The organism is Flavilitoribacter nigricans DSM 23189 = NBRC 102662, from assembly GCF_002646595.1.
Classification (GTDB): Bacteria; Bacteroidota; Bacteroidia; order Chitinophagales; family Saprospiraceae; genus Flavilitoribacter; species Flavilitoribacter nigricans.
Window position 1 is genome coordinate 1 of sequence record NZ_PDUD01000022.1, and the last position, 57,671, is coordinate 57,671.

Sequence of the window (57,671 nt, forward strand, 5' to 3'; positions counted from 1 at the left end):
TTCCTACAACGATAAACGACAGCGAGGTCGGCTGAGACTTATACTAGGTTTATTCCGCAATCCCCACCCCCGAGACAAGAGGGCATGGCTGCCAGTTTCATCACCTCACAGTGTTGAGTTGTATGCAAGGATCATCCCGATCGGATGACCGTCGTGCTCTTCTCATTTGAAGAACGGTGGCTGTGAGGGAAGGATTCGAACCTCCACGGGGCGGTTAGCTATAGTACATTATCGGTAACTTGTACCGATCGGTGGTCAACCCCAGTCTCGTGTCGGCGTCGCTGTAGTTTCCTACAACGATAAACGACAGCGAGGTCGGCTGAGACTTATACTAGGTTTATTCCGCAATCCCCACCCCCGAGACAAGAGGGCATGGCTGCCAGTTTCATCACCTCACAGTGTTGATTTTGTATGCAAGGATCATCCCGATCGGATGACCGACGCGCTCTTCTCATTCGAAGAGCGATGGCTGTGAGGGGAGGATTCGAACCTCCACGGGGCGGTTAGCTATAGTACATTATCGGTAACTTGTACCGATCGGTGGTCAACCCCAGTCTCGTGTCGGCGTCGCCGTAGTTTCCTACAACGATAAACGACAGCGAGGTCGGCTGAGACTTATACTAGGTTTATTCCGCAATCCCCACCCCCGAGACAAGAGGGCATGGCTGCCAGTTTCATCACCTCACAATTTTCAATTTTACTTACCTCATTTGGTAAGCTTTTGGATCAAATATCCGCGTCTTCGCTAATTGCGTTGACCATGCAAACTTAAAGCCATTGACTATTTTATGCAAATTTTTCAATAAAAAAATGAAAAAAATTAATTCTCACTAACGTTATTACATTTTCATTGAAAATTTCAAAATCAATGCTTTTTCTCCGGGGGTAAAATTAGAAAAAATCTAAAGTGCAAACCAATTTAGCCCAAAGCAATTGGATTTTGGGGCTGTTTTTTATGAAACAGTCAAAATAATAGCCTGATTTCATCAAATTATTAGTCAGATAGCGAAATAATATCCTCTCATTAAGAATTTCTCAAGCCAATTTCGGGGCCGTTTTCACCTAACAAAGTACACGCCCGGTTTACTGTTACCAAGCTGTTAAAATTTTGGGGCCTCATAGGGGTATTCGGGGCGCTAAAGCAATCTTACCCATACAAGTTCACACTTGCTGTAATTAAAATCACTCGAAAACAATTGCATTATGAAAAATTTCAAATGGTCATTCCTGATCCTCGCATTAGGTATCAGCCTTTTAACCCCCGCCTGCTTTATCGATATTGATGATGACGATAATTTCTTCGGATGTGTAAACGGCAACGGCCCTATCGTTTCCGTAGATCTGGACATGCCGCAGATCGACGCCATCCATTTAGCTATGCCCGGTCAGGTATTCGTCACCCAGGGCCCCCAACAGAGTGTCCGGGTGGAAGCCAAGCAGAATATTATTGATGAACTGGAACTGAATGTCAAAAATGGACTGTGGGTGATCGATACGGATCGCTGTGTCCGGGATATCGATGATTTCAAAGTCTTCATCACCATGACGGACATTACGGAACTGGGACTTTTTGGTTCCGGCGATATTATCGGTGAGAATTTCTTCGCCGTCAACGATATCCTATTATTGCTCGTCGGCTCCGGCGATATGGACCTCGGCCTGGAAGCGGACGATGTCGAAACTAACATCAGCGGCTCGGGCAATATGGTGCTGGAAGGGACCGGCGATTCTCTGGATTCCAACATCTCCGGTTCGGGCGATGTCCGCGCCTTTAATCTGGAAGTGAATCGCGCCAAGTTCGATATTACCGGCTCCGGCGACGCGGAGATCACCGTATCCGACGAACTGGACGTCCGCATCAGCGGCTCGGGCGATGTGAAGTACAAAGGCAATCCATCGGTAGATGTGGTGATTACCGGATCGGGCCGGGTGGTAGATGCTAATTAATCTAAGTTGATGCAACTTACTTGGTAGAGGGTATAGAGCAGAAAGTAGAGGGATTACCTATCGTTAAAATGGAGCAAAATCGCTCATTTTAACGGTTGCAGTCTCTCTACCATCTACTCTATAATTCAAGTATAGCGACTTAAATTTTTTAGATTATACGATGATCATCATCTAATAAATCGATAAGTTCCCTTCACCAGAAAGATATTACGGGCATTTTCGCCGAACAGGTTATCGGACAGACTCCGGAAGATACCCTGCTCCGGGTCTTCAAAAGCAGTAGCGCCCTGGGACCACACCAGAAACAGCTCGGATCCCGGCGTGTATTCCCAACGCAACACCAGATTGGAACGGAACTGGATAAAATTGAAATCAGGCTGCCCGAATGTGTAATCGGTCTGCTGGTCTCCGTCCTCGTCGATCTCGTACAGCTCATTAGCCGCATCGTAGCTGATCTCTTCCTTCGTAAACAGGTGGAAACGATCCTCGAAGGTACGCCCCAGCGGCTGATCCGTCAGGCGGTTGAAGCGATCGTAACGGCCGCGGGAGATAAACGGCTGACCGTAGTACTGGATGGTCAGATCCGGGGTGATGTTGTAATTCAGCCGGATGGTGGTACTGAAAGTCTGCTGGTCTACCCTACCGTTGATATAGCGGGTCTGGCCGTCGTGGCCGAGTTGGGTGACGTACTGCTCGGTACGCTGAAAACGTTCAAAGGCCGGTTGCAGGGATACGCTCATTGCATTGACGGGCTGCCAGTTCATGCTGATGCGGTAATTCTGGACCCGCACGATCTTATCGATTCCCCAACCCTGGAAGGTATTGAGGTAAAAATTGACCTTTTTGCGACTATCGGTGGAGATGTAGGCAAAGTGGCCAAAGCCGTTCGGTCGGCGCAAGGCCGGACCGCCCCGCAGTGCATTTTTGGAAATATCGAGATTCTCGTAGGTCAGCCCCGCTCCCACCTGCCAAAAGTTGGTGAAGTTGGCGTGGGCGTTGGTATTAACGGCGCGGTAGAGGTTACGACCGGAAAAATCCCAGCGACTCCAGTGATTATAATTCCACTGAAAGCGACGAAAAATGCCGAAGGGTTCCACCCAGCGCCGGGCGCCCCAGAAGAAGTAATTGATCTCATCCGTATTCACCAGAAAGCCGATATCGTTGAGTTCCAGTTCGGGGGAGCGCCAGGTAGCACCGGTCTGGAAAACCCATTTACCACCGTATTTACCGAGCATCAGCGTGCCGCCGGTTCCGGTCAGGCTATTGGCGGTGCTGTCTACCGACAGGTGTTCAGCATCCGGACGTTGGAAAAGGTGTTCAAATGCCGTTTGGGTCGCGTAGATCGCCTCCCGGCTGCCGCTTACCTGACTCGCCATAATTTTCCCCGATAAGAACCAGGAGCGATTGTTCCAGCGGTGCACAAAATCCAGTCCGCCGGAAGTCGCCGAGCGGTGTAGAAAATCCAGATTCGGATCGTTGATGTCCCTTTTAACGGAAGTCAGCATACCGCCGATAATGGTGTTGCCTTCATTAAAGTCCTGCCGGAAGCGACCGACGAAGAAGTTGGTCAGCGGTTCTACCACGGCCTCGCTGCGTTCTCCCTGGTAATCGATGGTGGCCATTTCCCGCTGGGTGACACTTTCCAGAATGCCGATAGACAGGCCTTTCCGGGTCTTACCGCTGAATTTAGCCGCTCCGAGGATGGTGGTATTCTGCGGCTGATCCACAAAGTAGCCCCGATCCCCGTCCGAACTGATGTAGCGGTGGGGAGAGCCGCCGATCCGGCGCGAGTAAAACATCAGATCACTATCGTAGGGACCACCGGCTTCCGAGCCCGTCAACTGGTAATCAAAAATATTGCGGTTTTCGATGAAGAACGGCCGGCGTTCGTTAAAGAAGATCTGGAAACCATTCAGGTTAAGGGCTCCGGGGTCGGCCTCGACCTGACCGAAATCCGGATTGATCGTAAAATCCAAAGTCAGATCATTGGTCACACCGATCCGACCGTCCACTCCCGCGCTCAGGCGGGTATCCCGGCCGGTAGCGAAGGGATTGGCCGCTTCGGCTTTAAAGGTGGAAAGTTGGGCCAGCACGTAGGGCTGGATCTCCAGTTGTTTTTGCGGTTCGAGGCCTTTAATGCCCCGCAATTCGCCAAAACGACTCACCCAACCGGCGTCGGTCCGCCGCATGGGTTGCCAGGTGGCGCGTTCGTCCATCCGAAAATCCCGGCGGGTAGACTGGATGCCCCACACCTGCTCATCTTGTTTACCGAAGCGCAACTGGCTGAGCGGAATACGCAGTTCGGCCGTCCAACCGAGAGAATCGATATGACTTTTAGCGTACCATATCGGATTCCAGTTGGTATCCCAGTTATTGCCGTCATTGGAGATGAACTCGTCACCCTTGACGCCGGCCGCGGAGATGGTAAAGGAAAAAGCCGTCTGCAGATCGTGGTAGCTGTCGATATTGACTTCCACCCAGTCGCCGGCAAAACCGTCCCGGCGCGACATTCGCTGCTCGATCTTTTCCGGATCATCGTCAAAACACCGAAAACCGACGTACAGGTTTTTGGCGTCATAGAGCACTTTCATCCGGGTCTTCTGGGTAGGAGCTTCGCCGCTGGCCGGTTGCCACTGGGTGTAGTCACCGCTCCACTCCACGGTTTCCCAGCAGGCCTCATCGAGTTTGCCGTCTATATCCGGAGCCTTACTTTCAATACGGGTGGTGAAAATGTTTCGCTTGGGCAGGGGATCCTGCTCGCTGTCCTGTGCCTGGAGGGTATGCATACTAATCCATAAAATAGCAACCGCCAAACAGGTTGATACATGTTTGTTCATATACTAAACAGTCGGGTTTAAAAAATTTATATTTCTAAAGAATTCTATATGGCAGCAATGATAAGGGGCCAGTAGTTTTTTTCGGAAAAGAAAGGCTATGTGTCTAAAAAGACTAGACGAACAGACAAAAGTTGCAACCCAACGAAAATTATTCGTAGAGTAAACCGCCCCACCATCAACCCTCGACCGTCAACCATCGACCCTCGACCGTCAACCGTCAACCATCAATCCTCAACCGTCCGCTAAAAATAATCGGTCACCAGTTGACACATTCCGGCCATCCGGCCGCATTGTGCTAAACCCTGTCCTTTATGTTATAGCCCGGGCTCCCGGATTCCCGCACATTTGTCCCTGTCAGCCACACCGCAGTTTTGTCCTCCCAGATCTCGTTTCCGGCTCGTAGCTGACCAACCAAATCCATTAGCCCGTCCCCCGGCTAATCCAAAATGCGGAATTATAACTCTATTTATCAAATTCATAACTAATGAAATCCATACTCAAAATCTCTGTTCTTACCTGTCTGGTAATCAATCTGTTTCTATTTCCTTCCTGTAAAGAAGAGGATCCCGGCCAGGCGGACCTCAGCGGTACCGTCTACAGTGATCCCCAAAGCCTGGGCAACGGCGAAGTGCGGTCTTACGTGACCAAGGACGAATCCGGAACACCGGTCAGCATCGGTATCGAGTTTAACGAAGCGGCCCTGGAAAACCTACCGACCGGCCATGCCCACGGGTATTCGCTGCTGTTTGAACTGCCGGAAGCTGTTCCTCCCTTCAACCACATTTCCTTCGACTGGAACGAGCACGGCCACGAACCGCCGGGCGTGTACGACGTTCCTCACTTTGACCTGCATTTTTACTTCATGGAACTTGAAGCGAGAATGGCCATTGCAGCCGGGGACACGGTACAGTTTGCCAATCAGCCGGACGCCGCTTATATGCCGGCCGCTTACATTCAGTTGCCGGGCGGTGTACCGGCCATGGGAAGTCACTGGATTGATCCTGCGACCCCTGAGCTGCATGGGACGCCATTTACCTACACGATGATCTACGGTTCTTTCGACGGCAAACTGACCTTCATCGAGCCGATGTTTGCCCTGAGCTACCTCCAGCAAAAAGTTACCGAGCATATCGATATCCCTCAGCCCGCCAGCTACCAGTTGGGTGGCTATTTCCCGATGACCTACGGTTTCCATTACCGGGCCGATAACGGCACCTATACCATTTCACTGGACGAACTGGTAGATCGTGACTAACTTTTAATTCCGTCATAAAAAGAGCCCGGTCCAGGATCCTTCGATCCCGGCCGGGCTTTCACTATTAGAGATTGAGTCTTTAAGGAGCTGTTAGAGTTCGTCGATCGGAATGGGGTTCGGTACCACATTCTTCACCGGCTCTGTGTGTTTCAGATAGGTGAACAGCGCGTGCAGGTCCTCATCGCTGATATTGACGAAATTGAACCAGGGCATCGGTGGCAACAGGGGGCGGGTGTTATCCATTCCTTTGGATTTCCCCTGGGTAAAAGCTTTCCGAAACTGTTCTTCCGACCAGTTGCCGATCCCCGTCTCATCCGAAGTAATGTTAGCCGAGAAAGTAATGCCCCACGGTCCCTGGGTGACGGTATTGGTCGCATTGAACAGGGCCGCTCCTTCGGGCAAACTACTGGGTGCTACGGCCTGATAGGGCATGTCGGCGGGGTGTCCGGAAAGCCCCTTACCGGGAATGATCTCCGGTCCGTTCGGTCCCATTTGTTTCGGAGAATGGCAATCGTGACAACTCATGATCTCCAGCAGGTATTCGCCCCGCTTGATCAGTGCTTCGGTGGAGGATGCCCCGGTGGTTTCCGCTACGGTCACCGCTTCACCGCTGTTGTCGTCCTGCTCGGGTTCGTCGGAGCAATAGACCAACAAAAGGGCAACGGGCAAAAGCAGGAAAAGCAATTTCGTTTTTTTCATCTCTTTGAGTTTTAGATCATTGGAATAGGTGGATCAGTAATTTTGCCGCTCAGCTGATCTAAACACATGACAGGTTTAAATCAGCCTTTCGGTCCGATAACTCAAAGGTGAAAAATAAACAGACGAGTAGTTATGACAGCCTGGACAGGCATTAACAGGAATCGGCCCCTGGCCGAAAAGTGTTAGGCTTTGGCCGTTTTCTTTCAGGCTCTGGTGTAGCAAAGATCAGCAAACCTCACTTGGGCTAAGGCCGTATTCCTCCCGGAAACATTTACTGAAGTAGGAGACATTATTAAACCCGACCTCGAAGCAGATCTCCGACACATTCCCGGTGCCCGCCCGCAGCAGCTCGTGCGCCCGCCGCAGACGATAAAGCCGGATGAACTGATTGGGCGACTGCCCGATCACCGCTTTGAACTTCCGGCGTAGCTGCCGCTCGCTCATGTGTACGGCCCGGGCCAGTTGGGAGATGTCCAGATCCGGATTGGAAACCTCCGTATGCAGCAAATCCAGAATGGTCTGCAGGAATTGATTTTCGGTCTCATTGCGGTAGACCGCCTTTTCAAAACCCGGAGCCAGTGCCGAAAATTTTTCCTGCAGGGCCTGCCGCTTCTCGATCAGCATGCGGGTACGCAACTGCAGTTCTTCGCTCTTAAAGGGCTTGGTCAGATAAGCATCCGCCCCGGCGGTATAGCCGGCATACTGATCTTCCCGGGAAGTTTTCGCCGTCAGCATGATCACCGGTATGTGACTGGTCAGCGCGTGCTGGGTTAATTCATGGCATACCTCATAGCCGTTCATACCCGGCATCATCACATCGGTAATGATCAGATCCGGCATGAGTTCCTGGGCGCGGGCTATTCCGTCGGCGCCATTGCTCACTGCAACGGTCGTGAAGTCCGGTTCCAGAACATGACTGATAAAAGAGCGGACATCGGTATTGTCCTCAATGATGAGCACCACGTGTTTATTTTCGTTCTTTACGCACGGGGCCAGTTCCGGTGGATCGGCCGGTTTTGCTGCGGGCACTCCGTTCTGAAAGTTGATGGCGATCTTTTCCCGTTCCCAGTGGCTCAGCTGCAGGGGTAAGCTCACCCGAAAACACGTACCTTTCCCGGGCTGGCTTTCCACACTGACCCGGCCACCGTGCAGGTCGGCCAGTTCCTTCACCAGCGCCAGTCCTATACCGGAGCCGTTGCGGGATTCCTCCCCGGCTCCTTCCACCCGGTAAAAGCGTTGAAAGATATGATCCAGGTACGGCTCGGCAATTCCCGGACCGGTATCCGTCACGCTGAAGTGGACGCTTACCGGACTTTCCGGATCGGCGGCCGGATCATCAATATCCGCGATAGCTACCGTCACCGCATCTCCCGCCCGGGAGTATTTGATGGCATTGGAAAGCAGGTTGCTGAGGATCTGTTCGATCTTTTGGTGGTCAAATTCACCGTGGGCAGAAGTAAGAGCGGACGTCAGCCCCAGGCTGATCCTGCGGGTCTCGGCCATAGTCCTGTAGGATTCCGTCACCCCGCGCAGCAATTGGATGAGTTCTCCCGTTCGCGGATGCAGGCGTTCTTTCCCCGTTTCCAGTTTGGACAGGTCCATGATCTGATTGATCATCGCTAACAGCTGATCGGCATTCTGCTCCATCAGGGATAAGTTCCGGGTATCGGGGCCCGGTGCCATCTTTCCTTTGAGCTGCTCGATCGGGCCCAGGATCAGGGTCAGGGGGGTGCGGAATTCGTGGGCGATATCGGTGAAGAACTTGCTTTTCAATTGATCCAGTTCCTGTAGCTTTCGCTTTTCCACTTTTTCGATCGCCAACTGGTGTTTCAATTGACTTCGCTTCCGCTGGTAGCTGAGCAGTGCGTAAACCATGGCCAGTAGGATAATACTATAGATGGTTTTAGCCCACCAGGTCAGCCAGAACGGTGGGGTGATCAACAAACGTATAGAAGCCCCGGTCTCACTCCAGACCCCGTCACTGTTGGTACCCTGCACGGAAAAGGTATAGGCTCCATGCGGAAGGTTGGTATAGGTGGCGCTGCTGCGGGTTCCGGCTTCTATCCACTGATTATCCCAACCGCTAAGTTTGTATCTGAACCGGTTCTTTTCGGGAGCCACGAAATCCATCGCGGCAAAATAGAAGGTCACTACGTCATCTTTGTAGTTAAGGGTTATCTGATCCTGAAACATTACCTGCTGCTGTAGAATACCAGTTGAATCGCCGGGATAGACGCGCCGGCTGCCCACCCCCAAACCAGTAATGTGCACGGGAGGAATAAAGCTGTTGTCGGCCAGTTGCCGGGGGTAGAAATAATTCAGTCCCTTGATACCACCGAAAAACATTTCCCCGTCCGGAGCCCGGAAATAAGCCCCGGAATTGAACTCGTTGCTCTGCAAGCCATCCCGGGCATCGTAATTTTTAAAGGTAAAATTGACCGGGTCAAAACAGGAAAGTCCTTTATTGGTACTCATCCACAGGTTACCGGCTTCATCGGGCAAGATGCTGTAGACCACATTATCCGGCAAACCGTCATCCGTGGTAATATGGTCGCACGTTTTGTCGACCATATCAAATTTGTCGACCCCGCCGCCGGCAGTGGCCAGCCAGAGGTAGCGGTCCGGCTCCCGGGGATCCGGGCAGAGATGCCGCAGTACATTGGTACTGATGCTCTGCTCATCTTTCGGATCGTGCTGGTAGGTACGCATCGCCCAGGTCTTGGGATCAAAATGGATCAGTCCGATCTCGCTGTTCATCCAGAATTTCCCGTATTGATCTTCTATGATCCGGACAAATACCGGATCTTTATTGAGGTTGTTCCGGTAGCGCAGGGAGGTGAAAGTGCCGGTTTCCCGGTTCAGTTTGGAAAAAAAGTTTCGGGTCACAGTCCAGATATCACCGGACCTATCCTGGTATACACAGAAGGTACTTCTTTCCGGTAAGCTGGTGGGGTCATCCGGCCGATGACGGAATTCCACCACCGTACTATCGCTCACATGATACCGGGAAAGGCCCAGCGTAGAGGCCAGCCAAAGCCAGCCCTCCTCATCTTCAATTATGGAATAGACCAGCCCACTCCCGATATTTTCGGATGGGGCTACCCGGCTCTCATAGCTGATGATCTCGCCCTTTTTCCGATTCCAACGGTGGAGCGCCTGGGCACCGACCCATACGTTATTGTCCCGGTCCTTAAAAATCGAACGAATGGAGAAGCTTTTCAGTCGGGTCCATTCCGGCAACTCGTATTTCAGCATCTTGATACCGGTATTCCGGCTATCCGTAATGTTGATCCCGTAACCATTGGTACCAAACCACAACTGGCCGGAATGATCCGCGATACCGGCCAGGATACCGGCACCGTGAAAACCGGTAAGGTCTTCAAATCGCGGATTGAAATATTCATAGCGGCCGGTGGACGGATCGAAACGCATTAATTCGTGGTAGGTGCCGATCCAGAGTTTTCCGCTTCCCGGATCGGGAAGTATGAAATTCATCCGGCCCCAGCCAGGTCTTTCATTTAAATAATGATTGGGAAAAAACTGAAATTTACCGGTCTTCTTTTCAAAATAACAAAGTCCGGAACTCTTTCCTAGCCAGAGAAAGCCAGGATGTTGCGTATCAACAATATAGTTTACCGCCTCATCTTTGGTAGACAGCGAAGGGTCACCCTGCCCGACTTTGATCACATGCCGGGAGATCTCATTTCCCGAATCATCGAAACGGTACAGCCGCTTGCTGCTGCCGATCCAAAGATGCTGGCCGTCGTAGTGGATATGGCTGATGTCCTCAAAAGTGTCCGATATGACTACCGGATGTTGGATCGTATCGGCCGTATTCTCCAGCGGGATCTTAACCAGATACTTACGGCTCACCGACATCCAGAGCGCGCCGTTTTTGTCCTGTACAATATCACTTACGGCGACATTGGGATTCAGGTCAGTGGCGAATTCGGCAAAATCGTAGATCTCAAATATTCCCTTCTCTTCGTTGTAGCGATTCAGCCCGTTCCGGGTACCGACCCAGAGGTTCTGATCGCGATCTTCAAAAAGATCCAGGACAAAATTATTACTCAGAGAGGTTTCGTCTCCCGGCAGGTGTTGAAATACGGAAAACTCGTAACCGTCATAGCGGTTGAGCCCGTCTTTAGTACCGAACCAGATGAAGCCCAGGTGGTCCTGCAGGATGGCCTGTACGGCGTTTTGGGACAATCCGTCATCAATGGTCAGATGGCGGAATCGCTCCTGCGGAGGCAGTTGCTGGGCGTACAGGCCGCTCAGCCCCTGCATCAGGAGTAGCAGCAATATAGAGTTGAGTATTTTCAGATCGGAGGCGAAGAAGTAGTTACGGTTCATTTTGTCCTGGCAATCATTCTGAAGCCCTGGAACATCAGAGTTTTAGGTTTTCAATAGATTGGAAATTAATCATTTTTTCAGATTTGCTAAAGTGTAGATCAGGTTTAATCTTTTATTGCTGGCTAATTCTGAAAGAAAAAAAATTCCTGCTCAGGCAAAAGCAGCACAACAAAACATCTAAATCATTAATTATCAACCCAAAACAAGACCTTCAACAAGCTAATACAAATAAATTTCCAAAAGTTGAATTTATAAAAACTGCAATTGCGAATAAAATAATTGCATATATTTACTGCAATTACGAATGAAATATCCATGAAGAAGACCAAACTGGGGGAATTTGAAGAGCTCGTTTTGCTGACCGTCATCGCTCTGCAGGAAGATGCCTACGGTGTCCAGATCAAACAGGAACTGGAAGACCGCCTGCAGGAAACGCTGAGTGTGGGATCTATCCAATCCGCCCTCAAACGCATGGAGGACAAAGGTTTTCTAACCTCTACCTTCGGGGAAACCACTCCCCGGCGCGGTGGAAAAAGGAAACGGATCTATGCCGCTACACCCTACGCCCGGCGCGTACTGGAAGAGATCAAAGCCGTACGAGCCGGACTGTGGGCCACCATTCTTAAACTTGACTTCATATGAAGCAGACCGATCCCCAATCCCCTCCCGAATGGCCGTTGCGTTTTCTCCGTTTCTTTATGAAAGACGAATACCTGGAAGAGATCGAAGGTGATCTGGAAGAGATCTATCTGGACAATCTCGATCGCTACGCTCCGGAGCGGGCGCGTCAAATGTATACACTGGAAGTACTCAAACTATTCCGCCCCGGTCTGGTCAAAAACTGGAAAGTAAGCAATCAACTCAATCACCTCGACATGTATAAAAATTATCTAAAGGTTGCCTGGCGCAACCTACGCAAGTTTAAAATGTACTCGGCCATCAAGATCGGCGGGTTCGCCATCGGTATTGCGGCCGCCATCCTGATCACCCTCTTCGTACTGCACGAATCCAGCTACGACCAACACTACGCCAATACCGATCGGATCTACCGCGTGATCAATAATTTTGCGGATCCGACCAGGGAAGCAGACCGCTGGCCGGCCATGCAGCCCCAGTTGGCATCGGTACTGGAGGAAGAATTTCCCGAGATCGAAAAATCCGGTCGCCTCATCCCTTACGACTGGTACGATGCCGGGAGTAACCAGTTCCGGCCGGAAGAACGCGTGCAGAATAACTACGAAGAAGGCTTTGCCTACATGGACCAGTCCCTGCTCGAGATCCTGGAGATCCCGATGGTATACGGCGAACGCGAAACAGCCCTGGCCAACCCGAAAACGATCGTTATTTCCCAAAAAATGGCGGATAAGTACTACCCGGACGAGAACCCGGTGGGCAAATCGGTCATTCTCAATGAAAAGGAAGACCGGGCCTACACCATCGGCGGGGTGATGGAGGATTTCCCTTCCAACAGTCATCTGCAGTACGATTTTTTACTGACGCTGACGGAAGAAGAGTTCTGGGAAGGTGAGCAAACGAGCTGGTGCTGTAGCAATTACAATACCTACGCTTTGTTGCGCCGGGGTACCCAAACGGAGGAGCTGGAACCCAAGTTGCTTTCCGTCCGGGATAAATACCTGATCAGCCATTTTGAAGAAAACGGCGATGTCTGGGCGGAAAAAGCTAAAAATTACCTGACCTACGATCTGGTACCCGTTGCCGATACCCACCTGAAGTCAAAAGAAGTGTATGATGTCTTTCCGAAAAGCGACATCCGGATCATCCGGCTTTTCGGAGCGATCGCGGTTTTCATTCTGCTGCTGGCCTGCATCAATTTTATCAATCTATCGACGGCCAAATCGGCCAATCGCGCCAAAGAGACCGGGCTGCGTAAAGTGGTGGGTTCTCATCGCAGTCACCTGATCCAGCAATTTCTGACGGAATCGGTGTTGTTTAGTGCCATCTCCGTCGGTCTGGGCACATTGCTGGCCCGGGTACTGCTGCCTTACTTCAACGAGCTTTCCGGCAAAACCCTCTCCTTTCCGTGGACGGACTGGTGGTTTCTGCCCGTACTGGCGGGAGTGACGTTACTGATCGGTTTACTGGCCGGCGTTTACCCCTCTTTTTACCTGTCGGCCTTCAAGCCGATTGACGTGCTGAAGGGCAAACTCAGCCGGGGTACCAAGGCGGCCGGCATCCGGAGCACCATGGTCGTATTTCAGTTCGCGACTTCTATGGTATTGATCGTCAGTGCTTTTATCGTCTACAACCAGATGCAGTTCATTCTACACAAAGACCTCGGCTTTGACAAAGAACAGGTAGTCATGCTGCAGGGCACCAATACCCTGGAAGATAAGCTTCCTGCTTTCAAAGATGAACTGTTGCGCCTGCCGGGAGTAACCAGTGCCGCCGCCAGTAATTACTTTCCGGTGTCCGGTACCAAACGGGATCAGAATTCCTTCTGGATAGAGGGTCGCAAAAATCTGGATCCGGGTGTCGGCGCTCAGATCTGGCGAACGGATGAGGACTACCTCTCCGCGCTGGATATCAATTTGATCGCCGGACGCAACTTCTCTCCCGATATCGCTTCCGACACCGGCGCTATCGTTATCAATCAAACCATGGCCGACAAGCTGGGACTGGAAGATCCGGTCGGCGCCCGCATCGAGAACTGGGGTAAATGGACGGTGATCGGGGTCGTGGAAGATTTCCATTTCGAATCCATGAAAGGCGGTATCGGAGCCCTCGGCATGATCATGAGCGAAAGAGGGTCCATTCTGGCGACAGAGATCAGCGCGGAAAACATAGAGGCTACGCTGGCCGCCATTACCGGCATCTGGGATAACTTCATGCCCAACCAACCGATCCGCTATACCTTCATGGATGAGACCTTCGCCCGGATGTACGCCGATGTGCAACGCACGGGCAATGTATTTGCGGCCTGCGCCATCCTGGCGATCATCATTGCCTGTCTGGGATTATTCGGCCTGGCTACTTTCATGGCCGAACAGAGAAGTAAGGAAGTGAGCATTCGGAAAGTGCTGGGCGCTTCCATGAGTAGTCTCTACCAGTTGCTCACCGCCGATTTCCTCAAACTGATCCTGATATCGCTGTTGATCGGCGCACCGATAGCCTGGTACCTGATGCGCAACTGGCTGGAAGATTATGAGTACCGGATTGATATTGCCTGGTGGTTCTTTGCCGTTCCCGGCCTGATCATCGTGGGTATTGCCCTGTTCACCGTAAGCCGCCAGGCTTTAAAACTGGCCTTTTCCAGCCCGGTAGATCACCTGCGGGGCGAGTGATCAAACGGCAGTCCGGATCTAGAAGCGGTCAAGCAGTTTTCGAACCCGTGGATCCGGACTGCCGTAACTCACGATTCGGATATCCAGTCCGGTACGTTCAAATTTCCGGATTACCCGCAGGATGGCATCGTGGATCCATTCCTCCCGATTCCGAAAAACACCACCGCCGACCAGCGTGAGAAAAATCCGCTCGTTGCCGGTCTGGTCCCGATTGATCAGGCCGGCGTACAGGGTAGCCTCGTAGGTGGCTTCCAGCACCAGCCGGGCGAAGCGCGCCCAGAGGAAATCGTCGTTCTGGGAATACCCAATAGGCAGAGCCGAGCAGTAGGCCTGACTGACGAGTTGCCGGGTAGGTCCCAGTGTCACTTCCGTCTGCCGCTGCCAGCCGATCCGGAGTTTTCCTTTAAGTTCTTCAAATTCCGCTTCGGTCAGTTTGGCCAGTTGTTCGTCGATTGCCCGCAGTCCCTCCCGGGAGGGTAAAGCGTAACCGTTTTTCATTTGCCAGAGCTGATCTTCTTCATTACCCAGAGCTTTCCCGATGTCTTCCAGACAATCCACCTGGTTATCAGCGGTTTGTCCGGTGCGGCCGTTGAGCGGCACAAAATAGTTCCGGTAGATGGTCCCGGCGCCGCAGGCAATGGCACAAGCCGGTCCCTGGGTGCGGTCAAATTCGTAGATGCCCACTCCCCGTTCGGGGGTGACCTCCGGGCTGACCATTTCCAGTAGGTTGAACTGGGAAGCAGCCTGGAATAAGGCGCCTGCATTTTCGGGCAACTGGTGCAATTCCTGCACATTGCCCACTACTTCGGAAAGCGTAATGGACGACGTCCCTTCCGGGCTGCGTTCGCGCTTCGCCCGGAGTTCTGCCAGAGCGGGGATCTCCAAATTACCGCAGCGGTAGGTCTTCCCGTTGACCCGGGAGCGCAGAATGCCATCCTTTACCTCCAGATTTTCCCGCACCTGCTCCGGCGAACTTTCCGGGAAACCGGTGAGTTGTTCAAACCACATGGAAATTGCTTTTTAAGAGATCAGACCGATCATCCGTTTCGCAACATAAAGGAAAAAAATGATGTGGGGCCGGGATGGAGGGAATTCCTTGAAAAAATTGTTTCCGCTCCATCCCGGCACCATGCCCGTTCTGCAGATCACTCCTGCAGGCAACCCACCGGATTCATTTGGGCAGCCCGGAGGGTTTGATACCCGACGCTCAGCCAGGCGATCAGCAGCATGAGTGCCCCGGAACCGGCAAATATCCACCATTCCAGTTCAATGCGGTAGGCAAAGGTATCCAGCCAGGTAGCGGATAGCCAGATCCCCAGAGGCACCGCCAGCACAATGGCAACCAACACAATACGGGTAAAATCCGCCGAAAGCAACCAGACGATTCCCCGGGTGCTGGCGCCCATGATCTTGCGAATACCGATCTCTTTGATCCTTCTCTCGGCGGTAAAGGAGGCCAGCGCCACCAGTCCCAGGCAGGAGATAAGGACCGCCAGTCCGGCAAAATAGCGCGACAAAGTCGACACTCGCTTTTCCGCTACGTATTGCTGCTGGTAATCTTCACTCATAAAGGTGAAGGCAAAGGGAAATCCGGAATCAAAGGTCTGGTACAGTCCTTCGATGTCAGCCAGGGTTTCCCGTTCCCGTCCGGCGTCGATCTTCACGGCTATTTTCAGGGCCCAGCGATCGTTCAGGCGGAAATAGGTCGGTTTTACCAGTTCGTGCAGGGATTCAAAGTGGAAATCTCGGGTCACCCCGATGATCTCGTATTCCGTTTCGGCGATCCGGACTGTCTTGCCCACCGGATCGGGGAACCCCATGACGCCGGCGGCCGTCTCGTTGATCACCAGTTTATTGGTCTCATCACCGCGTGCTTCGGAAAAGAAACGCCCGCTGATCAGGTCCACATCCAGCATTTCCATCATACCGTAGTTGACGTAGCCATGCTCAAACCAGATCGTAGATTCCGGGGCTTTGCCTTCCCATTGCAGGTTGGCGTTGGAGGCCTGCCCGCCCACCAGCGCGTGGGTAATGCTGGAAGCCTCCGTCACTCCGGGGATCTCTCGCAGCCGGGATAAGAGCAATTGCTGATTTTCGGCCTGCAGCCCATTGGTACTGAAGGTCAGGATCTGATCCTGCCGGTAGCCGAGATTTTTGTTTTGCATGAAATCCATCTGGCGGTGTACTACCAATACGGCCGCCACCAGGATCATGGAAATACCAAACTGGAATACCACCAGCCCGCGGCGCAGCCACTGCTCGCCAAAGGTAGCTTCCAACTTGCCCTTGATGATCATGGTGGGTTTGAAGGACGACAGGTAGAAGGCCGGATAGCTGCCCGCTACGATACCGGTAGCCAGTACAATCCCGATAAACACCGGCAGGAACTGCAGATCGGCAAAAAGGGCCAGGGTTTTACCCGTAAGCTGATTGAACTGCGGCAACAGCAAGGCAGCAGTGATCAGAGCCAGTATTCCCGCCAGAGAACTGAGCAAAATGGACTCCATAAAATGCTGGAAGATCAACGACCGCCGACTGGCCCCAATGGTCTTTTTGATGCCGATCTCCTTCATACGGCGGGAAGCCCGGGCCGTTGACAGGTTCATAAAGTTGATGCAGGCGATGGTCAGCACCAGCAGGGCAATAATGGAAAAGAGCCGCACGTAAGCCATCCGGCCGCCAACCGCCTCGCCGTCTTCGTAGGTATTGTGCAGATAGAAAGAAGCGTAGGGGATCACAAAGGGCCGCCAGCTCCCTTCCGGATATTCCCGCTGCATGAAGGCCGAGATCTTGCGGTTCAGCTGCGCCGGGTCTGCTCCCGCCCGTAGGGTCAGATAGGTCCGGGCCAGGTAGTTTCCCCGGTCGATGCGTTCCCGAAAGTAACTTTCGAATACATCAAAGGACAGCACATAATCGAACTGCTCGGAGGAATTGGCGGGCGTACCCGCAAATACGCCGGTAATTTCGACCTCCTCTTCGTGGCTGAACCAGCGCCAGCGCACCGTTTTTCCCACCACATCGGTAGTGTGGAACAACTTGCGGGCGGTAGCTTCGGATAGTACAATGGAGTGCGGCTGTTCGAGCACCTGATCGGGCGCTCCCTGCAGTAAGGGATAGGAAAAGATCCGAAAGAAGTCCGGGGTGGCAAATTCGCCGGTGAGGGCAAATTCTTCCACGCCGTTCGCCAGGCTCGATTCCAGTGCTCCCCAGGAGCTGTTCACTACCGTTTCGATCTCCGGCATCTCTTCCTGCAATCGCTCCACCACGGTGATCGAAGTATTCAGTACCGTTTCGTTGCTGTGTGAATCGGAGATCAGCCGGTAGAGCCGGTCATCCAGGGTATGGAACTGATCCATCTGCCGTTCGTCGTTCACCCACAAAAAGATCAGGATGGCACAGGTAAGCCCGGCCGCCAGGCCGGTTAAATTAATGAGAAAAGAGCCCCGATAGCGCTTGAAGTGTCTAAAGGCCAATAACAATGCGTGTTGTAACATGTCGGATAATTTATAGGCCACGCACCAACCCTCAGGCCGGTGTGCGCCGGATTAAAGAACGCCACAGGCCAACGGCCCGCAACGGAGTCATCGCGACTTATTGTTACTTCACCTTCATTTGTAATTTTTCCCGGCAAAAGCGGATAATCTCCCGCTGTGCCGCCCGGTAGTCTTTAGATTTGATGTCGCTACCGATAAAGTGGGTACCCGGCGTATCGAGCGCAACGGTTTCTTCCATCGCTGCGGGGGTAGCCAGTTGTTTGTGCACCCGGGGAATTTTGTTCACCTCTACCCTTTCGTCCTCTTCGAACATATTTTTGTGGTAGTAGAGCGTCTGAACCGGGCAGGTTACCTGCTCGAAAGTCTCTTTTTTTACCACCGTGCTCACCAGGGCCTGTAGATTGACCAGCGCCCGGGCGGGATAGATCGTATCCCAGTACTGGCTGGCTTCCGGTTCTTCGTGTTGCAGTTCCCGGCTGTCACCCAGGGAAACCAGCATAGCCAGTTCCATTCCCCAGGGCGAATTTAATAAAAATGTTCCAGGAACATCATCTTTCAGGTTCGGAGACATATTGATGAGCGCAAAAACGGAATCCGGGAACTTCGCCGCCAGTTGAAAACCAAGGGTCCCACCGGTGGACGTACTCATTACGATGACCTTCTTTCCGATCCGGCTGCCGATGGCCAGCGCTTCCCGGGCGGATTCCCAGGCCGTTTCGGGAGTAAAGTGCTCCAGGGAGTGGGAAGGCCGCAGACCGTGATCCGCCCAGCGGGCCAGATAAATATTGGCGCCAAAGGTGTCCGCCACATTGACGTTCACCGGATAACCGTCCCGGTAACTACCGGAAAAACCGTGTAGGTAGACAAAGCTGTATTCGGTCATCCGGGGAATGGAATCGTGCCACAGGATCCGGGCCTGATTGTCCTTGCGTACCGGCAGGCTGTCCTCCCGCGCCGCTATGTAGGCTTCTAATTCGGAAAAATCGGCCGGGACTTTCGGCCATTCGGTGGAATAAACGGGCTTCGGCGGCACCGGACCGACAAAGTAAGTGATCACGATGATCAGCAGAACGATGATCACCCAGGTAATGGTGTGGTTAAACATGCTTGGGGAAGGGTTTCCTTCATTAGTCTGTCTGGATAACTGGCCTCCGGCGGCAAAAGTTCGGTGGGGTGAGCATCGCAGTCCAAATCCGGGACAACTACATGGCTCAGGATGAACAGTAGCTTCTAAAGCATTCCAAAATATAAGTCCACCCCGGCTCAGAGTCCATCATGTCGCGGTACTGCGCGCCGTCGGGGCCGTGCTTTTCAAACCCATCGTGCTGAAATTGCAATAGCGTACCGCCGTTTTCGGTTGGGGCAAAGACCACCTGCACTTCGCTGGCTTTATCCGGATCGGGCACCGGTTCCCGTTTGGCGCTGATCTGCCAGGAAAAACGGATACTTTTCCCCGGATCGATCGCTTTCACCCGGCCCCAGTCGCAGCGAAACCCGTGCGGTCCCATCTCGGTACAGAGCCCCTCTTTCCGGGCATCTATGTAGATCCGTTCCAGACTTTCCTGTGACCAGGTGTATTCGGCCGGCCACCAGGCGTTGAGATCGTGTACGAACTTTTGAAAGGCTGTTTCCGGACTGATGTCCAGCTTGAGGGTTTTAGTGATCGCTTCCATGGTTTTGATTTTCCATCCAGTTTTTTGCGGGTACGAGCCAGGCGTCGATGGGCCGGTACAAAAATCCGTGCCCCAGGCCGGTTTCAATGAGTAATTCTTCAAAATGGGCCGTCCCGGCGGATCTTTCGATCCAGTACCGGTAATTTTTTCCGGCCAGCTCATCGGATGCTTCGTAAATGCCCAGGATGCGCCCGTGCAGCGTCCAGTCGAATTCCCTTTCTACATAATCATTGTTCGCTCCCAGCAATACGTAATTTACCGGATGGGTATTGAGATGGGAGATCCGCATCGTCATCACCGCCCCCTTGGAGGCACCGATCACCGTAATGTTATAGGGGTTGATACCGGCCGCGATGAGGCTGTCGATCTGCCCGGAGACCCTGGCGGTAAATTCATTAAAATCCGTTTCCGGGGTCCTCAGCTCGTAGTGGAACACCGCACCCGTTGCCTGTAGAGAATCGATAATATCATGAAACCGATAGGGGCCGAATTGTTCGCTGACAGCGTTTACGCCCTGATCTTCGATGATCCGGCCGTGCAGGTAAAAGATGTGTTTTTCGCCGCGCTGGCAGGCAGCAAGAAGGGTCATAAAGAATAAGGCCGCCAGAATAAGTCGAAGTGATTTTACTTTTTCCATCCTCGTCATTTCAATAAATCCGAATAACTTTCAAACGTTACAACCTTAGCAGTTACAAATATTCCATGGATATGCCCTTGTCGATGTCAGCGGCGTAGCTGCGAAAATATTGGTAGATCAGTAACGGTTTTTACATCGAAGGGCGTAGCCCTGGCCATATATTAATCCGGAGTGTCCGTTTCCCTATTCTATATACTGGACCAATCATAAAATCCTAAAGTCGAGTTCAAACATAGTGCTCTTCCAGCAACTCCGTCAGACGCTGTTCACTCAGGTAACGCTCCAACTGGCCGTCGTAGGCGAAGGACACCCGGCCCGTTTCTTCCGAAACGATGAAGGCCGCCACACTCGCTTTCTCACTCACCCCTACCCCGGCCCGGTGGCGCAGTCCGGCGCTTTTCGGCAAGTTCGGATTTTCCGATACGGGCAGGATACAACTGGCCATCATGATCTTACCGCCACCCATCACCACGGCTCCGTCGTGCAGGGGGCTTTCCTTATTAAAAATACTTTCGATTAAAGGTTCGGTGATGGCGGCATCCATCAGTACGCCGCCACTTACGATGCCTTCCAGGTTGACGTTTTTGGTAAATACAATGAGGGCACCGACGTGTTGCCGGCCCATCCGCATCACGGCGGCCTTAATGGCCCGTACCTGGCGGTCCCGCTGTTCGGAGCCTTCCAGATTACTGCGGTTGAGAATGCGGTCCAGCACATTCGATCGCTGGCGCAGGGTATTGTTCCCCAGAAAAAGCAGGAAACGCCGGATCTCCGGCTGAAAGATGATGACCAGGATGATCACCCCCAGATTGACAAATTGATTGAGCACGGCCTTGAGCAGGTCCATGCCGAGTTGCTCCACCAGCCACCAGACTACGTACAGCAGCAATACCCCGATGAAGATATTGAATGCAATACTTCCCCGCAGCAGTTTGTACAACTGGAACAGCAGGTATCCCACGATCAGTATATCGAGGATATCCCAAATGCGAACGGGTAAAAAGCCGATGTCGAACATATAGCAGTAATCAGTCGACGATGATCAATCGACAATGAGGTAAGTAGGTACGCAAAAATCTGCCAGCACCTGCCCTATTTTACAATCTTCTCCAGTTATTTTCCCAGCCTTACCGCAGAGCGTTCCAGCGGATTTGGCTATTCGAATAACACTCCTAACTTTTAATTTGATCACTATGACGGGGCTAAAATAGGTGTTTCCGGTATTATCTGGTTACAATGGCCGGAAAAATCGATTCCCTCCGGTTTGCTATTCAACCCAAGTGGGCTCAAGTACCCAGATGATACCACAGGAACGCCAGCACATCCGCGCCTTCTTCGATCTTATCGTTGATGGTGAGCAGGCCGTCGTGACCACCCTCGCGGTCTACCCGGATCAGAATGGGAGCATCGCCTTCCTGTTTGGCCTGCAATTCGGAGACGAATTTATAGGAATGCACCGGCACCGCCCGGTCGTCTTTTTCCCGGGTCAGCACAAGTGTGGCCGGGTAGGCATCCGCTTTGATGTTGTGCAGCGGGGAGTAGCGTAACAATTCTTCGAAATCTTCGGGGCGTTCACTCGTTCCGTAGTCGGTAGACCAGGTCCAGCCGGTAGTGAAGCGATGGTAGCGCAACATATCCAGAATGCCCGCTTCGGGTACTGCAGCGGCATAGAGTTCCGGGCGCTGGGTGAGCGATACGCCTACCAGCAGTCCGCCGGTAGAGCGACCGTAGATGCCCAATTGCTTTGCCGTGGTATATTTATTGGCGATCAGGTATTCCGCAGCCGCCTGGAAATCGTCAAAGGCCGTTTGTTTTTGATCCCCGCTGCCCGAGTCGTACCATTTTTTGCCGAATTCGCCACCGCCGCGGATATTGGCCACCGCACAAATGCCGCCCCTTTCCAGAAAAGCCGGGAAGAGGTGGATACCGCTCAGGTTGAACTGCGGCAGTACCAGATGCTGCAGGCTGCCGTCACCCACCAGCAAGGTCGGATTGGAGCCATCCAGGTCGATCCCTTTCCGGTGAATGATAAACATGGGCACGCGCTGGCCATCGTAACTTTCGTACCAGATCTGGCGGGTAGTATAAGCTTCTGAATTGAAATCGATCTCCGGGGTGCGGTACACCTCAACGGTCAGTTCCCGCAGGTCCAGCCGGTAGATGGATTCCGGTTGGGTGAAAGAAGTATAGGTAAAGAAAGCCTCGGAGCTTTCCGGGCTCACAATGGGCTTCAATATCGTTCCTTTTCCCTCCAGGCTGATCTCCCGGAGTAATTTGCCTTCCAGATCGAACAGCTTCATTTCGCTGACGGCATTGTGCAGATAGGTCGTAATAAACCGCCCACCCGTAAGCTGGCCGTCCGCCAGTACATCCTCCTGCTGGGGGATGATCTCTTCCCAGTATTCCGGTTGCGGATAACGTACATCCACCCGCATGATCCGGCCGTTGGGCGCACCGTAGTTGGTCAGGAAGTACAGTTGCCGTCCCTGGTTGCCCACCAGGCGGAAGCTATAGGCAAAGTCGCTGTAAATGGGCGTAAAATCGGTATCCTCCTGCCCCGCGTCCTTGAAGTAAACGGCATTCCCATCCGGCCCTTCGTGCAGGGAAATGACCAGATAGCGGCCATCCGCCGTCGTCTCGCCGTAGACGTTGCGCTGGGGATGGATCCGGTCCGCAAAGATCAGCGCATCCTCTTCCTGCTGCCGCCCCAGACGGTGGTAGTAGAGTTGGTGAAATTCATTGAGTTCGCGCAATTCCCAGGCATTCGGTGCGGGATAACGGCTGTAAAAAAAGCCGTTGCCGTACCAGGCCAGGTTGGAGTATTTCAGATGATCCAGCCTGTCCTCGCGCAGTTCGCCGGTCCGTAGGTCGATCACGCTTACCTGTTGCCAGTCCGATCCGGCTTCAGCGTGTTGGATGGCGGCCCAGCGACCGTTCGGAGAAAAGGAATAATCGTGTAACTGCCCGATACCGGCGGTATTCGGATTAAATACCGTATCGAGTTTGCCGTACAGCCCCCGGCTGCGGTAAAGCACCGCCTGGTCCTGCAGGCCGTCATTTTTGAGGTGGTAATAATAGGCGCCGCGCTGTACCGGCGCTTCGTAGCGTTCGTGGTCCCAGAGCTTTCGCAGGCGTTCCTGCAGGGCGGATCGCTGGGGCAGATAAGACAGGTAATTTGCCGTCAGATTCCGCTGCGCTTCCAGCCAGTCCTGCACCCAGGGCGAATCTCCGATCTCCAGCCAGTGGTATGGATCGGCGATCTTTTTTCCGTGGTAAACATCCACCCGGGTGGTGTCCCGGAAGATATCCGGATAGGTGATCCGGATCTTTTGCACGGCATCTCCCTGTTCTTCGAGCGTAGACCCATTGCGGCAACCGACAAGCGACAGCAACACGCCAAACAGGCAAACTGCGTTCACCCACCGGCGGGGCAAAGGCCGTTGTGTTGGGGGGAACAGTTTTGGAAAGTTTACCGTCTGGATCATTTTAAAACGCTATAAATTAACTGGCGCTCCTTAAATTCTACGTAATTTTGCATCAAATGATGACAATTGTCGTAAAATAAGCGGTAGATCGGATGGTCCGCAAAAACATCATTCCGCCGGAACTCCTTATAAAAAACAGGACATTGCGGGGGAAAGTTGCCGGTTCCGATAGCCTGCTTCACGCATTGCGCCAGCGGGTGATTGTGCCGGAAGCAATTCGGTTTGCGGTCAGATCCTTCCCTTTTCAGCGTATTGCTGCAATTGCGTCAACATTGATCCCAAAACAAATCATTATGCTCAAAGGCCTTAAAATTACGCATTTTAACCCAAGTCCTACCTGGATAACGCTTTCTTTACTGTGCTTCTTATCCATCGCAGTGCTAAATCCGCTGCAGGCCCAGGAACCGCAGATCCGCAAGAACAATGACGGAGAGACCCTCATTGTCTACCCGGACGGCTCCTGGCAGTATTATTCCGATTACCTCAGTGGGAAAAAGGAACGCAATCCGGCGGATATGGCCACCTACCCCATCTTTGAAGGCACCATTGAGCCACTGGACGGCAACATCAAGGTGACCGAGGACGATCTCTACAAAATTGCCGAACGCCGCTCCCAACTGGCGGATGAAGCGGCGAAGATCGCTCAGCTCCGTTGGGAAAAAGCCCAGGAGGCCCGGGCCCAGGTCGAAAAAGAGCTCCAGCAGGTGCTTTCCACCGGCCAGGCTACCCAGGAAGTTATTGCTCAATTGAATATGCGCCTGAAAGCCGCCACCCGTGCCGAACAGGAAAGTCAGATCGAAGCCCAGGACGCCCACCGGGAATCCAACCGGGCTGATATGCTTATCGAGAAAGGAGGATTTGTGGATGCCTATAAGGCAGAGCAGAAAAAACGCATGGAAAGCCAGGCCTCCCGCCGGGATGCCTACAAGGCCCGCTCCTACGATCAGGCCCTGCCGCTGACGGATAACTACGTTGGCATCAACCAACAGGATCTGATCCTGAATCCACCCACGGCCCCCTGCGGAGTGGCTTTCGAAGGCATGGACTCCAAATCGGGCAATTACCGCAAAGACCTGGACCAGCAGTTCCTCTTCTCACATACCGACGATCGGCTGCGGGTCTACCTCAAGGATAAAGAATATCTCCGCTGTGAAGGCTATTTTTCGGCCAACGGCGGCTACCGCTACCTGATGCTGGAGTTCACTTTCGCTTATCCCAATGCCCGCGAGGCCTACGGATTCATCGAAAAAGGCAGTATTTTAACGATCATGATGCTCAATGGTGATTACGTTAATCTGCGTTCCGGCGTCATGGACCGGGGCAGCTACGATACCGAGACCGAATTGCTGACTTACCGAGTCCACTACCCGATCGACCGCAGTCAGATGAATTACCTGAAGAACAGCGAAGTGGATGCCATCCGCGTTTTCTGGAGCAGTGGTTTTGAAGAATACGAAGTTTTTCAACTGGACTTTTTTTCCAATCAGTTGAGATGTATTGATTAGGGGTGTTGTGGTGTTGATGTGTTGTGGTGTTATAGTTACTAAAACCACAACACATCAACACATCAATACTACAACACACCCACACCCGAGTACACATACAATATGACGCAAGAAGAAAAAGAACTCTACACCGTCCGCATGCTGGGTCTGCAGCTGCCGACGGATCCGCGCTGGGTGAATCTGGCCGAAAAAGATCTGGAAGAGATCCTCACCGATCATGCCTACTGCGAGCAAAAGGCGGCCACCTCCTGTATTTCCCTTATTCAGCAATATCCGGAACGCATCGAGTTGGTCCACGAACTGGCGCCCATCGTCACCGAGGAGTGGGGCCATTTTCGCATGGTCCTGAAAGAACTGGACAAGCGGGATCTCAAACTGGGCAGTCAGCGCAAAGATGAATACGTCAATGCTCTGCTAAAATTTCAGAAGAAAGGCGGCTCCCGGGAAGACCGGCTGCTGGAAAAACTGCTCGTCTGTGCACTGATCGAAGCCCGGAGTTGCGAACGCTTCCGGCTCCTTTCGCTCTACATCAACGATCCGGACCTGCAGGAGTTTTACCACAAATTTATGGTATCCGAGGCCGGCCACTACCGGCTGTTCATCGATCTGGCGAAGACCTACTGCGATGAAGAAAAAGTGAAAGCCCGTTGGAAGGAGTATCTGGAATACGAGTCGGAGATCATGCAAAAGCTGGAACTGCGGGGAGACCGCATGCACTGATCACCGATGCCTGAAAAATACAAAACACGAATCACCCCGGATTTTATAAAAGGCGGTGTATGACCCCAGAGAGGTCAAATATTCGTAGAATTTAGCCTGGATAAGCGTTTTCCGACCTCAGGGAGGTCACACATTTACCACATTGCTCCATGTTGTGCGACCTCCCTGAGGTCGAAACCAGCATTTCGACTATTTTTCTACGAATGTTTAACCTCTACGAGGTCATTTTTGAGTCCTGAAAAAATGCAGGATGACTCATGCGAATCAGGAGTTAAACTTGGAATCAATGTGCCCTTAGGCACGAAATGTAGGTAGCAAAATGACCATTTCCCGGCTTAGCGTGCCGTAGGTACGCCATGGAAAACCATATTGCGTACCTACGGCACGCTGAATCTCCCAAATTATTGGACGGGCTACCTAGATCTCGTCCCTACGGGACTTTTAATTCCTGATTCGCATGACTCATGTCTCGTTGGGGTACCAGGACGTACCGCTTATTTATCCTGCTTCGAGAATACTTTCTGCAGCAGTTCCGAAGTACGGGCTGCCGGGTTCTCCCGGATATCCGCTTCTTTTTTCTCGATCATGCTGAAAAGTCCCACCAGTGCCTTATTGGTCACGTGGTCGTCCAGTTCCGGATTGGTTTTCTTTACAAAGGGGATCTTATTGTAGGCCGTCACGGCGGTCTTCCAGTATTCGCGGGCGTTCACCTCGTCCAGGGCGCTGATCACCACGGGGCGGAATTCATCGTAAAGCGGCTGGTAAGTGGTGCGTTCCAGGTAGCGGGTGGCCGCATCCTGCTCGCCCATCAGCAGATTCATCGCGTCTTTGATCGTCATCTGCTTGATCGCGTTAACAAAGATCGGTTTGGCCTTTTCGGCGGCGATCTCCGCGGCGCGGTTCATTTTTTCCAACAGATCTTCCTCTACATTACCGAAACCAGGTACACTTTTCAGCTTGCTGGTCACCTGCTGAACTTCTTCCGGCAACAGGATCTTATAGGCACTTTTATAATAACCGTCTTCCGTAGAAAGGAAAGTGACCGCTTCTCCCACGCCGGCATTGAGCGCTTCTTTCAGTCCCATTCCGACCTCTCCGTCCGCACCTTCTCCGGTGACGGCTTCTTTGGCCTTATTGAGCAATCCTTTCAATCCCTGGGCCTGGAGCCCGGCAGCCGTAAGCGATACGGCCAGCAATACCATTGTCAAGCGTTTAATCATCAGTTTATGTTTTAGTCCACAAAGTAAACGCATATTCCCGGTTCTAATTGGTTAAGCAATCGTTAAAGGTGAAAAGAGTACCGCTTTGGACCGCTGCGCTGCATCTGATGACCTTCACCCAGGGGCGCTACCCGGCGGTACCGGAGCGGATGTGCCCGCGATCAGGCTCCTATTCGTCGAACCTCCGTCTGCCTTGATCGAAAATAGAATTGACAAATCTGGAAAGCGTCCTATGTTTCCGCATCGAAAAAATAACCGACTCACTACCAGCGTGCAATGAATATTTCCATACAGGAACTCAATAAGATCTATTCCGGCGGAAATCAGGCCCTGAAGGATGTCAATCTGGAGATCCGGGAAGGCATGTTCGGCCTGCTGGGACCGAACGGTGCGGGCAAATCCAGCCTGATGCGCATCCTGGTCACGCTGATGAAACCCAGCAGTGGTCAGATCCTGGTCAATGGAAAAAATGCCGCCAGCAACCGGGGGTACGTTCGCGCCATGCTGGGCTATCTGCCGCAGGATTTCAGTTTTTTCTCTAATCTGAAGACCTACGAATTTCTGGATTACGCGGCCCGTCTGGCCGGTATGAAGAGCCGTCGGGAGCGCAGCCGGGCGGTCGATCATATGCTCGAAGAAGTCGGCCTCTTCGATGTACGCAGCCGCAAAGCGGGTAAACTTTCCGGAGGTATGAAGCGGCGGCTGGGTATCGCCCAGGCCCTGATCAACGATCCGAAGATCGTGATCGTCGACGAACCGACCACCGGTCTGGACCCCGAAGAACGGATCCGCTTCCGCAATCTGCTGGCCAGGATCAGTTCCCAGGATGTCATTATCATTCTTTCCACCCATATCGTAGCGGACATTTCCGGCACCTGCGAACACATGGCCCTCTTGAACCGGGGACAGGTGGCATTTACCGGAGCCCCCGAAGAGCTGTTGCGCCAGGCACAGGGACACGTGTGGTCCATCTATGTTTCGGAAAAAGAATACGTGGAAGTAAATCAGAAATACCAGGTGGTCGCCTCCGTCATGATGAAGGACGGCTGGAAAGTAACGGTCGTCGGCGACGAAGTAAAGGGTTATGACGCCGAGGCCATCACCCCCAACCTGGAACATGCCTATGTCTATTTTGTGGAACACACTTTGAAGCAGTAGCTCCATCAACCTCAATGAAAACGCAAGCGAAACGGTATACGGCAGTGACCGGGAACAAGGGGAAGGCTTCGTAGAAAGCTCCGACCCGCAAAATCAGATCCTGCAACCGGCCGTATCATTTTTAATCTAAGTTGAGATGCAACTTAGGTAGAGGGTATAAAGTCGAGGGTAGAGGGATTACCTATCGTTAAAATGGAGCAAAATCGCTCATTTTAACGCTTGCAGTCTCTCTACGCTCTACCATCTACTCTCTACAATGCAAGTATCGCAACTTGATTTTTACAATTAAACGCCTGACCGGAATGTGCTCCCGGGGCTAAACTGCTATTTTTTGTACCGTCAGATCATCCTGGAAACAAAAAATGGCCGCTGCTTCCGAATACAATCGACCGGACAAGATTAAGATCGCCCTTGTAACTAACAATCTATGCTCTTCACCTTTCGGACCATAGCGAAATACGAGCGAAAGATCCTTATGCGTAGCTGGTTCTTCCGCATCTTTTCAGTGCTCTCGCTGTTCGTGGTTTTCGTATTCAACATGGGAGAAATTTCCGAGGTTGGAGATATGGAATGGGTGTACCGGGCGGTCCCGTCCAATATCCCCTACGCCGCGATCTTCCTGCTCAACCTGGCGCAATCGATCATCGCCGTTTTCCTGTCGTCGGAATTCATCAAGCGGGACCGCAAGCAGGATACGACTGAGGTGTTTTACGTGCGTTCCATGAGCAACGGCACCTATCTTTTCGGCAAGGCCTGGAGTATCCTGTCCATTTTCCTGCTGATCAATGTGGCGGCCCTGGTTATGGCGCTGATCTTTAACCTGCTGGCCCTCAACACCTCCGTCGACTGGCGGGCCTATCTGTACTACCCGCTGCTGATCTCCCTTCCCACCCTGGTCTTTGTTATTGGTCTGTCCAGCCTGCTGATGGGCATCATCCGGAATCAGGCATTGACTTTTGTGATCCTGGTGGGGTACATCCTTTCTACTCTGCTCTATATCCGGGGTAGTCACGATTTCCTGTTCGACTATATGGCTTACTACCAGTCGCTTTTCCACTCCAGCATTACCGGATTCGGGGATTGGGAGGGTATTCTCAGGCTGCGTAGTATGTATACTTTTTTCGGGCTCGGATTTATGTTTTTCTCCATTCTGATCCTGCAACGGCTGCCGCAATCCCGCTGGATGAATGCCGCCTCCCTCGCCCTCGGGCTGTCCTTTACCGGAACGGCGATCTTTCTGGGTTACCAACACCTGGAAAGATACCACCAGCGACTGGAACTACCCCAACAGATGATCGCGCTGAACAATGAATATCTGGAACACCCGCAGATCGACATTTCGGAACACCAGATCGAACTGGAACAGGGCGATTACTACTTTACGGCTACTTCCCGGATCAAGGGAGCGGCACTCGAAGATGCCCGCGAATTCGTATTCAACCTAAACCCGGGATTACAAGTCCAGTCGGTAACGGCCGGTGGCCAGTCGCTGGATTTCAAACGGGAGCTTCAATTGCTGTTCATCAGTTGGGACCGTCCGGTAGCCGCCGGTACGCCTTTGGAACTAACGATCAATTATAGCGGCACCATTGACGAGACCGCCTGCTATCTGGATATTTCGCCCGAGCAAAAGAACCTGGATACCTACCGCTTTTTGTTCGAAATCGGCCAGCGATACGCGTACGTCCAGCCGGAATTCCTTCTGCTGACCCCGGAAGCCCAGTGGTACCCGCAGGCGGGCGTCGGTTACAGCGATACGTCTCCGTTCTGGTATCGCAAAGATTTTATTGATTACCAGCTGACGGTGAAGACCCTGCCGGGTATGTATCCCGTTTCCCAGGTAGACGGCCGGGAAACGGCCGATGACACTTACCTCTTCGCCCCGGAGCACGCCCTATCCCAACTATCCCTATCCGTTGGGAACTATCAAAAGAGCAGCTTCGAGGCGGACAGTCTGACCTTCTCGGCTTATTACGTAGCCGGACACGATTATTTCAAGGATGCTTTCCCCGATATCCGAGATACGCTGCCGGATATCATCCGGGAACGCCTCGGAGACTTTGAACGCCGTTCCGGCCTCAAATACCCCTTCCGGGAATTCCGTATGATCGAAGTACCTGGACAGTTCAAATCTTTTGATCGCACCTGGACCTCTCTGCACCAGACCAATCAGGCCGGTATGGTCTACATCCCGGAAAAAGGACTGTATTCCCGGAATTTGGATTTTACGGGATCCGTGAAACGCCAGAGCCGCTGGAACCAGAACCGCAATCTGGCCCCGGAGGAACTCCAGATGCGGGTATTGCGCGGTTTCCTGCAGGAATTTTTCCGCTTTAAGAATATCCGGACGGATAACCAGGGCGGTAATACCGTAGTTGAGGAATCCATTAATCCCTATTATCAGTTTGTACAATTCTACGAGTTGTGCAACAATCTCGACGCGCGGGAATGGCCCGTGATGAACCGGATCTTCGAATCCTATCTGCGCGTGGAGAACGACGGACCGGCCGACTGGGTACGACGGAACAGTGGCAGCACCCAGGAGGAACTGGCCAATATGGTCTTACAGGAAAAATCCTTTGCCGAAGTACTGACCCTAAAGGAAAATACCGAACTGATCGATAATGTGATCGAACTGAAAGGGGAAGTGCTCTTTTCCATGATCCAGGCCCAGGCGGAATCGGGGCGCTTTCGGGAATTCATTACCCGGCTGCTGGAAGAATACCGTTTTAAGAATCTTTCGTTTGAGACCTTCCGGTCCCGCATCCAGGAGGAGTTCGGCGTGGACCTCACGCAGTATATGGAAAACTGGTTCAATCAGACCACCATGCCCCGTTTCCTGATCGGAACGCCGATTGCCGAGCAGGTACAGTCCGGCAACCGGGAGATGACCCGCGTCTGGTTCAGAGCCTCCAATCTCGGCGGTGCGGCGGGAGTGATCAAATCTACGCTCTTTCCCGGCGACCAGGAGGATAAACTACTCTACCTGGCTCCCGGACAAACCAAGGAAGTGGCCTACCTGTCGGTGAGCAAACCGGCCGGCATCCGCTTCAATACCCTGGCCTCCGGCAACCTGCCCAATAAGATCGAATACAATTTTGAGAAGATCGACGAAACTACCATCACCAATGCCACCGAAGGCCAGGAACTGGCCGATCAGCCGATCAGTCTGAAAAACGAAGGAGAGATCGTGGTGGACAACGAAGATCCGGATTTCGAATTCACCCATTACGAAGAGGTCAGCCGGCTGCGCAAGTGGCTGCGGCCCGCCGGTGCGGACGGTTTCAAATACCAGGGCACCCGGGTCTGGCGGCCACCGCTGAACTGGACGGCCACCACGGATGATCACTTTTTCGGCGACTTCATCCGCTCGGCTTTCTACATCAAAGCCGGGGACGGCACCAAGGAAGCCAAATGGAAAGTACCCGTACCGGAAGCCGGTCGCTACGATGTTTTCTACCACGTGTACAAAGACGATTCATTCAATTGGAACCGCGACATGCGGGGGAATTATCAGTTCATCATCCCCCACGAGAACGGCGTGGACCGGCCCTCAATCGAACTGACCCGGGAAAGCCGGGAGGGCTGGGTTTCCCTCGGAGATTACAATTTCCCCGCGGATACCATCACGATCACTCTGAGTAACGAATCCAGATTGCAGGCCATTTTTGCCGATGCGGTGAAGTTGGTAAAAAGGGATTAAACAGCTTGACGAAGTACTAAAAAATTAACTATGCAGGACTTCTACGGAATTTTCAACAAACGTGCTAAATGCCTGATGCTGGCGGCCATCGGCCTGACCGGGCTGTCGCTGCCCCTCACCGGGCAGATACTCATCAGCCTGGAATCCGCCATGGAGATCGCGGAAAAGAACAGCCCCTCCATTCAACGCTCCCTGCTGAATATCGAACAGTATCAGTACAGTCTGGTTGCGGAACGGGCTTCGCTCAAATCCCGCTTTTCCCTGACGCTCAACCCCTTCAATTTCAGCAACAACCGGCAGTTTGACAATCAGTTCTCCCAGTGGTTTACCAACCGCGAGCTCTATTCCTCCGGAACCCTGCGGGTAGAACAGCCCATTCTGAAAACGGACGGTACCATCGCCCTGATCAATTCTCTGAGCTGGCGCAACAACCGTACGGAGATCGCCGGGTTCGGGGAAAACTCCAACCAGGCGTTCTACAACAACCTCTACCTCTCCATCAACCAGCCCATCTTCACCTTTAACCGGCGGAAGATGCAGTTGGAAGAACTGGAGTTGAATTACGAAAATGCCAGCCTGAACTACGCTATTCAGCGACTGAACCTCGAAAAAACGATCACATCGCAGTTCTTCAACGTCTATCTCGAACAACTGAACCTCGATATTGCCCGCGAAGAACTCGCTAATACGACGAATAACTTCGAGATCGTCCGGAATAAGGTAGAAGCCGGTTTGCTGGCGGAAGAGGAATTGTTCCAGGCCGAATTGAACCTGGCCAATGCCCAGCTCGCCCTCCAGGACAGTGAATTGTCCCTGGCCAATGCTGAAGAGGCTTTCAAACGCGAGATCGGCATGAACCTCGATGAAGATATTCAGTTGTCGACCGATCTCGACGTCAGGGAGGTCATCGTGGATCTGGATCAGGCCATCGCCTACGCCCTCGATTCCCGGATGGAACTGCGGCAACGGCAGATCAGCCTTGAACAGTCCCAGTTTGATCTCGTACGCACTAAGGCTCAGAATGAATTCCGGGCCGATGTGCAGCTCACGCTCGGGATCTTCGGGGATAACGAAAGCTTCAGCCGGGTATACGATAATCCGACCAATAACCCCAGCGTGGGGCTTTCGTTGAACATTCCCATCTTCGACTGGGGGGAACGGCAGGCCAGGGTGCAGGCCCAGGAAGTATCCATTCGCACCCAGCAACTGGAACTCAGCGAAGACCAGAAACAGATCAGAATGGAGATCCGCCAGGCTTACCGCAGCATTCAGACACAGATGCCCCGGATCGACATCGCTCAGAAAAGTGTCGAAAATGCCGAACGGACCTACGATATCAACCTCGAACGCTACATCAACGGCGACCTGAGCGGAATCGATCTCGAACGTTTCCAGAATCAGTTGTCCACCCAGAAAGTGGCCTACGCCCGCGCGCTGATCAATTACAAAACACAGCTATTGGATCTGAAGATCCTCACCTTATACGACTGGGAGAAACAAGAGCCCGTTTCGGTTGCCCTTCCCAATAATCGGTAATTAAAAATGAGACTCGTGAAAACACAACTACGCTATATCACGCTTTGCGCCACGATCGCGATCTGCGCCTGTAACTCCGGTGAGGAGGAAAGTCCGAATATCGATATCGCCGCTCCGGTATCTGTAGAACAGATCACCACCGGATCGCTGTCCCGCTTTACCATTACGACCGGCAACGCGACCGCGGAAAAAGTGATCAAACTCAACGCCCAGATCGGCGGAACTTACATCCTGAAGAATCACCCGTCCTACAAGCGCCCCTTCAAGCTGGGTGACCGGGTAAAAGCCGGCCAGCCCTTTGTGGAAATTCAAGACCAGGAGTACGTCAACGGTATCGGGCTGGAGGCCGCCAAAATGAATCTGGAACTCACCCAGCAGGAATACGACAAACAGAAGTCCGTGTTCGATAAAGGCGGCGTGACCGTCCGCGAGCTGAAGAACTCCGAACTGAGCCTGACCCGGGCCCGGAACGAACTGGAAAGCGCGGAGATCCGGCTGGCCAAAATGAAGATTAACATCCCGATCTCCGGTACGATCGTGGAATTACCGCAGTATACTTCCGGCAGCCAGATCCAGCAGGGCGATCCCCTGGTCACCATCATGGATTATTCGAGAATGTACGTGGATGTGAGCCTGCCCGAAAATACGATGATGGATATCCAGACCGGGCAGAAAGTGCAGATCACCAACTACAGTCTGCCGGATGATACCCTGTCGGGTTCCATCACGGAACTGTCTCCGGCCATCGATATCAATACCCGGACCTACCTGGCCAAAGTGCGGTTCAACAACCCAAATCTGCTGATCCGGCCCGGGATGTTCGTCAAAACCCTGATCAAGATCAATCAGAAAAACGACATCGTCGTCATTCCCAAGGAAGTGATCATTTCCGATCAGCGGGGGAAACGGGTATTCGTGGTGCAGGAGAATACGGCCTTTGAACGGATCATCGAAACGGGTATGGAAAACGACGATATGATCGAGGTGATCAGCGGCCTGGAAGAAAATGAACGCCTGGTCACCAAGGGTTTTGAAACCCTCCGCGACCGGTCCAAAGTGAAAGTATTGCAATGAAGAAACTGATACAATTCGCCGTAGATTATCCGGTCACCATCCTGATGACGATCCTCGGCATCTGCATTTTGGGCTACATCTCGTATTCCCGGCTGGGGGTTGATCTTTTTCCGGATCTGAACTCCCCCCGCCTGTTCGTTGAGATACAGGCCGGAGAAAAAGCGCCGGAGGAAATTGAGCAGCAGTTCGTAGAGCAGGTGGAAGCCCTGAGTATGCGGCAGCAGGGCGTCACCCAGGTTGCTTCCATCACCCGGATCGGATCGGCCCAGATCACGGTGGAATATTCCTGGGAGAAAGATATGGACGAGGCTTTTCTCGATCTGCAAAAAGCGCTCAACGATTACAGTCAGCAGGTAGATATCGAGAGCATCAGTGTAAGCCAGTACGACCCGAACAGCGCCCCGATCATGCTCATCGGTGTGAGCCACGAACGCATTACCGATCTGAACGAATTACGAAAGATCGGCGAGAATTACATCAGCAACGAACTGGTACGCCTGGAGGGCGTTGCCCAGGTTACACTTTCGGGACAAATGGAACAGGAGATCGTCATCCAGCCCATTCCCCAAAAAATGGAATCCTACGATCTGACGATGGACGACATCACCCAGCGGATCCAGAGCTACAACCAAAATATATCCGGTGGAACGGTGGAAGAACTGGGCCTGCAGTATACCGTTAAGGGCGTGGGCATTCTCGAGACCGAAGCCGACTTCAATAATCTTATCATCGGCTATAAGGAAGGCCAGGCGCAGACGGAGGCCGCCCAGTCGGAAATGGCTCAGTCGCGGGCCGCAGCGGGCGACCAGCGGGCGCCGGTCTATCTACAGGATATCGCCATCACTTCCTTTGCCCAGAAACCACCCAACAACATTGTGCGGATCGACGGACGCCGCTGTATCGGACTGTCGATCTACATAGAGAATCAGTTCAACACCGTGAAAGCGGTGGAGGAGATCACCGAAGCGCTGGAGGTCATCGAAAATGCGCTGCCCGGTTATCAGTTTGAGGTCATTTCCAATCAGGGGACCTTTATCAAGAATGCGGTAGACGAAGTGGAGGAAACCGCTCTGATCGGTATCCTGCTGGCCGTGGTGATCCTGTTCCTCTTCCTGCAACGCTTCGGCACTACTCTGATCATCAGTATTGCCATTCCGATCTCCATCGTGGCTACTTTCACGCTGATGTATTTCAACGGGCTGACCATCAATATCATGACCCTGGGTGGTCTGGCTCTGGGGGCCGGCATGCTGGTAGACAACGCCATCGTAGTGTTGGAAAATATCTTCCGCAACCACGAGTCGGGCGCCGATGTACGTTCCGCGGTCATTACGGGAACCTCCGAAGTGGGCGGTGCCATTACCGCCTCTACCCTAACGACCATCATCGTCTTTTTGCCGGTGATCTATCTGCAGGACGCTGCGGGAGAATTATTCAAAGACCAGGCCTGGACCGTTGCCTTTTCGCTGATATCTTCTCTGTTCGTAGCCATCTTCGTGATCCCCATGCTTTATCACCGCTTTTACCGGCGGCGACCGGCACCGGCCAAATCGCGTTCCCTGCAACTCAATGCCTACGGTCGCTTTCTCAAAAGATTATTACCCCTGAGAGGTTTCGTGATCCTGCTGGCAGTTTTACTCGTAGCCGGTGCGGCCTATATGTATCCTTCGATCGGTACGGAATTCATGCCCGCCGCAACGACCAAAAAATTCCGCATGGATATTCAGTTGCCGGAAGGTACCGTTCTCGACCGGACTGCCTCCACCGTGGGCAACATCGAAGAACTGGTGCAGGATGCCCTTCCCAACGACCTGAAATTCGTGTACAGTCACATAGGTCCGAAAACCGAATTGGAAAATGATCAGTCGGCTGTCTTTCAGGGCGAGCACACCGCCCAGGTGGACGTGGCCCTGATCGACAGTACCCGCCTGGGTACCCAAAAGGTCATTGCCGCGCTGGACGAAATTACCACCGGCATACCCGGCGTGAAGATCGCCTACACCCCGGAGGCCTCTTCTCTCAACAGTATTTTACGCACGGAAGAAGCCCCGCTGGTGGTAGAGATTAAGGGGGACGATCTGGAAACCCTGGAAAGTCTGACGGAAGCAGTTCGGCAACAAATGGAACAGCTACCGGACCTGCTGAATTTACAGACCTCCATCGAACAGGGCGTTCCGGAAGTGGAGATCCTGTTCGACCGCTTCAAACTGGGCCTGTACAATCTGGATATGAACAGCGTGGTGACGCAGATCCAGGATCAGTTGCAGGGCAAGGAAGCCGGGCGACTGGAAAGGTCCGGCGAAATGATCGATATCCGCCTGATCATGCCACGACAGGGTCTGAATGATTTTGAGAATATCACGATCAAGGGCGGGGAAAAAGTCTATCACCTGCACGAGATCGCTACTTTGAATACTTCAACGGCTCCGCGGGAAATTCACCGGCGCAACCAAAACCGGATCGGTAAAGTATACGCCCAGACGGATGATGACGTGCCGCTGGAATTTATTGCCAATCAGATCCGGGAGCAGGTCAGCAGTATCGAACTTCCGCCGAACTACAGTATCTCCGTGGTGGGCGACGAAGCGCGCCGGGCTCAATCTCTGCAGAGCCTGAGTTTTTCGCTCATTCTGTCCATTATTCTGGTCTACATGGTAATGGCTTCCCAGTTTGAATCCCTGGTGCATCCCTTTACCATCTTACTCACTATCCCGCTGGCCGTAGTGGGTACGATCGCCACTTTTTACTGGCTGGGTACCCCACTGAATATCATGGCCATCATCGGGATCATTATGCTGGTGGGGATCGCGGTGAATGATGCGATCATCCTCGTGGACCGGATCAATCAGCTGAAACGGGGAGGCATGCCGCGCGACGAGGCCATCGCCGAAGCCGGACAACAACGGATCCGTCCGATCCTGATGACCAGTCTGACTACCGTACTGGCCCTGTTGCCGCTAACCTTCGGGTTCGGGGAAAGTGCATCACTGCGGGCCCCGATGGCCTGGGCGGTGATCGGAGGTCTGGTTACCTCCACGCTACTGACCCTCGTGGTGATCCCGTGTGTGTATGCGGTTTTTGATTGGCGGGGAAATCGTAATGACAATTTCAATAGCAATAGCAATTTCAATGACGATAGGGAACTGGAATTGTAACGGTAAAGGTGGTGATTGAAATGGGTAGCGCTCACTAAAAATCTGATGTAAAACTAAAAAATGGAACCACTCTTTAATTATGAGGAAAGGCTTGTTCGGTTTGCAGGCGAGGTCGTGTTTTTTATAAAAACTATACCTAAGACCTATGAAGGGAAATACTACAGTGATCAACTTATCCGATCCTCAGGCGGGAGTGCATTGAATTACGGAGAAGCGCAGGGTACGATAACCAGAAAAGATTTCATCAATAAAATGAGCCTGGTGGTAAAGGAGCTGAAAGAGTCGAGGTGCTCATTGAAGATACTCAGATACACAGGTATCGGAAAAAATGATAAAGGGGCCTGGCTTTTAGTTGAATGCGAAGAATTAATTGCTATCGGTTCAAAAATGATCAATAACAAACGGGAATGAAATACTTAATGTCGAAAACTTCAAGATTGAACTGCCATTGCTATTGTAATTGCCATTGCCATTGTAAGTGCCATTGCCATTGATATTTGATTATGAATAACCTAATCCACAGAAAGGTAACCATTTGCATGATCTTCATAGGGCTGACCCTATTGGGGTACATTTCCTATAAACAACTGCCGGTGGAACTTCTGCCCGATGCCGAATTGCCGATGCTGTTCGTGCAGGTAGGCGCTCTCACCCAGGTGAGCCCGCAGTATATGGAGCAGCAGGGTGTGATCCCGGTGGAAGGGGCGATCGGTACGCTCGAAGGCGTGGAAAAGATCGAGACCCGGATCAATGGCAATCAGGCTTTTATTCAGGTTAGCTTTGAACAGGATGTGCGATTTAAATACGTTTACCTGAAACTTCAGCAAAAGATCGACGCCGTGAAGCGGCAGCTTCCGGAAGACCTGATGGTGAACGTTTCCAAAATAGACCTGCAGCAACTCACCAATCAGTTCCTGGAATTGCAGATCCGGGGCAGCGGTGGTACCGACCGCCTGCGCAACGTCAGCGAAAAAGAGATCCGGCCGGCTTTCGAGAACCTGAGCGGTATCGCCTCGATCAATGTATTCGGCGGACGGCAAAAAAATCTGGAGATCCTGCTCGACAAGGAAGCCAGCGAACCGCATAATATCACACCGGAAAGTGTCCGTTCGCGCCTGACCCAGAATTCCGGCAGCCGGGCCCTGGCCGGTTTCGTTTACGAAGGCGATTACCGGTATTTCATCCGTACGGCTTCGGAATACGCCGATGTCCGGGACATCGAGAATATCGTGATGGCTCCCGGTCCCATTCTACTGAAGGATGTAGCGAAAATATCCTTCGGGGTGGACGAAGAGACCAGCATCAGCCGGGTAAACGGGAAAGATGCCATCTCGCTGACCGTCACCAAAGCTTCCCAGGCCAATATTATCGATCTTTCTCACCAGTGCCTGGCTCTGATCGATCAGCTCAATGAAAAGCTCAAAGCCAAAGACGTGGAGATCGTGGTCCAGCGAAATCTGGCCGATCGCATGGAAAGTAATATCCAGCAGATCATCAATCTGGGGATGATCGGCGGTCTGCTGGCCGTATTTGTCCTGTGGATATTCCTCAAGGACCTCCGCCTGATCTCCGTGATCGCAGTGTCCATTCCCATTTCGGTCTTTGCTGCTTTCAACCTGTTCTACGGCGCCGGCATCAGTATCAACAGCCTCACGCTGGTAGGCATGGCCCTGGCCGTTGGTATGCTGCTCGACAACAGTATTGTGGTACTGGAAAACATCTACCGATTGGTGGCCGGGGGAGCCAGCCCCGAACAGGCGGTCAGCCAGGGAGCTTCCGGGGTGGTTAAAGCCATTCTGGCGGCCACGCTGACGACCGCTACCGTGTTTCTACCTTTCCTGTTTTTTGGCAACTACCTGATCGCGCTGATCGGTAAACACATCGGGGTGTCCATCATTTCCACCCTGGTGGTGTCTTTGCTGGTAGCTCTGCTGCTGATCCCGGTACTCGCCTACATCGTGCTCGGGTGGTATTCCAACAGGCAGAAGATCAGTTTCGGCCAGTCCAAAGCCAGAACCCGAACGGAAAGGCTCTATCTCGTACTGCTGAAAAGTAGTTTGCGGTATCCCGCCCGCACCATCATCGGGGGATTACTCCTGTTTTTCATTACCACCTTTGCCGTGCTGGCCGTCAGCATTAGTACTTCGGAAGAAGTGGCTTCCGATCAGATCGACGTATTCATCACCATGTCCAAAGGGACAACCATTGAAAAAACCGATAAGATCGTCCGGGAAATTGAAGCTAAACTGGAAAGTATCGCGGAGAAAAAAGACATCAATAGCCGCATCCAGGAGGAAGACGCGGTGGTCAGTCTCATCCTCCAGGAAGATTTCGAAGACATTAAGGATCGTACATTTTATGAGATCAAGGAAGAAGTCAGTAAGCTGAGCAATCAGGTGGGGGGCGCTACCATCAGCCTTTCCCAGCAAAGTTCGGAAGGCGGTGGCGGCGGCATCGGCGGCATGGACGCCCTCGGCCAGTTGATGGGCTTTGGCAACAATCAGGAAAAGATCGTATTGAAGGGCGAAGATTACGCCCTGCTGCAACGGGTGGCGCAGGACATCTTTTACTACGTCGAGAACCTGGAAGGGACCCGCAGTTCCAGTTTAAGTATCCGCGGCAGCCGTCCCGAGGTCCAGCTGGCTTTTGATCCACTTACTTTGGCCCGCAATGAGATCACTCCGCAAAATATCGCTACGGCCCTGCGTGATTTCGGGCAGGAATCCCCGGCCGACACCAAATTTCAGTACGCCGACGAAGAATACAACATCATCATCCGGGAAAGCGACCGCCAGGAAGCCGAGCCCAAAGCCAAAACGATCGACGATCTCCGGAAACTGGAAGTAGCCGATCGCAACGGCGGACAGCACGAGATGGCCACTTTCACCAATATTCGTACCGGCGAAGGTAGCGATGAGATCCGCCGGATCAATCAGCAAAAACAGATCGAAGTGGTCTACAGCCGGTCCTGGCAGGTGGATCAGACCAAAGATCTGCTCGAAGCTCATCAGGCCAGTATCCAGTCGCTGATCGCCGGTTATCCCATTCCGCCGGGGATCGCCATTGAAATGGTCGAAGCGGAGGATCAGTTCAAGGATTTCAAAGCCCTGGCCGGAGCCGCCATTCTGCTCATCTTCATCATTCTGGCTTCGGTTTTTGAATCCCTTTCCGCTCCTTTTGTGCTGTTGTTCTCGGTACCGATGGCCGTTACCGGGGCCCTGCTTGCGCTGTTCATTACGGGCAACAGCCTGTTCAACGCCAATACGCTGACGGGATTTCTGATCCTGCTGGGAGTCATCGTGAACAACGGTATCATCATGATCGACTACGTTAATGCCCTGCGGCGGCAAGGTTACCGGAAAACCCGGGCTCTGATGACGGCAGGATTGCACCGTTTACGGCCCATCCTGATCACGGCCATCACGACCATCGTGGCCATGTTCCCGCTGGCCCTCGGCACGGCGGAATACGTCAGTTTGATCGGTGCGCCCTTTGCGATCACCGTGATCGGAGGTTTGGCCCTGGGCACCCTGCTGACGCTGGTGGTGATCCCCACGGTTTACCTGGGTCTGGAAAACACCATTACCTGGTTCCGGAAACTTCCCTGGTGGGTGAAAGCCCTCAACATCGGCATCGTTGCGGCCGGCGCCCTGCTTGTATACTTCCGGGTATCTTCCCTGCTGTGGCAAATGGCTGATATCCTGCTGCTTTTCTTCCTGGTGCCGGCCATTACCTATTTCATTCGCACCAGTCTGCGGCGGGCCAAAGCGGAGTTGATCCCTCCGGGAGAAGACCTCCATATCCGAATCCAGAACCTGGTCAAGATCTACGGCCGCCCGGGCCGGTTTGCCCGGGAATGGTCGGGCAGCAAAGCGCTGGCCGAATACCACCGGGCGAGTCAGGGACGCCGTCGCTGGCAACTGCTGTTGCGCGAATTTATCTGGCAGATCCCGCTGCTGGTCTTTCTGTGCTGGTTTACCTTCAGCTACCTGAACGGAGGATTCTGGACCGCCGTGCTGGGAGTAGGCATTTACTTTTTACTGCTGGAAATGTGGGAACCGATCGATACCACCCTGGCTGCCGGGGACAACCGCTGGCAGCACCGCATCCGCAGAATACTCGGTGGTATCCTCTATTGGGTCAGTCCGCTGATCCTGCTGGTGCAACTCAACAACCAGTGGGACGGCCTGGGATACGCCCTGGTGCTTGGACTGTTCTGGTATCTTTCGCTCATCATTTACCGTTCGTCCAGCTATCTGCACCGCAAGCAACTCAAGATCGAGCGCCTCAAAGGCCGGATCAAACGTTTTTACTACCGGCTCATCAGTAGCATTCCGGTACTGGGTAAACGGACGATCCCCTTCAAGGCACTCAACGGCGTATCTCTTGAAATAAGTACGGGCATGTACGGTCTGCTGGGTCCGAACGGTGCCGGTAAGTCTACCCTCATGCGAACGATCAGCGGGATATTCGACCAGAGCTACGGAAAGATCTGGATCAACGGCATCGATACGCAGGAGCAACGCGAAGAACTGCAGGGACTGATTGGCTACCTTCCGCAGGCCTTCGGGAGTTATGAAAATATGTCGGCCTGGAATTACCTCGATTACCAGGCAATTCTGAAAGGACTTTATGACAATCAGGTTCGGCAAGATCGGCTTGAATACGTGCTGGGCGCCGTCAACATGCTGGATCGCAAAGACGAAAAGATCGGCTCCTTCTCCGGCGGTATGAAACAGCGGATCGGTATTGCCCAGATCCTGCTGCACCTGCCGCGGATACTGGTAGTGGACGAACCGACCGCTGGTCTGGATCCCCGGGAAAGGATCCGCTTCCGGAACCTGTTGGTACAACTCAGCCGGGAACGCATCGTCATCTTCTCTACCCACATCATCGAGGATATTGCCAGTTCCTGTAATCAACTGGCGGTCATCGATAAGGGGAGTGTAAAATACCAGGGATCGCCGCAGGATATGCTGGAACTGGCGGAAGGTCTGGTCTGGGAATACGTTATCCCCGCCCGGGACCTCCATCAGACCGAAAAGGAGCAGGTCGTGGTGAATCACCTGCGGGAGGGTGACCAGATCCGGGTGCGCTGTATTTCCCGTACGCAACCCATGGAAACGGCCGTTCCGACCGAACCGGTGCTGGAAGATGCCTATTTGTGTCTGCTGAAAAATATAGTACGATAATGCGCAATTCGATGATACTCCTTAGCCGACTGGTACGATATAACCTGAAGATCATCTTCGCCGGGCGGTTCTTCCTGTTCCTGCTGGCCGCACTCGCCTTCTATATTTTTTTTATGGTGGTCAGTGTTTTCGATAATGTCGACATCAATATCGGTACGCTTTACGAGCTGACCTTTTTTCCGGGGATACTGCTCATATTTTATCCCACGGTCTTCGGGATCCAACGGGACGAAGACGCCCGCATGCTGGAGATCCTCTTCGGCATCCCGGATTATCGCTACAAAGTGTGGCTGGTGCGCCTGGTGTTGATCTTCACCCAAATTTTTATTCTGCTGTTCCTCTTTGCCGCTCTGGGTTCGTGGCTGTTGTATCCGATCAATCCGCTGCAATTGGCCACCCAACTGATCTTTCCCATGTGCTTTCTGGGCAGTCTGGCCTTTTTGTTGTCCACCAGGGTGAAGAACGGCAACGCCACTGCGGTGATCATCGTCCTGTTGGGGGTCGCCCTCAGTATTTTCAGCGAGATCTTTGAGAACACCATGTGGGACCTCTACCTCAATCCTTTCGATATGGCCCGTGGATTCAGTCAGGTAACCTGGCAGCAGGTGGTGTGGAAAAATCGCATTTTTCTCAGTGTAGGTGCCGTCGTGTTTATTCTTACGGCACTGCTTAATCTGCAGAAACGCGAACGGTATATTTAAAGGGAGAGAGGGTTTGGCAAACTAATTGGTATAGGGTGGTAAACTTTGGCACTCATCCTGAAATAGCTCCGGAAAAGCTTTATTTTACGTGCAGAAACTAACTTTCCAACGTCAAGCCGATACCATCATGCACTATACCACCTTAAGCTTACTTTTCCTGCTTATGCTGTATTCTTCCTCCGCCAACAGTCAGGATCGCCCCCGTGAATCCGGGGTTATCATCGGGGTTTTGCCCACCGGAACGCATAATGCCATCACCGATGTGCCGGGTGTAAAGGTGGGTCACACGACCCGGATCCGCGGAAAGTCCGTTCGCACCGGCGTCACGGCGATCCTGCCCTACGACGGCAATATTTTCCAACAGAAAGTTCCCGCAGCGATCTACCTGGGGAACGGCTTCGGCAAACTGGCCGGATACAGTCAGGTCGAGGAACTGGGCAATCTGGAAACGCCTATTGTACTGACCAATACCCTGAGTGTGCCGACTGCCGTGGAGGCCCTGATCGATTACACCCTGGATCTGCCCGGCAACGAAAATGTCCGTTCCGTGAACGGTGTGGTCGGAGAGACCAACGACGGCTACCTGAATGATATTCGCGGTCGCCACGTTCGGAAAAAAGATGTGCTCGGAGCCATTGCCAATGCGGAATCCGGTCCGGTGACCGAGGGCAATGTCGGGGCCGGAACCGGTACCATCTGTTTTGGGTTCAAAGGCGGTATCGGTACCTCATCCCGAAAGCTGCCGGAGAGCCTGGGCGGTTACACGGTTGGCGTATTGGTACAGACTAATTTCGGCGGCGTGCTGACCATCAACGGTAAGCCAGTCGGCCAGGAATTGGGGCAATACTATTTTAAGCGTCAGATCGAAGGATCCGCCGACGGCTCCTGCATGATGGTGTTAGCCACGGACGCGCCCCTGGATGCCCGCAACCTGAAACGGGTGGCCAAACGGGCGATGCTGGGGCTGGCCCGAACCGGAGGTATCGCCTCCAACGGCAGTGGGGATTATGTCATTGCGTTTTCCACGGCGGAAAGCCTGCGTATTCCCTACAGTCCCGAGAAGCGTACACTTACCCAGGAAGTGCTGCACAATGATGTCGTTTCCCCGATCTTTCTCGCAACGATCGAAGCTACCGAAGAGGCGATCATCAATTCGTTGTTCGCGGCCCGTACCCTGACCGGTAGTGGTCATACCGTTGAAGCCTTGCCGGTAGAACGGGTGTTGCAGATGATGGATCGGTAAATTACCATTTCGTCCCATATCCTCACCGATTCATGCACTAATAACACGCCCCTGTTTCGTCACAGTAATCGCTTTCTATGAAATACTTTTCGCTTATCATCCTGGGATTGGGGCTGCTGAGTTGTAGCCCATCCGAAGATCAGGCCGCCATACGGGAGATCCTGCTGGAACAACTGCGCAACACCCACAGCAATCAGGACTGGTTCGTGCCGGCGCAGCGGGCCGTTCAAAACCTGACCGCCGAACAATCCAACTGGAAGGACAGTACCGCTAATCATTCTATCGGTGAACTGGTATCCCATCTGATCTTCTGGAACGAAAGGATCCTGATCGCATTTCAGGGAGAAACCCCACCGGATTTTAACGATGATAATGAGATCACCTTTCAGCTTTTCGATGCGGATCAGTGGCAGGAAGCCGTCCGTCAACTGGACAGCCTGCAAACCAAATGGGAGCAGGTCGTAGAAATGGCCACCGACGAACAGTTACGGGAATGGCGTTCTTCTATCGCGAATATTTGTAGCCACAATGCTTACCACACCGGCCAAATTGTTTACATTCGAAAAAAGAATGGCTGGTGGGATAATTCCGCCGGAGTAAAATAAGCCCTGGAAAACGAATACGTCAGGTGTGCAGGATAATGAGATCCGGTCCCCAGCCCTATTCCCGCTTATCTGGCGGCTGTCTTTCCCTAATAGTGCTTTTAAAAATTTCCATCATGCAAATACGACAACACTACTTTACTTTTTTATTCCTGCTTTTGCCCGGCCTGCTGGCGGCACAGGAAGAAGATAATATTCAGGTCGAAGCTTCCTACCAGAAAGAGATCAAAGCGCTGACCTCCCATCCCGCCGTGAAGCGGGCACTGGCGCTCATCAAAAGAACCGATGAGCAGACCGTGCAGGAGACCATCAAGCTCACGGAAATCCCGGCACCGCCCTTTAAAGAAGAAGTCCGCGCCGAGGCTTTTAAAAATATGCTGGTCGAGATCGGCGTAGATTCCGCCTGGATCGATGCGGAAGGTAACGTCATCGCGCTCCGGAAGGGGACAAAAGGCGATCGTACGGTTGCGCTGGACGCTCACCTGGACACGGTATTTCCCGAGGAAACCGATGTGTCGGTAACTGTGAAAGGCGACACCCTCTTTGCACCGGGCGTGGGCGATGACAGTCGCGGACTGGCCATTATGCTCTCCGTCCTCCGGGCCATGAATGAGACCAAGCTCCAGACCGAAGACGACGTACTGTTTATCGGCACGGTCGGCGAAGAAGGGCTCGGTGATCTGCGCGGCGTCAAATACCTGTTCGGTGAGAACGGTCCCGGGATCGACTCCTGGATCTCTATTGACGGGGGCGATCTGGGAGCCATCAACTGTAAAGGGCTTGGTTCGTACCGTTACCTCGTTACTTTTGAAGGACCGGGCGGGCACTCCTGGGGCGCTTTCGGACTCGCCAATCCGCACCACGCACTAGGCGCTGCGATCCGCTATTTTGTGGAGGCTGCCGATAAATACACAGAGACCGGTCCGCGGACCAGCTATAATATCGGCCGGATAGGCGGCGGCACTTCCGTCAATTCCATTCCGTTCACTTCCTGGATGGAGATCGATACCCGCTCCGTAGAACCCTCCCGGCTCGACGATCTCAAAGTGATCCTGGAAGAAGCCATGCAACGTGGCCTGAAAGAACAGAACGAATTGCGCCGGGGCGGTCGCGAACTGACCGTCACCATCGAGATGATCGGCAACCGGCCTTCGGGAGAACTTTCCCCGGAACTACCACTCATCCAACGGGCCATGGCCGCTCTGGGCCCTTTCGATAAACAACCGCACCTCCGCCGGGGATCTACCAATTCCAATATTCCCATTTCGCTGGGTATCCCCGCGGTGACCATCGGTCGCGGCGGCGTGGGTGGCCGGGCGCACTCCCTGCTCGAATGGTGGGCAAACAAGGACGGCTATGAAGGCGTACAGTATGCATTGCTGGTGCTGCTGGCGGAATCGGGTTTGGCCAAGCGCTAAATGATCTTCTTCGGGGAACAGTTGCGAACTATCCTGTTCCCCGAAGAAAATCCCGGGCCGAAGTCCGTGGAATGGAATTCGGATTGTTAAATGTATCCTAACAGGTAACCATAGGGGTAACTTTTGCGATAAAAAAGGAATAGGAGATTGACTGTATTCACCTAAACCCAATTTTTCGCCATGACCTTGATCCATTCCACAACACCAGGAACCACACTGCAAATTGCGCTAAGCCCGAATCCCTACCGGGAACACCTGCGGGACGTTTGGTATTTCACCCGCTTTTTGGCCCTTCCGGTGCTGCTCTTCCACATGATCCTCATTGCATTTTTTCAACTACCGCACGGGCTCCACGCCGGGCTGGTCGGTGGCTTTTTCGTTGTGCTTGGAGCAATGCTGTTCTTCCGCCAACGATCCGAAACCCAGCCACAGCCGGCCACCTTATTCATCAACGATCATTTTTTGGAGATCCGGAACGGCGGGGATCCGCTCCGACTGGACAAACGGGATATCGAGCTCGAATTCATCGGATGGGGCGGTTGTGAAGAAGCCCTGCTCCCGGCCGTACGTATTCGCCGGGCCGGGGAGGCGGTTGTCACCATCGGTGCGGTGAGTAGCCAGGAACCCTGGACAGATATTCGCCGCTCCGTTCAGGCCACCGAATACATTCTTCCGGAACAGATTAGCTGGGCCAGTTTTAGAGCGGCAATTAGCTAACTATTCTAAGTTGCGAAGTAACTTAGGTAGAGGGATTACCTATCGTTAAAATGGAGCAAAATCGCTCATTTTAACGGTTGCAGTCTCTCTACGCTCTACCATCTACTTTATACAATTCAAGTTCGCAACTTGAATTAACTATTAATTTCCGGTGGTGTTCTTAAACAGCCTCTGGTTTTTGGGGTAGATTTAACCCGGATTTTTTTATCTTATTTTGTCAATAGTATTCCGGCATATTCCGCCGTACAAAACGCAAGGCATTATGAGATCAAAAAATCTACCGTTCATTATTTCAATTGTATTCGTAGGGCTTTTGCCGCTATTCTTATCGGCCCAGCAACCACCGGAAAACGGTGGAGCGGCCTGCATCAGTTGCGAGGAAATAAAACAGCTCCGTCTGGCAGACGTCCGGATACTGGAAGCGACCGAAGAAACGGAAGGCAGCACCTACTGCAAGGTGCTCGGTGTGATCAGTAAGGAGATCAATTTCGAACTGCTGCTGCCGAAGACCTGGAACGGTCGGTTTGCCATGGGTGGCGGCGGCGGTTTTGTCGGCACCATTCAGAATTCGGCGCGCTGGAGCGTACACCAGGGCTACGCCACCTCCGGCACGGATACCGGCCACCGGGGTAGCGGTCTGAAGGCCGACTGGGCCTACCACAATATGGAACGCCAGGTGAATTTTGGTCATCTGGCCATTCATCGTACCGCCGAGGTCTCCAAAGTGATCATCCACCATTTTTACTGCGCGGATCCGGCCTACTCCTACTTCTTCGGATGTTCCCGGGGAGGAGGGCAGGCGATGATGGAGGCACAGCGTTACCCGGAAGATTTTGATGGTATTGTGGCCGCAGCTCCCGCTTTCGACTGGCCCGCTATCGGTGCGGAATTCATTCAGAATATCCGCCAGATCTATCCCGATCCGAATCAAATGAATGAGCCGGTCATCACCCGGGAGAATATTCAATTACTGGAAAAAACCGTACTGGCCCAGTGTGATGAGCTGGACGGCGTAAAAGACAATATCCTGAACGATCCGACCGCCTGTAAACTGGACTGGTCCGCTTTTCCCCGCTGCCCTGACGATCAGGCCGGTGCCGGCTGTTTTACCAAGCAGCAACTACGGGCGATCCAGACCGTCTACGATGGTGTCCATATCGAAGGAAAAGGTATTTACCCGGGTTTTCCGCCGGGCTGCGAGAACGAACCGCTGAGCTGGTTCCGCTGGATCGTCGGACCGGATGAGGAACTGATCAAAGGCCTGCAGATCCCCAGTTTACAATTCGGTTTTGGCACCGAGATGTTCAAATACCTCGTCTTTCAGGATCCGGACTGGGATTACACAGCCTATGACTTCACCCGACTGACGGAAGACACCCGCTATGCCGCCAGCTACCTCAATGCCACTTCGACCGACTATTCCGCTTTCAAGGCCCGCGGAGGTAAACTGATCTTCACCCACGGCTGGGCGGACCCGGCACTCTCCGCTCTGGCCACGATCCAACACTACGAAGCAATCGGAAAGGCGGATGCTGATTTTATGGACTTCACCCGGCTTTATCTGCTGCCGGGCGTATTGCACTGCGGCGGCGGCCCTGGCCCCGATCAGGCGGACTGGCTGCAACTGGTACGGGATTGGGTCGAGAACGACCGGGCACCGGAGCGGGTGACGCTGACGAAAAAAGAGGGTGATCGGGTGACCATGAGCCGCCCCGTATTCCCCTACCCCCGGAAAGCGAAGTACGATGGGAAGGGTGATCCGAATGTAGCGGGCAGTTATAACTAATTGGTTGTTAAGACTTTCTAAGTTTTGAGACTTTCTAAGTTTTGAAAACTTAGAAAGTCTTAACACACCCGCATTCCAGCTACTCCAACACCTTCAATTCCAACCGGGATTTCACCTCCTTCGGATAATTGTGAACGGCCGCTCCCATATCCAATAACTTGAACTTCGAATTTTGTTCTTCCGTAATGAAAAGGAATCTCAATTTCGATTCGAGGTCGTCGAGATCAAACAAGCCGATCTGACTGCGGTTGGCGTTGATCGTTTCCCTTCTTTCTCCAACATAATCAAACAGATAAAATTCCGGAGCCCGGCCAAACTTGATGATCCCGCTACTACCGTAACCGCCGATCCCACCGATCCTGGATTCGGCAAAATCCAGATACACAGCCGCTCTCTCGGGAGACATTTTTCCCTGGCGGACCGCATCCATCACCATCGGCCGTAGATCGATCAGGGTCGTATCGCTTTTCCAGTTTTTCATTTGGTGGACAAAGATCAGATGGTAATCCTGATTGTTGGCGGTCGGCGAAAACAGGCCGATCATTTCATCGGAAGGGAAACCGTACTCATCGACGATATCCACCAACTCTGCCGCATTTTCGGCATCAATTTTCCAAATGGTATCCCGGTAGGTCTCGAACTCATGCCGGAACATCTGGTCCCTGGTACTCATTTCATTTAATCGGGCAATCACTTCCGGATTCGTCGTTTGATCAAAGGTAGCTGCCCGGATCTCGTCGTAGCGATCCAGAAAGGCGTCATATCCGTGGCCATCCAGTTTACCGTACCGGGCCCGGTTCTCTTCAAAGTACGCTTTAGCTACTCCTTTAGCTACCAATTTCTCCAGGAAAGCAATGGCCTGATCGTACTTTTCGAGCTCTATGGCACACAAAGCGGCATTTTGGTAATCGCGACCAAATCCCGTTTCTACCGCGCCAAACGCCTGTTGGTACAACTTCAAAGCCTGCTGATAATCGTAGGCCGTTATGGCTAATTCCGCCTTATTGATGATTGGATGATAACAGTCCCGAAAATCGAGCTGGGCCTGGGTGTGGAAAGGATTAAAAAAAAGAAACATCAGAAAGAAAGCACTCAAATACTTCATTTATAGGAATTTAGTAGGTTACACGGTTGTGGCAGTCCGGCTTTTTTTGACTTTCTCAGACTTTCTTAGACTTTCTAAGTTTTTGAAACTTAGAAAGTCTTAATCCCTTCCTTAACGGTCAATTCCCAAAAAGTAACGGTATCAAAATCCGTCTGCCCGATCGGGTGTAACGAAACCTACATATCTTCCAGTTTTTCCAAAAGTTCGAGATGCGCTTCCTGTTGCTCCCGGCTGAGCCACACTTCTCTCAGTTGTTTTTCCGCAGCCAGTTTTAACTGATCCCCCCGGTGAGGGTTATCCGCCTGGGTAGCGTTACCGTAGGTCAGCAGGGCTTTGGCCTGTATCTGCTCTCCGAATTCAGTCGCGCAGATGTAGGTATCTCCGTGTACCACCTGCCATCGACCGTCCACCCCGGGTGCGTAGTTCATGGTCCTGAAAATCCCCAGATTGCCGGGACCGCCGTTGCCGGGATAATCGTGCTCCCCGACTTTCATCCGGAAAACGTCACCAAAAGGTGTATTGAGCGCTCCCAGTTGGGTCAGTTGGGTTTCGGCTGCTTTCCGGATCGCGGCGAGCATTGCTTCGCTATTTTTCAATCCGTCGGGCGTCCGCAGCGGCTCCTTATAGGACCAGGGGGTCTCGAAATATTTCGAACTACCGACCTGGTTGATCAGATTGGCGAAAAGTACGGCCCCTTCACTATCCGCTTCAAAAGCACCGTCCCACTTGGTCAATACCTCCAGGGCCGAAAGAGTGAGGCTATCCGTTGTTTCCTTCATCAGCTGCCGGAATTCATCCTGCAGGCGAAGTGCGAGTTCCGACCGGGTATCGTGTTTGAGCCGAATGAATTCATTCAGATCCAGCCGATCGGCCTCCTGAATGAGCCGGGCCGACCGCTGCGGCCGAAAACTCATGTGGTTAGGTGCGATGTGGTCCGGATAATCCTCCGGCTGGATCGGCGCGGGTATCGTACTGGTATAGGGAGGATCATTGGCATTCTGTAACCAGCCACTCTCCGGATTGAGGTATCCGGGAAGTTCGGAGGCGGCATAATAGCCGTTCCACAGCTCCTCCCGCCCGGTAGCCGGCACAACTCCCTGCCATTTTTTCCAGTCTCCGTTTTTTCGCGGCACGTGCCCACCGAAATGGTACAGAATATTATCATGCTTGTCGCTGTACAGTACATTGAAGAGCGGCAGTGCGTTTTTGTCCAGTGCCCGTTGGAATTCCTGCAGATCGTGGGCTTCACCCATTGCTTTCCACTGTCCCAGAGGATTGGTCTCTCCGTCCATATTGGGCCAGGTGACGGCCAAAGCCCTGTCTCCCGAGGTTTCGATTACCATACCGAATTCGGATCGCTTTTTCACTACCCATTTTTCCCCGGCATTTGCATCCGTTCCGGAAACGATCCGGACGCTATCCACTTCGAAGTCCCGGTATGCTCCATCCAGCAGGTACTGACCATTTTGCAGGTTTAGTTCGTAATAGTCTACGTTATCCAGGGTATTGACAGTGTGGGTCCAGCCCAGCTGTTCGTTAAAGGCGATACCCAGGACGGGTAATCCCACCAGCGTAACGCCGTAGAGATTATTGGTAGGGGTAACGAAATGAGCCTCAAAAAACAACCAGAAATCGTTCCAGGGCAGGTGGGGATTGGCCAGCAACATACTGTTACCCGAAGTGGTCCGGGAGCCGTTTACGGCCCAGCCATTCGATCCGGGTGCCCATTTTCGGGCCGTTCCCAGATTCCGGTTGATGAGAAATTCAAAATAAAACACCCGGGTAGAATGGTAAATGATATCCCGGGCCTCTACCGGAAGGACCACGCGGTACTCCTTATCGATAGCTTCCGGATGTTGGGCGGCGTAGGCATTGATGCCTTTGGCGAAAGCTTCCACTACCGTTCGGTCTTCTTCGGATAATCCGGCGAAGGCCCGTTCCGCAGCATCGATCAGGCCGAGCTGGTGCAGCAGTTGGTCGCGCTCGAGGTCACGCCCCCAGTACGCCGCGGATCGCGCCCGGGCTTCTCCCATCAGTTTAAGCACCAGATTGCCATGGTTGCGCATCTGGGCCCAGCCCATCATCTGGTAGAGATTGCTGTCGTGGGTAGCGTAAATGTGGGGAATGCCCCAACTGTCCCAAAGGATCTCATTTTGGTCAACGGTAGCGCCCGCCCCACAACCGATCAGCACGAGGAGTAGGAAGGCGTAAGAGCCTCTTTTCATAAGGTGTAGGTGTTAATTTTGAAGATGTTTGCTTTCGCTAGGTCAGCAGATATGCTCATCCGGATAGCGCAAGATAGTGTTTGCCGCTCCTCCCCCGCTATTTTTCTAAAATTAATACTTCCATTTGGCGCCCCGCTCTTCGACATCCTCTTTCCGGTATTGTGCGATCTTGCGGATGAGCTCCCCGGGCAGGGGCTGGTCATAGGGAAACTGAACCGAATCCTTCTTTACCGTATATCCCGATAATTCCTTTTTGAATGGCTCCAGCGCCGGGCCGGTTGGAATAAAGCTTAGGTGAGCTTTATGAGCGGCGTAGGCAAACAGGATCGTGTTTGATTCAAAAGCCGGCTTCCCCCACTTCAACAATTCCCTGGCAGAAGGTGCGACTCCTCGCAAAATGTCACGTAATTCCTGCAGCTTTTCCTGGGCTGCTGCCGGAGCTGACAGAAAATAGTCTTCCAACTGCGTACGATGCTGCTCTTCCATAATTTTTGATATTAATCGTTCCACACGGTGTTCATCCGGGATGGATGGTCGGTAAGTTAAGTATAAATAGGGTTTGAACAGGCTTACAAGTTGCCCCTTATTCTTTTCCGTCTGACGCTTTATTTTCTACAACAGTTCCGAATCCTTTGTTCAGGATCCAGATGATCACTCCCGCAAGCAGGAAAATTAAGCTGTATATCGCCCGGTCAGTAGTTATCATTTCCCAGGCGTTCGCGTCTCCCCGCATCTGCTTCGTCCAGGCTTGTATTCCCATCCCGGTGAGTTTTGCCCCCTGAGCGCCGAAAAAAGCGATGATCACCCAAAGCTTGACGGCGATCTTGCTGATCGGATGTTTGGAGATCAGAAGATAGATCAATATGGATTGGATGAAGACCGGTAAGCTCCCCCATAGGTTTCCGCTTATAATCGCAGTGTACAGATTGTACAGGGCCAGGGCCCCCAGGAGCCCGATCAGTATTTGATAATAGGTATTATCGAGAATTTTCAACTGCTTCATCTCCCTGTGAATTGAGAGTATTTTAAACCAGCCCTATTTTATCGAGACGTCCCAAGATTCTTCTTTTACTCACTCCAGACCCCATTTTTAAATAACTGATACCATTTTTCGATCTGCTCATCATCGTACAATCCGATGATTTTAAAAATTTCCCGGGCAAATTCGATGGGAGCAATGCCATTTGCCGTGATCACATTACGGTCCGTCACCGCCAGGGAGTGCTGGTAATGCTGTTCTCCGGCGTATTGGGGAGCAATACTTTTTAGATACTGCGGGTCATTACTGGTGTGTTTCAGTTCATTCAACAGATCCAGGCGGCCGAGATAAGTAGTTGCCGCACAAATGGCCGCAATTGGTTTCCCCTGCTCATATTGGCTTTTCGTCAGATCGTCCATACCGGTAACGGTCCCGCTTTCCCAGGCCGTACCGCCGGGCAGGATCAACAGGGTGATCTCTTCGGCTGCCAGGGCAGGAAGCGAAGTGGTGGGTTGGATGACCAGGCCGCCCATGGAAGTCACGGCGTCCCCGCTTTCCGAAAAGTAGACCAGGTCGAACCGTTCACTTTTATTGATCTCGGGAGTGAGATAAGCAATCTCCCAATCGGAGAATCCATCAAAGAGAAATACGGCTATTTTTTGGCGCATGGCGTTGTTTTGGATTTGTGCGGTTGCCGGAGATCCCCGCAGCAGGATATGAACAACAATTAGCTGGCGAAGGTGGAAACAAAACCATAGTTCCCCAAAAAGGTCGATGACAATTAGCCCAATACTGCCGCCATTTGCTGCTGGACCTTTTCCGCCGCCGCCCGTGCCTGGGCTGCGAAATCCGGTCCGTCACCGGCGTAGATGATGCCCCGCGAAGAGTTTACCAGCAGGCCGACGAGGTCATTTTTCCCGTAGCGACTGAGCCCTTCCAGGTCTCCACCCTGCGCGCCGACTCCGGGCACCAGCAAAAAGTGCTCGGGCGCGATCCGGCGGATCTCCTCAAATTTCTGCGGATGGGTAGCGCCCACGACGAACATCAACTGCTCGGGACTCCCCCACTCCATGGCCCGGCGCATGACCTTTTCGTACAATGGCTGGCCGTTTTCCTGGATGGTCAATTGGAAATCGCCGCTTCCCTTGTTGGAGGTAAGCGCCAGCAGGATCACCCACTTTCCGGGAAATTCCAGAAAGGGTTTTACCGAATCTTCGCCCATGTAGGGGGCAACGGTCACGGCGTCAAAATCGAGGGTATCGAAAAAGGCGCGGGCGTACAGTCCGGACGTATTACCGATATCGCCGCGTTTGGCGTCGGCGATGGTGAAATGTTCCCGGGGGATGTATTCCAGCGTTTTGGCCAGGCTTTCCCAGCCGGCCGGCCCCATGGCTTCGTAGAATGCGAGATTGGGTTTATAAGACACACACAGATCTTTCGTGGCGTCGATGATCTGTTTATTGAATTCGAAAACCGGGTCTTCCCGGTCTAATAAATGTTTGGGAATGCGATTGATATCCGTATCCAGCCCAACGCAGAGGTAGGATCTTTTCTGCTGGATCTGTTCGAAGATGTCATTTCTGGTCATGTAGGGAATTGAAGTGTTGAGGTGTTGGAGTGGTGATGTATTAGGATATTGATGTGTTGGAGTGTTGTGGTGTTAAGGTGTGATGGATGATGCGATCCATGGACCTATACGTTCACATCCTATTTCCCGCTTCCTTAACTCAGTTCGATACCGTTAACGGCCTCAACGGACTGGATCTGGGGGATCTTACTACGAAGGGCCTGTTCGATCCCGGCGCGCATCGTCATCACCGACATATTGCAGTTTTCGCAGGCGCCCAGCCATTTGATCTTAACGATATTGTCTTCCGTTACATCTACAACTTCGACATTTCCGCCGTCCACTTTGAGGTGGGGCCGGACATCGTTGAGTGCCAGATCAATTCGTTGTAATAATTCCTTTTTTTCAGAGGTAGACATGTGTTTGTCTTTAAATGAAATCGTCTTGCCGGTAGTATGATTTCTACCGCTGCAAATTTACACAATCTTTTCCAGTCTGGGCGTTAATACGCCTTAAATCCGGTTTAGGATGTTGCACAAACCGGACCGGGCGGCTTCACTTTCAGCCCCTGCGGATAAAATTGGGCTCCGAATTTCCCTATAGTCACCGGAGCGCGCTCGTCCGTACCGGGTCAGTAAAGACGTAGAGCAACGGCTCTGCTATTGCTTCATTTTCACGATCTGGGTAGGAGCGATCATTTCGTTGCGGATCGCCACCTGACGCAGGGTATTTTGGGCTACCTGGCGGAAAGCGTCCTTGCTGATCGGATCGTCGTCCCTTTCCACTACCGGGCGTCCGGCGTCTCCGCCTTCACGGATGCCCTGTACGAGCGGGATCTGCCCCAGCAGCATGGAATTGCTCATTCGGGCCAGCTTTTTGCCGCCACCTTCTCCGAACAGAAAATATTTATTGTCGGGCAGTTCCTTGGGCGTAAACCAGGCCATATTTTCCACCACGCCGAGGATGGGAACGTTCACCTGGGGCAGCAGGAACATATTCATTGCTTTCACCGCATCCACCACGGCCACTTCCTGCGGCGTGGTGACCATGACCGCGCCGGTGATGGGCACGGACTGGACCAGCGTCAGTTGGATATCTCCGGTTCCCGGCGGCAGGTCGACCACCATATAATCCAGGTCCGGCCAGACCGTTTCGCTGATAAACTGCTTAATGACGCCCGCCAGTCGGGGTCCGCGCAGTACCACGGCCTGCTCCGGTTCGATGATAAAACCGATGGACATCACGGGCATTCCCTGATAGTCGAGTGGCATGATCCGGGGCTTTCCGTAAACCTGCTGGACCGTCGGCCGTTTTCCCTGCAGGCCCAGCATGGTGGGCAAGGACGGGCCGTAGAGGTCCGCATCGATCATCCCGACCTTGGCGCCGGTCTGTTTCAGGCTCAGGGCAAGATTGACGGCAACTGTAGACTTACCGACGCCTCCTTTTCCGGAAGCCACGGCAATGATATTCTTTACCTGCGGTAAAACCGTGGTCGGTTCACTGGCACCGGCATTCACACTGACCATATGGACATTGACCTCCGCTTCGGGATAGACCTCCTGGATCGCGCCGATACAGGCGAAATTCAGATCCTGCTTATGTTTACTTTCCAGCGAAGATAACTCCAGCGTAAAATTCACATTATTGCCCTCTACCTCCAGATCGCGGATCATACTCCGGGTAATGATATCCTGCCCGGTAGTCGGATCGATCACTTTGGCTAAGGCTCGTACTATTTTTGATTTATCCATTACGAATGCTTGTGTGTGAACGGGTGCAAATTGGTCGAAGCAAGTGAAAGCGCACCATCCGGCGCCTAAACTTATACACTTTTACACTTCTGTGCGTTTAAGGTTCAAAATTAATAACAATTCCCAAGACATTTTGGTTAATCCTGGAGAATAGGTACCTCCGGTAAGCATGAAAAGACTTAAACAGCTTTTTTTTCAGCCGATACCGGGATAAAATTGCGCGGGGGAATTTTACCGCTAAAATCACCGAAATCCCCCGCGCAAATTCTACATTTGCGTCGCTATGAAAGTATTTTACGATCTGGATCATCTACCGAGGTTTCAAAATGCAGTGATCACCATCGGCTCTTTCGATGGGGTACATCGCGGCCACCAACGGATTATCCAACAAGTCAATCACCTGGCCAGAAGCATCGACGGGGAAAGTGTGGTCATCACTTTTCACCCGCACCCGCGTCAGGTGATCTACCCGCGGGATAATTCGCTGCAACTCATCACCTCCACCGAGGAGAAAGTGCGGCTGTTGCAACAGTACGAGGTGGATAATGTGGTGGTGGTGCCCTTCACCATCGAATTCTCGCAGCAACACGCCGACGAGTACATCCAGAAATTCCTGATCGAGAAATTCCAGC

39 protein-coding genes (1 of these 39 running past the window's edge) are annotated in these 57,671 nt (G+C 52.7%); 20 read left to right on the forward strand and 19 right to left on the reverse strand.

The window, feature by feature from the left end:
- The first annotated feature begins 1,203 nt into the window (after positions 1–1,203).
- Positions 1,204–1,947: a head GIN domain-containing protein gene (locus CRP01_RS16695; RefSeq protein ID WP_099151219.1), complete on the forward strand. Its 744-nt coding sequence runs from the start codon at positions 1,204–1,206 to the stop codon at positions 1,945–1,947.
- A 167-nt stretch (positions 1,948–2,114) separates the two neighbouring features.
- Here the strand turns inward: CRP01_RS16695 and CRP01_RS16700 are convergent, their stop codons facing one another.
- Positions 2,115–4,784: a DUF5916 domain-containing protein gene (locus CRP01_RS16700; protein WP_233752696.1), complete on the reverse strand. Its 2,670-nt coding sequence runs from the start codon at positions 4,782–4,784 to the stop codon at positions 2,115–2,117.
- 484 nt (positions 4,785–5,268) lie between these two features.
- Here CRP01_RS16700 and CRP01_RS16705 point away from each other — a divergent pair, with 484 nt between their 5' ends.
- Positions 5,269–6,039, forward strand: coding sequence for a DUF5602 domain-containing protein (locus CRP01_RS16705; RefSeq protein WP_099151220.1), 771 nt, complete (start codon positions 5,269–5,271; stop codon positions 6,037–6,039).
- A gap of 90 nt (positions 6,040–6,129) precedes the next feature.
- Here the strand turns inward: CRP01_RS16705 and CRP01_RS16710 are convergent, their stop codons facing one another.
- A complete protein-coding gene (locus tag CRP01_RS16710) occupies positions 6,130–6,738 on the reverse strand; it encodes a diheme cytochrome c-553 (protein ID WP_099151221.1) in 609 nt (202 codons plus the stop codon).
- A gap of 225 nt (positions 6,739–6,963) precedes the next feature.
- Positions 6,964–11,091, reverse strand: coding sequence for a hybrid sensor histidine kinase/response regulator transcription factor (locus CRP01_RS16715; protein ID WP_099151222.1), 4,128 nt, complete (start codon positions 11,089–11,091; stop codon positions 6,964–6,966).
- 315 nt (positions 11,092–11,406) lie between these two features.
- Between CRP01_RS16715 and CRP01_RS16725 the strand changes: the two genes are divergently transcribed.
- Positions 11,407–11,733, forward strand: a complete 327-nt coding sequence (locus CRP01_RS16725; protein WP_099151224.1) for a PadR family transcriptional regulator — start codon at positions 11,407–11,409, stop codon at positions 11,731–11,733.
- Positions 11,730–14,393: an ABC transporter permease gene (locus tag CRP01_RS16730; protein ID WP_222845755.1), complete on the forward strand. Its 2,664-nt coding sequence runs from the start codon at positions 11,730–11,732 to the stop codon at positions 14,391–14,393. The genes CRP01_RS16725 and CRP01_RS16730 overlap by 4 nt, the downstream gene beginning before the upstream one ends.
- Before the next feature lie 18 nt (positions 14,394–14,411).
- Here CRP01_RS16730 and CRP01_RS16735 read toward each other — a convergent pair whose 3' ends face one another.
- The 7 genes from CRP01_RS16735 to CRP01_RS16760 form a co-directional block, all read right to left on the reverse strand.
- Positions 14,412–15,401 (reverse strand): hypothetical protein, encoded by a 990-nt coding sequence (locus tag CRP01_RS16735; protein WP_099151225.1) that lies wholly within the window; start codon positions 15,399–15,401, stop codon positions 14,412–14,414.
- 137 nt (positions 15,402–15,538) lie between these two features.
- Complete coding sequence (locus CRP01_RS16740) at positions 15,539–17,887, reverse strand: ABC transporter permease (RefSeq protein WP_099151226.1); 2,349 nt, start codon at positions 17,885–17,887, stop codon at positions 15,539–15,541.
- Between the two features lie 103 nt (positions 17,888–17,990).
- Positions 17,991–18,992 (reverse strand): alpha/beta hydrolase, encoded by a 1,002-nt coding sequence (locus tag CRP01_RS16745; RefSeq protein ID WP_099151227.1) that lies wholly within the window; start codon positions 18,990–18,992, stop codon positions 17,991–17,993.
- A gap of 106 nt (positions 18,993–19,098) precedes the next feature.
- On the reverse strand, positions 19,099–19,560 hold the full coding sequence (locus CRP01_RS16750; RefSeq protein WP_170110404.1) for an SRPBCC family protein: 462 nt from the start codon (positions 19,558–19,560) through the stop codon (positions 19,099–19,101).
- Positions 19,544–20,197: an alpha/beta hydrolase gene (locus CRP01_RS42320; RefSeq protein WP_170110405.1), complete on the reverse strand. Its 654-nt coding sequence runs from the start codon at positions 20,195–20,197 to the stop codon at positions 19,544–19,546. Before CRP01_RS42320 ends, CRP01_RS16750 begins: the two co-directional genes overlap by 17 nt.
- Before the next feature lie 226 nt (positions 20,198–20,423).
- Entirely contained in the window at positions 20,424–21,215 is a 792-nt protein-coding gene (gene cdaA, locus CRP01_RS16755) for a diadenylate cyclase CdaA (protein ID WP_099151229.1), read from the reverse strand.
- Between the two features lie 268 nt (positions 21,216–21,483).
- Positions 21,484–23,631: a prolyl oligopeptidase family serine peptidase gene (locus CRP01_RS16760; protein ID WP_170110406.1), complete on the reverse strand. Its 2,148-nt coding sequence runs from the start codon at positions 23,629–23,631 to the stop codon at positions 21,484–21,486.
- A gap of 344 nt (positions 23,632–23,975) precedes the next feature.
- Here CRP01_RS16760 and CRP01_RS16765 point away from each other — a divergent pair, with 344 nt between their 5' ends.
- A complete protein-coding gene (locus CRP01_RS16765) occupies positions 23,976–25,187 on the forward strand; it encodes a hypothetical protein (RefSeq protein WP_099151231.1) in 1,212 nt (403 codons plus the stop codon).
- A 102-nt stretch (positions 25,188–25,289) separates the two neighbouring features.
- Complete coding sequence (gene miaE, locus CRP01_RS16770; RefSeq protein ID WP_099151232.1) at positions 25,290–25,907, forward strand: tRNA-(ms[2]io[6]A)-hydroxylase; 618 nt, start codon at positions 25,290–25,292, stop codon at positions 25,905–25,907.
- A 494-nt stretch (positions 25,908–26,401) separates the two neighbouring features.
- Here the strand turns inward: miaE and CRP01_RS16775 are convergent, their stop codons facing one another.
- On the reverse strand, positions 26,402–27,127 hold the full coding sequence (locus tag CRP01_RS16775; RefSeq protein ID WP_099151233.1) for a DUF4197 domain-containing protein: 726 nt from the start codon (positions 27,125–27,127) through the stop codon (positions 26,402–26,404).
- Between the two features lie 276 nt (positions 27,128–27,403).
- Here CRP01_RS16775 and CRP01_RS16780 point away from each other — a divergent pair, with 276 nt between their 5' ends.
- The 13 genes from CRP01_RS16780 (at position 27,404) to CRP01_RS16840 (ending at position 49,412) form a co-directional block, all read left to right on the forward strand.
- Positions 27,404–28,285: an ABC transporter ATP-binding protein gene (locus tag CRP01_RS16780; protein WP_099151234.1), complete on the forward strand. Its 882-nt coding sequence runs from the start codon at positions 27,404–27,406 to the stop codon at positions 28,283–28,285.
- Positions 28,286–28,712: 427 nt separating this feature from the next.
- Positions 28,713–31,988, forward strand: coding sequence for a golvesin C-terminal-like domain-containing protein (locus tag CRP01_RS16785; protein ID WP_099151235.1), 3,276 nt, complete (start codon positions 28,713–28,715; stop codon positions 31,986–31,988).
- Between the two features lie 30 nt (positions 31,989–32,018).
- Positions 32,019–33,524, forward strand: coding sequence for a TolC family protein (locus tag CRP01_RS16790; RefSeq protein WP_099151236.1), 1,506 nt, complete (start codon positions 32,019–32,021; stop codon positions 33,522–33,524).
- Between the two features lie 15 nt (positions 33,525–33,539).
- Entirely contained in the window at positions 33,540–34,598 is a 1,059-nt protein-coding gene (locus tag CRP01_RS16795; RefSeq protein WP_170110407.1) for an efflux RND transporter periplasmic adaptor subunit, read from the forward strand.
- On the forward strand, positions 34,595–37,753 hold the full coding sequence (locus tag CRP01_RS16800; protein WP_099151238.1) for an efflux RND transporter permease subunit: 3,159 nt from the start codon (positions 34,595–34,597) through the stop codon (positions 37,751–37,753). The genes CRP01_RS16795 and CRP01_RS16800 overlap by 4 nt, the downstream gene beginning before the upstream one ends.
- A gap of 60 nt (positions 37,754–37,813) precedes the next feature.
- Positions 37,814–38,164 carry a four helix bundle protein gene (locus CRP01_RS16805; protein ID WP_099151239.1) on the forward strand — a complete coding sequence of 117 codons (351 nt, stop codon included), beginning with the start codon at positions 37,814–37,816 and terminating at the stop codon, positions 38,162–38,164.
- 92 nt (positions 38,165–38,256) lie between these two features.
- Complete coding sequence (locus CRP01_RS16810; RefSeq protein WP_099151240.1) at positions 38,257–42,945, forward strand: efflux RND transporter permease subunit; 4,689 nt, start codon at positions 38,257–38,259, stop codon at positions 42,943–42,945.
- Positions 42,945–43,646, forward strand: a complete 702-nt coding sequence (locus tag CRP01_RS16815) for a hypothetical protein (protein ID WP_099151241.1) — start codon at positions 42,945–42,947, stop codon at positions 43,644–43,646. Before CRP01_RS16810 ends, CRP01_RS16815 begins: the two co-directional genes overlap by 1 nt.
- A 127-nt stretch (positions 43,647–43,773) precedes the next feature.
- The gene (locus CRP01_RS16820) at positions 43,774–44,889 is read left to right on the forward strand and encodes a DmpA family aminopeptidase (protein ID WP_099151443.1); all 1,116 of its coding nucleotides are present in this window, start codon (positions 43,774–43,776) and stop codon (positions 44,887–44,889) included.
- Positions 44,890–44,966: 77 nt separating this feature from the next.
- Entirely contained in the window at positions 44,967–45,494 is a 528-nt protein-coding gene (locus CRP01_RS16825; RefSeq protein WP_099151242.1) for a DinB family protein, read from the forward strand.
- Positions 45,495–45,607: 113 nt separating this feature from the next.
- Positions 45,608–46,909: a M20/M25/M40 family metallo-hydrolase gene (locus CRP01_RS16830; protein ID WP_099151243.1), complete on the forward strand. Its 1,302-nt coding sequence runs from the start codon at positions 45,608–45,610 to the stop codon at positions 46,907–46,909.
- Positions 46,910–47,089: 180 nt separating this feature from the next.
- On the forward strand, positions 47,090–47,626 hold the full coding sequence (locus CRP01_RS16835) for a hypothetical protein (protein ID WP_099151244.1): 537 nt from the start codon (positions 47,090–47,092) through the stop codon (positions 47,624–47,626).
- A gap of 262 nt (positions 47,627–47,888) precedes the next feature.
- Complete coding sequence (locus CRP01_RS16840; RefSeq protein WP_099151245.1) at positions 47,889–49,412, forward strand: tannase/feruloyl esterase family alpha/beta hydrolase; 1,524 nt, start codon at positions 47,889–47,891, stop codon at positions 49,410–49,412.
- 79 nt (positions 49,413–49,491) lie between these two features.
- Here CRP01_RS16840 and CRP01_RS16845 read toward each other — a convergent pair whose 3' ends face one another.
- The 8 genes from CRP01_RS16845 to CRP01_RS16880 all read right to left on the reverse strand — a co-directional run bounded on the left by CRP01_RS16845 (position 49,492) and on the right by CRP01_RS16880 (position 57,039).
- On the reverse strand, positions 49,492–50,517 hold the full coding sequence (locus tag CRP01_RS16845) for a hypothetical protein (protein WP_099151246.1): 1,026 nt from the start codon (positions 50,515–50,517) through the stop codon (positions 49,492–49,494).
- Positions 50,518–50,693: 176 nt separating this feature from the next.
- Positions 50,694–52,742 (reverse strand): penicillin acylase family protein, encoded by a 2,049-nt coding sequence (locus CRP01_RS16850; protein ID WP_099151247.1) that lies wholly within the window; start codon positions 52,740–52,742, stop codon positions 50,694–50,696.
- Between the two features lie 111 nt (positions 52,743–52,853).
- Positions 52,854–53,228, reverse strand: a complete 375-nt coding sequence (locus CRP01_RS16855; RefSeq protein ID WP_099151248.1) for an iron chaperone — start codon at positions 53,226–53,228, stop codon at positions 52,854–52,856.
- Between the two features lie 97 nt (positions 53,229–53,325).
- Positions 53,326–53,745: a hypothetical protein gene (locus tag CRP01_RS16860; RefSeq protein ID WP_099151249.1), complete on the reverse strand. Its 420-nt coding sequence runs from the start codon at positions 53,743–53,745 to the stop codon at positions 53,326–53,328.
- Positions 53,746–53,810: 65 nt separating this feature from the next.
- The gene (locus CRP01_RS16865) at positions 53,811–54,389 is read right to left on the reverse strand and encodes a type 1 glutamine amidotransferase family protein (protein ID WP_099151250.1); all 579 of its coding nucleotides are present in this window, start codon (positions 54,387–54,389) and stop codon (positions 53,811–53,813) included.
- Positions 54,390–54,502: 113 nt separating this feature from the next.
- Positions 54,503–55,309, reverse strand: a complete 807-nt coding sequence (pyrF, locus tag CRP01_RS16870; RefSeq protein WP_099151251.1) for an orotidine-5'-phosphate decarboxylase — start codon at positions 55,307–55,309, stop codon at positions 54,503–54,505.
- Between the two features lie 134 nt (positions 55,310–55,443).
- The gene (locus CRP01_RS16875; protein ID WP_099151252.1) at positions 55,444–55,707 is read right to left on the reverse strand and encodes a NifU family protein; all 264 of its coding nucleotides are present in this window, start codon (positions 55,705–55,707) and stop codon (positions 55,444–55,446) included.
- A gap of 240 nt (positions 55,708–55,947) precedes the next feature.
- A complete protein-coding gene (locus tag CRP01_RS16880) occupies positions 55,948–57,039 on the reverse strand; it encodes an Mrp/NBP35 family ATP-binding protein (protein ID WP_099151253.1) in 1,092 nt (363 codons plus the stop codon).
- 283 nt (positions 57,040–57,322) lie between these two features.
- Between CRP01_RS16880 and CRP01_RS16885 the strand changes: the two genes are divergently transcribed.
- Positions 57,323–57,671, forward strand: partial view of a bifunctional riboflavin kinase/FAD synthetase gene (locus CRP01_RS16885; protein WP_099151254.1) — the start only. 1,661 nt of this gene lie beyond the right edge of the window; the window shows 349 of its 2,010 coding nt (coding positions 1–349); the start codon lies at positions 57,323–57,325; its stop codon lies beyond the right edge, outside the window.

Bases quoted from the DNA above. Each gene is read 5' to 3' on its own strand.
- CRP01_RS16695 (WP_099151219.1), top strand. From the start codon at position 1,204: ATGAAAAATTTCAAATGGTCATTCCTGATCCTCGCATTAGGTATCAGC.
- CRP01_RS16700 (WP_233752696.1), bottom strand. From the start codon at position 4,784: ATGAACAAACATGTATCAACCTGTTTGGCGGTTGCTATTTTATGGATT.
- CRP01_RS16705 (WP_099151220.1), top strand. From the start codon at position 5,269: ATGAAATCCATACTCAAAATCTCTGTTCTTACCTGTCTGGTAATCAAT.
- CRP01_RS16710 (WP_099151221.1), bottom strand. From the start codon at position 6,738: ATGAAAAAAACGAAATTGCTTTTCCTGCTTTTGCCCGTTGCCCTTTTG.
- CRP01_RS16715 (WP_099151222.1), bottom strand. From the start codon at position 11,091: ATGAACCGTAACTACTTCTTCGCCTCCGATCTGAAAATACTCAACTCT.
- CRP01_RS16725 (WP_099151224.1), top strand. From the start codon at position 11,407: ATGAAGAAGACCAAACTGGGGGAATTTGAAGAGCTCGTTTTGCTGACC.
- CRP01_RS16730 (WP_222845755.1), top strand. From the start codon at position 11,730: ATGAAGCAGACCGATCCCCAATCCCCTCCCGAATGGCCGTTGCGTTTT.
- CRP01_RS16735 (WP_099151225.1), bottom strand. From the start codon at position 15,401: ATGTGGTTTGAACAACTCACCGGTTTCCCGGAAAGTTCGCCGGAGCAG.
- CRP01_RS16740 (WP_099151226.1), bottom strand. From the start codon at position 17,887: ATGTTACAACACGCATTGTTATTGGCCTTTAGACACTTCAAGCGCTAT.
- CRP01_RS16745 (WP_099151227.1), bottom strand. From the start codon at position 18,992: ATGTTTAACCACACCATTACCTGGGTGATCATCGTTCTGCTGATCATC.
- CRP01_RS16750 (WP_170110404.1), bottom strand. From the start codon at position 19,560: ATGGAAGCGATCACTAAAACCCTCAAGCTGGACATCAGTCCGGAAACA.
- CRP01_RS42320 (WP_170110405.1), bottom strand. From the start codon at position 20,197: ATGGAAAAAGTAAAATCACTTCGACTTATTCTGGCGGCCTTATTCTTT.
- cdaA (WP_099151229.1), bottom strand. From the start codon at position 21,215: ATGTTCGACATCGGCTTTTTACCCGTTCGCATTTGGGATATCCTCGAT.
- CRP01_RS16765 (WP_099151231.1), top strand. From the start codon at position 23,976: ATGCTCAAAGGCCTTAAAATTACGCATTTTAACCCAAGTCCTACCTGG.
- miaE (WP_099151232.1), top strand. From the start codon at position 25,290: ATGACGCAAGAAGAAAAAGAACTCTACACCGTCCGCATGCTGGGTCTG.
- CRP01_RS16775 (WP_099151233.1), bottom strand. From the start codon at position 27,127: ATGATTAAACGCTTGACAATGGTATTGCTGGCCGTATCGCTTACGGCT.
- CRP01_RS16780 (WP_099151234.1), top strand. From the start codon at position 27,404: ATGAATATTTCCATACAGGAACTCAATAAGATCTATTCCGGCGGAAAT.
- CRP01_RS16785 (WP_099151235.1), top strand. From the start codon at position 28,713: ATGCTCTTCACCTTTCGGACCATAGCGAAATACGAGCGAAAGATCCTT.
- CRP01_RS16790 (WP_099151236.1), top strand. From the start codon at position 32,019: ATGCAGGACTTCTACGGAATTTTCAACAAACGTGCTAAATGCCTGATG.
- CRP01_RS16800 (WP_099151238.1), top strand. From the start codon at position 34,595: ATGAAGAAACTGATACAATTCGCCGTAGATTATCCGGTCACCATCCTG.
- CRP01_RS16805 (WP_099151239.1), top strand. From the start codon at position 37,814: ATGGAACCACTCTTTAATTATGAGGAAAGGCTTGTTCGGTTTGCAGGC.
- CRP01_RS16810 (WP_099151240.1), top strand. From the start codon at position 38,257: ATGAATAACCTAATCCACAGAAAGGTAACCATTTGCATGATCTTCATA.
- CRP01_RS16815 (WP_099151241.1), top strand. From the start codon at position 42,945: ATGCGCAATTCGATGATACTCCTTAGCCGACTGGTACGATATAACCTG.
- CRP01_RS16820 (WP_099151443.1), top strand. From the start codon at position 43,774: ATGCACTATACCACCTTAAGCTTACTTTTCCTGCTTATGCTGTATTCT.
- CRP01_RS16825 (WP_099151242.1), top strand. From the start codon at position 44,967: ATGAAATACTTTTCGCTTATCATCCTGGGATTGGGGCTGCTGAGTTGT.
- CRP01_RS16830 (WP_099151243.1), top strand. From the start codon at position 45,608: ATGCAAATACGACAACACTACTTTACTTTTTTATTCCTGCTTTTGCCC.
- CRP01_RS16835 (WP_099151244.1), top strand. From the start codon at position 47,090: ATGACCTTGATCCATTCCACAACACCAGGAACCACACTGCAAATTGCG.
- CRP01_RS16840 (WP_099151245.1), top strand. From the start codon at position 47,889: ATGAGATCAAAAAATCTACCGTTCATTATTTCAATTGTATTCGTAGGG.
- CRP01_RS16845 (WP_099151246.1), bottom strand. From the start codon at position 50,517: ATGAAGTATTTGAGTGCTTTCTTTCTGATGTTTCTTTTTTTTAATCCT.
- CRP01_RS16850 (WP_099151247.1), bottom strand. From the start codon at position 52,742: ATGAAAAGAGGCTCTTACGCCTTCCTACTCCTCGTGCTGATCGGTTGT.
- CRP01_RS16855 (WP_099151248.1), bottom strand. From the start codon at position 53,228: ATGGAAGAGCAGCATCGTACGCAGTTGGAAGACTATTTTCTGTCAGCT.
- CRP01_RS16860 (WP_099151249.1), bottom strand. From the start codon at position 53,745: ATGAAGCAGTTGAAAATTCTCGATAATACCTATTATCAAATACTGATC.
- CRP01_RS16865 (WP_099151250.1), bottom strand. From the start codon at position 54,389: ATGCGCCAAAAAATAGCCGTATTTCTCTTTGATGGATTCTCCGATTGG.
- pyrF (WP_099151251.1), bottom strand. From the start codon at position 55,309: ATGACCAGAAATGACATCTTCGAACAGATCCAGCAGAAAAGATCCTAC.
- CRP01_RS16875 (WP_099151252.1), bottom strand. From the start codon at position 55,707: ATGTCTACCTCTGAAAAAAAGGAATTATTACAACGAATTGATCTGGCA.
- CRP01_RS16880 (WP_099151253.1), bottom strand. From the start codon at position 57,039: ATGGATAAATCAAAAATAGTACGAGCCTTAGCCAAAGTGATCGATCCG.